The sequence below is a fragment of the Providencia rettgeri genome, assembly GCF_001874625.1.
Classification (GTDB): domain Bacteria; phylum Pseudomonadota; class Gammaproteobacteria; order Enterobacterales; family Enterobacteriaceae; genus Providencia; species Providencia huashanensis.
The window spans coordinates 4,035,624-4,093,294 of record NZ_CP017671.1 but is presented as its reverse complement, the minus strand read 5'-3'; the positions used below and the strand labels follow the sequence as shown (position 1 = coordinate 4,093,294).

Sequence of the window (57,671 nt, the reverse complement as noted above, 5' to 3'; positions counted from 1 at the left end):
GCGATTGCCAGTGAAAAACTATTTCAACGTTTCTGCGAGTGCATGGGGAAAACTGAGCTTTGTCAAGACCCCCGTTATTTTGATGACCCCACTAGAACGCAACACCAAGCGGATTTAAGAAAAGAGATCGAAAGCTGGACTTGCCAAAAAACCGTTGAAGAAGTGTGTGATTTATTGTTAAACGCAGGGGTACCGGCTTCACCAATCCATGATTTACAGCAAGCAACACAGAGCGAGCATGCACAAGTACGTCAAGTACTCACTTATTTAAATGATGGTGGTACCCCGTTGATTTCTCAGCCCGTTTTTTTCAATGGTAATAAGCCACATTCAACATTACGAGCCCCTGTATTAGGTGAGGCAAATGCTATTTATAAGCCAGCGAAAACAACAACTAAAAATGCGGAGACAATGTTATGAGCTTTGAAATTAATGAAACTGAACAGGCAATTGTTGATGCAGTAGAAAAAGTATGTCACGACATTTTGCAACCTAATGCACAACGTTATGATGAAACCGAAACGTTCTGTGCTGAAAGTCTACAAGCGTTGGGAGAAATGGGGTGCTGGGGGATTAATTTACCTGAACAGTATGGTGGTTTTGGTATTGGTAGTATTGCGATGAGTAGGGTTGTTGAGGCTGTGGCGGCAGCTTGTGCATCTACCTCATCTGCATTAACAGCCCATTTCCTAGCAACAGATTCAATTTTAGTGGGGGGAACGGAAGAACAAAAAGCATATTGGCTACCGAAAGCGGCAACAGGTGAAATGTTAGGAGCATTCGGTTTAACAGAACCAGCTGCTGGCTCTAACCCAGCCGATATGCGAACAGTCGCTACACGTGAAAACAGCGGCTGGCGTATCCGAGGTAACAAACACTATATTACCAATGCTAAAGAAGCCGATTTTATCGTGTTGTATGCCAAAACAGATGTTGAGGCAGGAGCCCGCGGGATCAGCGCTTTTATGATCCCAAAAGGCACAGAAGGCGTAGCCTTTTCACAGCCAGAGAAAACCATGGGGCTACGTGGCAGTACGATTTATGAATTAGCTTTAAATTGTTGGCTACCTGAATCTGCCTTATTAGGTGAGGAAAATAAAGGGTTCCATACGGCAATGGAAGTACTAGATAAAGGCCGTGTCGAAGTGGCAGCAACCTCGCTCGGTATTGCTCGGGCAGCGATGGAAAGTGCTTTAGGTTGGGTCAAAGAACGTCAAATTGGTAAAAAACCATTAGCTGCATACCAAGGGACACAATGGCGTATCGCCGATATGCACACGCAACTTGAAGCTGCACGTATGTTGACATGGCGCGCCGCTGAGTTACGTGATTCAGGAGAGCGCTTTAGCTTGCAGTCAGCCACAGCAAAATTATTTGCTGCTGAATGTGCTGGTTTCGTGACTGATGCTGCATTACAGCTTCATGGTGGGTATGGTTATATTCGTGACCTTCCATTAGAACGTTATGTACGTGATGCACGAATTTTACGGATTTTTGAAGGTACTTCGGAGATCCAAAAGATCATTATTTCTCGTGCGGTTTTAGATGCGATTTAATTTATTTTAAAAATAATGAGCGAGTAGGCGGGACAGGCGGCTACTCGTTCATAAGGCAGCATAGGAGCACTACCTGACAACAGGATCATGGAATTAAAACACAACAACAATCAGGTTTAAGAATGTATTTCAATTAGTTACTGTGGGTGAATAATAGATAAAACATCATCCAGCGTAATGGTTAATAACTGTACCTTACGATTGTAGTTATTGCGGGTTCATTACGATTAATTGGTTCATTCTTTAGGCCAGCCTTGCTTAAAGAGGAGTTACCATGACAGTATCAAACGACATCGCGACAGGGCAAAAAAGTCGGCAGGAGAATGTACCACTAATCGAAGCTCGTTCCATCGATTACATTCCTGAGTCTGAACGCCATGGCACCTTATCGAGTCAATTTACACTTTGGTTCGGTTCTAATTTGCAGATAACAGCAATTGTAACCGGTGCATTAGCTGTAGTACTTGGTGGGGACGTGTTCTGGTCATTAATCGGCTTATTTATTGGCCAATTGCTAGGTGGTTCAGTAATGGCTTTACATGCAGTGCAAGGGCCAAAGTTGGGGTTACCACAAATGATTTCTAGCCGTGTGCAGTTTGGGGTATACGGTGCCGTTATCCCTATTTTATTAGTATGCATGATGTATGTTGGGTTCTCTGCCAGTGGCACGGTATTAGCGGGGCAAGCGGTTGGTCAGCTTATGCATGTAAGTGACTGGATGGGGATTTTAATATTTGGTGCCGTGATTATTGGGATCACCATTTGTGGCTACCGAATTATTCATATTCTCGGAAAAGCAGCGAGCGTGATTGGAGTGATTACGTTCTTTTATCTATTTTTCCGTCTGTTTTATATGAATGATGTTTCGGTATTACTGGAAAATCGTCATTTTGATTGGACGCACTTTTTATTAGCCATGTCATTATCAGCATCTTGGCAAATTGCATTTGGCCCTTATGTTGCGGACTACTCGCGTTATTTACCGACAAAAACGCCAACAATTAAAGCATTTATGGCAGTAGGTGCAGGGACTGTTATTGGTACGCAAGCCTCTATGATTTTAGGTGTATTTGCGGCGGCCCTTGCGGGGAATAAATTTGCGGGTAATGAAGTTGCTTATATTGTGGGCTTAGGTAGTACAGGGTTAATTGCGGCGTTGTTATATATCAGTATTTTCTTTGGTAAGGTCACAATAACGGCTCTAAATGCTTACGGTAGTTTTATGTCGATGGCTGCGATTTGGTGTGGCTTCCGTGGTAAAAGCCAAATTTCTCGTGGGCAGCGGTTATTTTTCATTATTCTGATGGTGAGTTTTTCGACAGCTTTAGGGTTGGCAGGGCAACATTCTTTTCTAAAACTGTTCTCTTCTTTCTTATTATTTTTACTGGCATTTTTCACTCCTTGGAGTGCGATAAACCTAGTGGATTATTATTGGGTGACAAAAGGTCGCTACGATGTACCTGAACTTGCAAACCCTGATGGCCGTTATGGTCGCTGGAATAAAGTAGGGATCGTGACCTATGTTGTTGGGGTATTGATCCAATTACCTTTTATTTCAACAGGTTTCTATACCGGTCCTTTAGTTGAAAAACTGGGTGGTGTTGATATTTCATGGATTGTCGGTTTAGTTGCAACCAGTATTATTTATTATATCGCGATAAAAAAATGGCCAATGTCTGTTGCTGATAAATTGATATTACCTACAACAAAATAATGTGAAATACCCCTTATTTAATTATTAACAGATTTATTTAAAAGATAATTGAGCAAGCCAATAGTAGTGAATTTTTCACTGCTAGGGCTTCTCTCAACCTAAAAACGATTTTGAATCCTCTTTATATAAGCCAATCGTTGAAGAATTGGATAGGAGTTACGATGAAAATTTTAGTCGCAGTGAAGCGAGTGATTGACCATAACGTTAAAGTGAGAGTTAAAGCTGATGGCTCTGGGGTGGAATTGGCTAATGTCAAAATGGCAATTAACCCATTTGATGAAATTGCTGTAGAAGAAGCAGTACGTTTAAAAGAATCCGGCAAAGCGACTGAAGTGATCGCTGTTTCTGTGGGGGATATTAGTTACCAAGAAACGCTGCGTAGTGCGATGGCAATTGGTGCCGACCGCGCCATTTTAATTCAGCGACCCGCTGAGTTAGCGTTAGAGCCGTTGGATATTGCTCGCTTACTACAACAAATTGTCGATAAAGAACAAGCTGACCTGATTTTGTTAGGTAAACAGGCAATTGATGATGACTGTAACCAAACAGGTCAAATGTTATCGGCATTATTAGATTACCCACAAGCGACATTTGCTTCACAAATTAAAATCGACGGTGGAACACTGCAAGTGACACGGGAAATTGATGGGGGGTTAGAAACGTTAGAAATGCCATTGCCAGCAGTCGTGACAACAGACTTACGGTTAAATGAACCTCGCTATGCAACTTTACCTAATATTATGAAAGCAAAGAAAAAACCTCTAGATATCATTGATATTGCTGATATGAATTTTTCACCATTGGGGCAAGTTAAAACGCTCAAGGTCAGTGAGCCGAAAAAGCGTGTTGGACAATGTACATTACTAAGTAGTGCAACCGCATTAGTCAGTGAACTGCAAGCGAAAGAAGTGATTTAACAGAGGGAAATGAATATGAGCCAAACATCAGTGTTAGTGATTGTCGAACATGATAATCAAACAATAAAATCATCAACTTATCATAATATTACCGCTGCTCATGAAATTCTTGCTGCTGGTGGTGAACTACACTTATTCGTTGCTGGGAGCCAGACAGCTTCAGTTGCTCAATTAGCTGCGAGCATCAAAGGTGTTAATAAAGTTCTAGAAATTCAATCTGATGAGCTTGAAGGGCAATTAGCTGAGCCAATCACCAGTGCGATTGTTGCGGTTGCTAAAGGCTATACACATTTGTTGTTTCCTGCGACAACATTTGGGAAAAATATTGCTCCGCGTGTCGCCGCAACACTAGGTGTTGCTCAAATTTCAGATATTACTCAAGTCATTGACTCACAAACATTCATTCGTCCTATTTATGCGGGGAATGCATTGGCAACAGTGCAGAATAATGGTCAACAAGTCGTGATCACCGTGCGAAGCTCTGCATTTTCTGGCGCAAAAGAAACGCAAAATAGCGCTCAAATTGAAAATGTTACCCTTGCACAACTCCCCCAGCGAGCACTATTAAAGAGCCAATCGTTAACACAAGTAAGCCGTGCAGAATTGAGTTCCGCTAAAGTCGTGATTTCTGGTGGTCGCGGTTTAAGTTCTGGTGAGAATTTTGCTTTATTAGAAACCATTGCTGACAAACTGGGTGCCGCTGTAGGGGCTTCGCGCGCGGCAGTCGATGCCGGTTATGTTCCTAACGATTATCAGGTTGGGCAAACAGGGAAAATTGTGGCGCCCGATTTGTATATCGCAGTTGGAATTTCTGGCGCAATTCAACATGTTGCAGGTATGAAAGAAAGTAAAGTGATCGTCGCCATTAATAGCGATCCTGACGCGCCTATTTTCCAAGTGGCGGATTATGGCATTGTTGGCGATCTATTTGAGATCTTACCTGAATTTGATAAAGCATTGGCGTAAGAGAGGGCATATGGCTATCGACAACATTGAGAATATAAACGAGGCTCCCGAGCGGGAATCGATGGAGTTCGATGTCCTGATTGTCGGTGGTGGGCCTGCAGGGTTATCGGCAGCAATTCGTTTAAAACAGCTAGCCGCAGAAAAAGGGGCTGAGCTCTCCGTTTGTTTAATTGATAAAGGGGTAGAAATAGGGGCGCATATTTTATCAGGAGCCGTAATTGACCCTCGCGCTTTAGATGAATTACTACCAGATTGGCAGCAAAAGGTAACAGCCCCTTTAACCGCAGTAACCCAAGACCGTTTTTTATGGCTAAAAGAAAATAAATTCAATCAGTTACCGTTATCTTTATTACCAAGTAGTTTAAAAAATAATGGCAATTTAATTGGGAGTCTAGGTCAAATTAGCGCGGCTTTGGCGGTTGAAGCAGAGGCGTTAGGTGTAGATGTTTTCGCTGGGTTTGCGGCTACTGAGGTGCTATTTGATGACGCAGGAAGCGTGATTGGCGTGACGACAGGGGATATGGGATTAGATAAAGCTGGCTCGCCCACCGCGATGTACCAAGCTGGGATGAATTTAGTTGCTAAAATGACCTTTTTTGCCGAAGGGTGTCGGGGGCAACTAGGTAAACAATTAATTGAACGTTTTGATTTAGCTGCAAACAGCGGTAAGCAAACTTATGGGTTAGGGATCAAAGAAATTTGGCAGATCCCAAAAGAACAGCATCAGCCAGGGGTTGTGATCCATTCAGTAGGGTGGCCATTAGATAATCACACTTATGGAGGTGGTTTTGCTTACCATTACGGTGAAGATCTCGTGGCTGTTGGGTTAGTTGTTGGTCTGAATTATGAAAACCCATATTTATCTCCCTTTGAAGAGTTTCAGCGTTTAAAAACGCATCCTGCTTTTAGTGGTTTTTTGTCTGGTGGTAAACGGATTAGCTACGGAGCAAGAAGTATGGTAGCAGGAGGCCTTGCTGCATTACCTGAGCTAAGTTTTCCTGGTGGTGCATTAATTGGTGATGATGCAGGCTTTTTAAATGCTGCACGCATAAAAGGAACTCATTGTGCAGTTAAAAGTGGGTCATTAGCAGCTGAGGCATTGTTTGGTTCTTTACATCATGAAACGGTAGATTATTCGCGATTTAAATCATTATTTCGCCAGCTGTTTGAGGATAGTTGGCTATATCAAGAACTTTATCAAACACGCAATTTTAAGCCATATATGAAAAAAGGGTTAGTTATTGGCTCAATGTTATTTGGGGCTGAACAGCTACTGTTGAAGGGGAAAAGCCCTTGGACACTGAAGCTCAAGCAAGCTGATCATGAAAATATAAAAGAAGCGAGTAAATTTCAACCAATAATATATCCAAAACCGGATGGTGTGCTGACTTTTGATAAGGCTTCATCTGTATTTTTATCAAATACTAACCATGAAGAAGACCAGCCTTGCCATTTAAAATTGGCGGATATCACAGTGCCAATCCAAATTAATTTAGCTAAATATGCGGCTCCAGAAACGCGTTATTGCCCCGCAGGTGTATATGAAGTCTTGGGGGAAATTAACCAAGAAAAACTGCAAATTAATGCGCAAAACTGCCTACATTGTAAGGCTTGCGATATTAAAGACCCATTACAAAATATAACTTGGACTGCACCACAAGGGGGAGAGGGGCCAATTTACCAAGGAATGTAAGGGGGAAATTATTGTTTGTGATGTAGATGTGCTTGATGTTTTTTTATTTTTATCAGTCGTTTTGGGGCATTATTGCCCCATTTTTTTATAGATTATTATCAATACGGGTATGTAATTTTAATTTATAACGAGAGCCTGCAGAGGTCATGTTGACGTAGCTAATTAATGTATTGCCAGTCCAAGTGCGTCGACTGAGCTGTAAACAAGGGGAATTTTCTTTTACTGATAACGATTGTGCAATTGATTTTGTCGCAAGTGCCGCTTCAATGGTATGTTCCATTTCACTGACAGGAAAATGGCGTTGTAAATAGCCGCTTGGTGTTTCCGTATCGCCGTATTTTTGTTTTACAAATTCAGGTGCAATAGCATGGTTCACGTAGCGTTCTTCTAACATTAAAGGGATATCATTTTCAAAGTGGAGCACTTTACAATATCCGACTTCACTTCCTTCTGTAATACCAAGTTGTAATGCAATTTCTGCGGAAGCAAGGATGACTTTCAGTTGCAATTGGTGACCACTATATTTATTACCACTTACAGATATTTCATCAAAAATATCAAACGCCTTGGTAACAGGAAGCTCATGTTTTTGAGTTGCAACAAAAGTGCCCTTTCCTGCAATACGATTTAGGATACCTTTCTGACTTAATTCTGAAATAGCTTTATTTACCGTCATACGGCTTACATTGAACTGTGCACAGAGTTCAAGTTCGGTAGGGATTTGAGTTTCTGGCTTAAAAACCCCTAAATCAATACTGCGTAAAATGTAAGACTGAATTTGCTTGTATGCAGGTTGTGATGTCATCGCTTTTATTCAAAATTATTGTTAGAAGAAGGGAGAAAATGGCGCTCTTGCTACATTTTACCCACCAATTTTGTATTGAATGCAAGTTTATCAGTAATTATTGGCTTTACTAGTAGGAGTCGCCTATTTATAGGGGAAGGCCCCGAGTAATTGTTATTTACAGATGCTCGTCATTGTCTGAATTATTTTATTATAGTGTAAGTTTTTCTAGGGCAATATACCTTTATTTAATATCATAATGTTAAATTTACTATAACAAATAGGCATCATTTATGGGCGTTCAGTATTTTCAAACGACTTTAACACAGTGTGATTATAAAAATGTCACCCCGATAGGTATGGTGAGGTTGTTAGCATCAGATAAAGTGTTTTTTTTCAATCAAGATGACTTTAAAAACAGCCAAATATTTTTGGATAGTTTGAAAAAGGGTGATGTACTGATTATTTGTGCAGAACAGATGAATGATGGCAGTTATTGGGTAAACTGGGTATACCATGAAACCAAAGGACGCTTAGAGCCAGATAGAACGGTCGGTTTTACTCGTAAGCTTGGAATACAATTTTTAATTTCATTGTTTTTAATGGCACTAATACCTGCAGTGTATTACTGTTTTATTGAAGCTGATGATAATTTTTTAATGATAATACTTGTGGCAGTGTTAGGCTGCGCAGCTTTTACTGGTATTGTATTATTTGTGTTAGTGCTTGCAGAAATAAAACATATTTTAAGTTCGAAGCGTAAATTAATTTTGAAGGCACTGGATTTAGTCATTGATGAACAATATAAAACTAATGGCCAAGACCAGCAAATTGATATTTTAGGTATAAAAAAAACGAAAACTAAGCCTGCCAAATTACATAAAGCCACTAATATTGGCATAGAGCAAACCTCTTTATCTTCTACGCGTGGTAAAACCAATATTACTGCTAACCTCAGTGTCACCATTGCAGCAGGAGATACAGAACAAAAGCTTAATCAAATCAGCTTACAAATAAATAAAGAACATCTGGATGTCTTAGTGTCGGCGAATGAGCCACTCTTTAATAACCATAGTTTGTTTATCGCTCAAGGGGATGAGCTTGAGGTTTATCATAAAAATCTCCAAGAGAACTCAAAAGAGCAAGTCGTCTTTGGCATCTACAATCATCAAGATGGTTTAGCATATAGCCTTATTGGTAAAGGTGCGCCCCAAGAACGAGGGTTTTATTACGGCTTATGGGGATTCACTGGTTTGATTCTTATTTTCTTAGTATTAATGGCTCTCGGACTATCTATTGCTGAAACTATGGAAAAAGGAGGGTACTGGGACTACTGGGATTGGATAAATCTTGTTGATACGGGTGGGTTATATATCAGTTTTGCAGTTTCAATTGTGTTGGGAATTAGTTTTCTTATCGGTTTGTGTGTGGCGGTCTATTTTAAAATATCTAAGCGCGGTAATGCGTATTATCAAGCTCAGTATTTATTGAAGCATTTACGTCGACAGCAAGGCAAAACTGATTATGTCACGGAGGTTCGGTCATGAATCCATTTCTCAGTAGGCATTTTATCTTATTAACGTTGGCTTTTGCGCTAAGTTTTATTTTTATTGTATTCGTATTTGTGCGTGATGGTACAGTTGATTGGCAGTGGGAAAAACATAATGAAAATGGGCCTGTTATCGCAAATTATGACTGGGCGACTACTTTTCCTGCTGAGAATGGCATGTTGATTATTGCTCAAAAAAGTAATAACCAAAGTTACTATTATTCGTTGTATAACAACTATACAAATTTTAGTGAGTATAGCTATCAAGTTTTGTTTGCAGATAACCAAGGTGTGCGTTTTATTACTCGTGCTGATGATAGTTTTTACAATGCAGTCTGTGAAAGAAAAGAGTGTTTAATTATTTTAAGAGATGGCTACCGAAAAATTAATTTAATTGATTTCTCAATCAGTGAGTTAATACCTTGGCAAGATAAATCTGGAGAGTTATTCTCTGCGTTGATCACGGGGAAAATCTACCAATCTAAAGGCCTACCTGCATATATTGTTGCGAGTAATGAGAATATCTTTATCAGCCAAGATAAAGGTATAACTTGGGAACACTTTATGAATGTGAGAAATTTAGCCAAGTCGTTATTTCCTGAGGAAATTGAAGGTAATTCAAATTTTTCCTATGCAACGTATCGAGATAAAGTGGTGATGTGGTACAGCTACGGTAATCAGATGGGGTCACTTGAGGTTATTATGGATATACCAACGAAACAGGTGGTTAGTAGTAAATGGTTACCTGTTCGCATCAATGAAGCAGCACAAAACCTTAATGGTGATATTTTTGTTATTGCTCAAGAGCCTTCTCGCCGGTTATTTTCTTTAATGCAATTTCATACCAATGGGACTTTCGAACTGATCGCCGAAAATGGTTATAATAATATGCATGAGCTAAAAGTTGGTCATAAAGGTGTCATTGTTTCAGAGTGGGTTAGGGGTTCTCAGCAATATCTAATGATGGATTTAACGACAAAAACGCTGCGTCATCGTCCGGAATTATCACTGTATAACAAAGTCTATAATGATAGCGACCAGTCTTTTATTGATATAGGCAGTATTTATTCAGATGAAAGCACCATAGAAAAAGGTGCATCTGTTTCTTATCAATCAGTACATTAATGCTATTGTAATATATTATTGATTATTAATAATATAGTTAATAAAAAAGGATAAGATTCCTCTTATCCTTTTTTGGTCATGATCTATTGCAAATTCATACAAAACCTACCAATAAAGTAATATATTGGGTTAAATTAAAAGAGCTATGATGTACGACAAGGAAATAAGCTAACGATATATAGAATGTGATTGTTTTTTATACTTTGGTTAGCTGCATGTTTATAATAATCTACTATTTGAGTGAAAAATAAACAACAGTGATTGGTTATATTATTACCTACCATTTGGCTATATAAATGGTAGATAATTTAGAATAATTCAGTTGGATGTTTTTATTGGGATAGAATAATAGTGATGATATGAAATATTACATCATTAAAGATTACTGATTAAATAATTTATGTTACCTCCATTTTTTAATCAAACAGTTGATTTCATCTAATAAACCTGAGTTACTTTATGAATATTATCAATTGGATGAAATAGAAATAAAGATAAAATCACTGAATAGGTGATATTGACTAGACCCTGTTTTATATTTGATGCAAAATAAAGCTGCAATAATTAATTCTAATTAAATTTTAATTGAGACAGCTAAATGAATATATCTAAAATCAGCATCGCATCTATTTTTATTGCTAGTGCATTATTAAGTGGTTGTGCAAAGGAATCTTCCCGTTCTTTAGCAGTAGAGAAAGTTGCGACTTATAATACTAATTACTCGGGTCCTAAAAGCCCAATATCAATTGGCAAATTTGATAACCGTTCGAGTTATATGAATGGCATTTTTTCAGATGGCGTTGACCGCTTAGGTAATCAGTCAAAAACAATTTTAATGACGCATCTTCAGCAAACTGGGCGCTTTAATGTATTAGACCGGGCTAATATGCAAGAGTTAAAAGAAGAAGCTGGAATTAAAGGCCAGTCCCAGCAATTAAAAGGCGCAACATATGTTATTACCGGTGATGTCACTGAATTTGGTCGAAAAGAAGTCGGTGATAGACAGCTATTTGGTATTTTAGGCCGTGGTAAATCACAAGTCGCATATGCAAAAGTTAATTTAAATGTTGTGAATGTCCAAACTTCCGAGGTGGTATTCTCAGCTCAGGGAGCAGGCGAGTATGAATTATCAAATAGGGAAATTGTCGGTTTTGGTGGAACTGCAAGTTATGACTCTACGCTAAACGGTAAGGTGCTAGATTTAGCAATAAGGGAAGCTGTGAATGATCTCGTAGTTGGTATTGAAAGTGGTGCATGGCAGCCAGCTAAATAAGGGAATATGATGAAATTTAAATTACTTCTTATTTTTGCTGGAGCCATTTTATTAAATGGTTGTGCTAACGAGCCAAAACCATTATATAACTGGGATGGTTATCAAACTACAATTTATCAATATTACCAGCAAACAGATACTGGCCCTCAAGAACAAATTCAAGCATTGAAAAAAAACCTTGAAATGAGTAAGGCAAACGGTCTTGCTACCCCTCCGGGGTTACACGCCCATTTAGGGTTATTGTATTCCACAACCGGAGCCATCGACCTTGCAATGCAAGAGTTCAACGCTGAAAAAGAATTATATCCAGAATCTGCGGCGTATATGGATTTTCTAATGAAAAATAAAGGGAAAGCAAAATGAGGCGTTTATTCATACTCAGCGGGCTGGTGATGGTTTGGTTATTAACTGGTTGTGCACAGCCAACAAAAGTTGATTATACTGCGTTTAATCAAAGTAAGCCAAAAAGCATTTTAGTGTTATTACCTCAGAATAGCTCTCCAGAAGTACAGGCTAGTCATGGTTTATTATCACAAACAGCCCTGCCTTTAGCGGAGGCTGGCTACTATGTTTTTCCTGTAGCGGTAGTGGAAGAAACATTTAAGCAAAATGGTTTAATAAATGCAGGGGATATCCAATCTGTTCCGCCCGCCAAAACCCGAGAAATTTTCGGTAATGATGCTGTGTTATATCTTAATATAACAGAGTACGGTACTAGCTATCAGGTTATTTCCAGTGATACACGTGTCACAGCGGATGCAAAACTTGTTGATGCGAGGACAGGGGCATTATTATGGAGCGGTTCGGCATCTGCATCGAGTGCTGAAAATAACTCTTCTTCCAATGGCATTATTGGTGTTTTAGTTTCGGCGGTTGTTAATCAAATTGTTGATACCATGACAGATAAAAGTTACACAATTGCAGGTATAACAAGTGCAAGGTTATTATCTGCAGGTACGCCTAATGGTATATTATATGGGCCTAGATCTCCTAAATATGGGAAAGATGCTCAGTAATTGTTAATTATTTGAATCATGGGTAAAGTATTCTAATCATACTTTACCCATTTTATTTTTGTTAAGCGTTATTTAAATAAAGCCAAATTACTCTTTATAATTATTAAATTACAGATATGAATAATAATTATTTTTTGTTTTTTTTATGTTTTAATATTTACAATCTTATAAAAAATAACGAATAAAATTAAATGTGTGACTTGAGTCAATTTGTCTTAGTATTATCTAATGATTATGTGATATAGGTATAATTATATGACAATCTCTATTACTTTATATTTTTAACTGTTATATATATGATGCTGTTGGTTGTACTAATTCCTTTTTGATAGGAGTCATAGTATGTTTTCGTTAAGCAAGTCTCTCATATCAAGGCATTTCTTCTATATGAAGAAATGGTTCAATATTGATATTTCTTTAGCCTTCTTTTTCCCAAATAAATAACCTTTTTTGTTTTTCTAAACTAAAAGTTTCGTTATAGCTTATTTTTTATAAGTACGATCCTTTGTATTTATTATTTAATGAAAAATTAAAGGTATTATCATGGCTAAAAGAATTGTAGAACCATTCCGTATTAAAATGGTAGAAAATATCCGTATTCCAAGTAGAGAAGAGCGTGAAGCTGCGTTAAAAGAAGCTGGATACAATCCATTCTTGCTACCAAGCAGTGCTGTGTATATTGATTTATTGACCGACTCAGGTACTAATGCCATGAGTGATCATCAATGGGCAGCAATGATCACTGGTGATGAAGCCTATGCAGGATCTCGTAACTATTATGATTTAAAAGATAAAGTTAAAGAGATGTTCGATTATGACTATGTGATCCCTGCTCACCAAGGTCGTGGTGCTGAAAACATGTTATTTCCTGTATTATTGAAAGTAAAACAGGAACAAGGTGGTGCTAAAAAACCTGTCTTTATTTCTAATTTCCACTTTGATACTACCGCTGCTCATGTTGAATTAAATGGCTGTAAAGCAGTTAATATTGTTACAGAAAAAGCTTATGACTCAGATACCTATGATGACTGGAAAGGTAACTTTGATATTCAAAAATTAAAGGATAACATTGCACAACATGGCGCTGAAAATGTTGTGGCGATTGTATCTACTATTACTTGTAATAGTGCCGGCGGCCAGCCAGTATCAATGGCTAACTTAAAAGAAGTCTATGAAATAGCAAAACAACATAATATCTTTGTTGTTATGGATTCAGCGCGTTTCTGTGAAAATGCGTATTTTATAAAAGAACGTGATCCTAAATATAAAAATTCAACAATTAAAGAAATTATTCTGGATATGTACAAATATGCTGATGCATTAACTATGTCAGCTAAGAAAGACCCATTATTGAATATTGGTGGATTAGTTTGTATTAAGAATGATGAAAAGATATTTACGTTAGCTAGACAGCGCTGTGTACCAATGGAAGGGTTTGTTACTTATGGCGGTCTTGCTGGTCGTGATATGGCTGCCATGGTTCAAGGCCTTGAAGAAGGGGCTGGGGAAGAATATTTACACTATCGTATCGGTCAAGTTAAATATTTAGGAGACCGTTTACGTGAGGGAGGGATTTCAATTCAATACCCTACTGGTGGTCATGCGGTATTTGTGGATTGTAAGAAACTAGTACCGCATATTCCTGGCGACCAGTTCCCAGCACAAGCGGTTATTAATGCATTATATTTAGAATCTGGTGTTCGTGCGGTTGAAATAGGCTCATTCTTATTAGGGCGCGATCCCGAAACAGGCAAACAAAAACATGCAGATATGGAGTTTATGCGGTTAACTATTGCAAGACGCGTTTATACCAACGACCACATGGATTACATTGCAGATGCTCTGATTGGGTTAAAAGACAAATTTGCTACTTTGAAAGGGCTTGATTTTGAATATGAACCTCCAGTATTAAGGCACTTTACTGCAAGATTAAAACCAATCAAATAATAGGTCGCTCTTATGGTTCCCGTGCAATGCGGGAACCTTATCCTTATTCTTAAGGTGAACACCATGAATAATTTGGCAGCCAAAAAAGAACCCTCCATATTGGTAGGGGGTTTTGTGCTAGGCGGTGCAATGATAGGGGCAGGGATGTTTAGCTTGCCAACTATTATGGCAGGAGCTTGGTTTATTAACTCTGTAGTTGTTTTATTAATCGTTTGTTTCTTCATGTTTCATTCAGGAATTTATATTTTAGAATGTATATCTAAGTATGGGGCGGGAACGAATTATTTTTTTATTTCTAAAGAATTATTACCAAAGTGGGCATGCTATATTGCTAATATAGCACTAATATTTGTTCTTTATATATTAATTTACGCCTATATATCAGCAGCAGGGTCAGTCATAAAAGAGGCTGCGGCTATTTATGGCTATAATGTTAATTTAAGATTAATATTTATTGTATTTACATTGATATTAGGAGCAAGTATTTGGTGGAGTGGGGTAGGAGCAAGCCGGTTAACATCTTTATTTTTATTTATTAAAATAGTTTTATTTATTTTGGCTTTCTCAGGGTTATTTTTCATTGTAAAAACAGATTTGTTATTAACATCACCAGTTGAAGGTGGAAACACATCACTATTGCCCTTTATCTTTATTATTATTCCATATGCAATTACTTCTTTTGGTTATCATGGCAATGTATGCAGCTTATATAAATTGTATCATGAAAATGAAAGGAAAGTGGTTAAAAGCTGTGTGATTGGGTGTGTATTAGCCCTTGTTCTTTATTTCTTATGGATATTAGGAACAATGGGGAATTTACCAAGAACAGAATTTTTAACAATTATTAATAAAGGTGGTAATTTAGATGCGTTTATTGAGTCGCTTTATGCGGTCCTCAATAGTAAGAATATTGCGACATTCTTACTATGGTTTTCAATAAGTGCAGTATTTTGTTCATTTTTAGGTGTTGCTATTGGGTTGTTTGATTATATTCTTGCTTCATTAAACTTTAAAGATAACCCATCAGGTAGAATGAAATCCGCCTTATTATGCTTCTTGCCACCACTTGTTCTTTGCATGTTATTCCCAAATGGTTTTCTCATTGCAATTGCATATGCAGGTATGGCCGCATGTATCTGGGCGATTATTTGCCCGGCAGTTATGGCATTAAAAGTAAGAGAGCGTTTCCCTGATTCTAGATTCAAAGTATGGGGCGGAAAAGGGCTAATCTATGCCGTTATCGCCTTTGGAGTCGTTGGCATTATTTGCCAATTGTTAGCGCAGTTTAATTTGTTACCGATATACCGTTAATTTTTCAAAATACAAGTTGTAGAATAACTGCAAAGGTACAGTGAGGGTTTGCTGTGCCTTTTTTATAACTGTATGTAATTTTAATATTATTCACTAACTCTTTTTATGCAAAAATAAATAATTTCTTATATCAGTTTGTTTTTTCAATGATTGTATTATTTTGAGACTTGTATCAAGTTTCTGGAATTAAATTCCAATATCGATATTCGATAATTCTCATAACCAAATAGTAACCCCTTTGAATTATAAGTGTTTTTACTTATTATCAGCCTGATTCTGTGATTATCTACTTCAGTTAACCCTAAAATTATTCTCTTTATCGCCGATAAAGTTAAATATCGTCATTTTATCTCACCGAAAGAGAAATTCCATGCAGAAACTTCGCGATTACTCAATTCGTACTGCGGTCTTCGTATTATTAAGTATTTTATGCCTGATTTTGGGGGGACAAATGTTTACAGTGGTTGGTCACTATCACGTATTGCAGATGGAAATGATATCGATAGACAATTAGTCCAGCAAATGACAGTACTTAGTCAGGGAAACGATCAATATTTTCGATTTGTCACACGACTGACTCGGGTAATGGAAAGTAAAAGTGAAGGAAAAACAGTAGATTATGCCCCTGTAAAAGAGGCTCTGTCGAATATGGAAAAATATTTAGAACAGATGAAGTCTATCTCTCCAGGACCAATGGACCCTGAAATATCAGAGCAGGTAATTTATAGTTGGCAGGCGCTATTCGATGATGGGGTAACACCTCAACTTATGCTAAGCATGGACAATGATCCGAATAAATATTTAGCCCATGCTCACAACATTACTCCTGCTTTGAGCCGCGCTTTTGGTGCTTCAATTCAAAAGTTTAATCAGACGGCTGATGCATTGATTAGTCATACTCGGCAACATGTTGATAATGTGATGGATATTACGCGTATCGTCATGATTATTACGGCAATACTAGGAATATTGATGCTCATTTTTACGGATCGCTATATGGCGACTATGATGCAAAAGCCATTAGGGGTGTTGAGACAGCACTTTATTGAAATTGCAAAAGGGAATTTAAGCCAGCCAGTGCTACCGTTTGGTAACAACTGTGTGGGGAGATTATTTCCGATCCTTGAAGAAATGAGAAAAGATCTGCATGAATCAGTAGGCTCGATCAGGCAAGGAAGTGAGAATATTTATCTGGGGGCGAGTGAGATTTCTAATGGTAATAATGACCTTTCATCGCGTACTGAAGAACAAGCGGCTGCCTTAGAAGAAACCGCTGCGAGTATGGAACAAATCACCGCCGCAGTTCAGTTGAATATGGAAAATACACTTCACGCAAACCATTTAGCTAGCGAAGCTTCTGTGGTTGCGAATAAAGGCAATGAAATTGTTTACTCTGTCGTTACAACGATGAGTGAAATTTCACAAAGTTCACAAAAAATCTCAGATATCATCAGCATGATGAATGACATTAGTTTTCAAACAAATATCTTAGCTTTGAATGCATCTATTGAAGCGGCTCGTGCTGGTGTGCATGGTCGAGGTTTTATGGTGGTTGCGGCTGAAGTTCGTAAATTGGCAAGTCACAGTGCAGATGCCGCTATGGAGATTGAAAAGTTAATTGCTAGTTCAGGTGCTTGTGTGGAAAAAGGAACGGGGCTAGTTAATGAGATGGGAAAAACGATGGAAAGTATCCTGCGAGGTATTAACGAGGTCACTGCTATTATGAAGCAAATTACGGTAGCTTCAGAGGAGCAAAGTAAAGGGATTGCACAAGTCGGTGTCGCTATTACGCAGATGGATAGCGTTACCCAGCAAAATGCGTCTTTAGTTGAACAAGTTGCTACGGCAGCTAATTCATTAAGCCAGCAAACCCGAGAGCTACAGCAGTCTGTGCAACAGTTTAATTTATCCGCATAGTAAGGTGAGATTGCGCCATTTTGTAGAGAATAAAAAGCCCTCACTGTATTACAATGAGGGCTCACAAAAGCACAGTATTTAGGAGCTAAGATTATTATTATAAGTCAGCAGTAGGCCTAATATTATTAGCTTCGTTTAAAATATTGTTTATAAATCGTAGTCGCGTGTTCTTTTAAAATACCTTTAACTACAGTGGGCTTAAATGGGCTTTTTGCGAATATTTCATCACTGCCGAGCATGATATTAAAGCCCGCAATTTCAGCTAATTCATCATGTGAAAGGCTATAAACCATTCGTCCTAATTGGCTCCAAACCATTGCTCCCGAACACATGCAGCAAGGTTCACAGCTAGTATAAAGAGTATACTCTGACAAGTCTGTAATTTTATGCTCTGAACAAAACTTTCGTATAAGACCTATTTCTGCATGATAGGTGGGGTCGCTCTCGGTATGAATATGGTTTTCTCCTATCATCACAATTTGGTTAGCTTTCACTAATATTGCCCCAAAAGGTTCATTGCCTTTTTTAGCAGCATCAGTTGCAACAGCTAAAGTTCTCGTCATAAATTGAATATCCAATTCGTGCTGTTGAACTTCTTTTTTCGAATTAATGACCATATTTATATTCCTTTATCGAGCTAGTTTATTTCATTCTATTTACATATTAACATGTTAATGCTATTTATATTTGTCGTTTCTTGATTTTAAATTATCTTAATGAAATTATAATAATTTAATTGTCCATTTTTGATGGCTCCTTTATAGACAAATACTGATTTAAACGTTTGATATATTAAAAGCCATTGATGAATCAGTAGTTTATGCTAATAAGCTAATCTTATTAGCACAATAGCTCATGAGATTATTAATAAAAATCATTTAGTCTAAGGTGATTGGGGTGTTTACACATTAATTAATATTTTATGCTCACCTATTATTGAAAAAAGATTAAGACTAACTGTTATTTTTTAAAGTTACATGAATTCAAAAACTTTTTATTTATAGAGCCTCCAATATTAAAACCCCCGTTGCATTGCTGACTCCAGCAGACGAAGCAGATCCCATTAGAGTCGCACTTACTGGAATCGATTTACTCGTTAAGTTATCTAATTGGATCCCCATTCCATTAGCTTGAACTTGTGTACCATTAAATGATACTTGGGCAGAAACTCCATTACCAAAATTAAGACGACCGTTTGTTACATTACTTCCCGTCAACTTAAGTTTGTAATTTTTTGCACTACCCGAGGTACACGAAATCATTAAATTTACATTTTGAGTGAGGCCAGTAACATTAAAGTTTGTTGATGAGTAATTTAAATTTAAGTTTTGACTATTTAAGCTACACACTGCAGAATCTTCTAATTCTGGAGGAGTTATATCATTTGGCCCTCCTTTTGTGCATGTTGATTCAAAATCTGTCGAATAAATATCAGAAACACCTGTTGTAGATAACTGGTTTTGAAAGAGAATGCCTCTATTGCATAGCGGATATTTACTTAAATGTTTCCACACAGCTGCACCTTGTGAAGTCATAAAGTTATGTTTCACAGTATACGTATTTCCCAAATATCGACTTAGACATTTTTGATAACTAGCATTATCATTTGGTGTACAGATTAAACCCGGTACTGTTTCAGTCCATTCAATCCTCAGACCATATCCACCTCCTACCCAGTCAAATTTACCTTGACGAGAAATAGTGGTTGAATTATTTGTCGCATTAATTCTATTATTAATCGCTTGGTTTAAAGTACCCTGGGTAAGGCGTATCGTTATTTCAATTTCACCATCTAAAACAATATCATTATTATCTCTACAGTTTGCATGTGGATTGCTTGGGCCAATACAATTTGAAAGTGTGTAATGAAGCCATTTTGTTGATATTTGTTTAGGGTAAATAAATGAACTGCCTGCAGGCAATTCGGTAAGTTCTTCCGATAAGCATTGCCCTGAAAATAAAAAAAACAGAAATAATAGTCTATTCATTATTGCTTTCCATATTTATCTTTATAAAAAAATTTTATTCATATTCTAGTGTAAAAGTAGTTGTAGCTACGAAATCACCCAGAATAATATTTTTTTCTTGTAGTGCTTTAGGCTCACCTTGAATATATGCTTTAAAATTCAAATTATTACCATTACCAGAATGCAATCCTTGAATGTGACCTTTCATTTTGTTCAGTTTTATTGGCGTACCATTAGCTGATTCTAATCCCACAGCAATACCTTTTGCGTGACTTACATTATTTAAAGCTAATAATCCAGGTAAAGTTGTGCTTTCATTACCTGTAAAGGTAACTTGAACTTCTTTTCCTAATACCAAATCACAATTAATTAAGCGAATAGTAAAAGGCTGACTATTCGTACGTGTATTGAGATATAGATATTCATCAATTACAGTCCCAAAATCGAGTTCAATATTTTCATCCCCTGGGTATACTTCGCAGGCATCCTCTACCAGCGTGCCATCAAAAAGTACGTCATCTGCAAATATTGGGAATGATATACTTAATATTACCCAAGGAAGCCAGCGGCCTAGTTGTATTTTCATCTCTTAGTCCATGGTGTATTTATTGAAATGCAATCGCTAATGTACCTTGTGCTGTAAAATCATCTCCCACTAAATCAACGCCAGTTCGCTTAATCGGAACTGCAGATAGTACTGGTAAATGCCCTGTATCAATAGCAAATGCCTTATTTAACTCCAGCGGTACACCATCTTTTTGTATTTGGATGCCTAGCTTGTTTACATTCAGTAAGCTAGAAGTACGCAATGTTGCATTATCAAATCCTGAACCTGCTAAAGTTGCATTAAAAGATAAAGTGATATCCCAAGGTTGATTTAAATCTCCTTGGCAATTAAGTTGATAAGGAATATTTTGCTTAAATAAATGCCCATCAACTTTTCGCACTCCCACCTTCCCAAAAGAAACTCTGATCGGGTCTTCATGTCCTAGCTGACAGACTGGCGGAATAATCAATGTCCCATCAAATAGCCAATTAGCTTGTGAGTTCCATGAGACAATAGTGAGGAGTATTACTCCTAGCCCGTTACGTAAGAAGCAAATTTTTTGTAATAATGTTCCCATTATGTCCCTCATTGATAATCTACTTTCAGGGTTGCTAACGCAGTAAATGCACCTCCATCCGTATTACTGTAGCTCGCAGTTAGATTTTTTATGGGGGCCACTTTAATTGTAGGTAATGCAGTATAATTCACGTTTATAGTCTCATTAATTGCTTGGCGTACATCATTTAGATAAAATGCTATACCCAGTTTAGAGTGACTAGTTTTGAGCGCTCCATTGCTATTAAAACTAGTTACATCACCTTGAATCGTAAGTTTAATTGCATTCTTCGCCAGCTGTGTGCATGTCAATTTAAATACCAATGTCTGCTGGTAGTTAATTCCATCGATACGCGTTAATAAAATATCGTTAAAATGCACAGCCTGCTGTTGTCCATTATTTAAAATACATTCTGGAGGTGTTACTATTAGGTTTCCGGATAAATTAGCTCCGATACCGAATGCCATACCAGAATTAATCAGAATAACGAAAGTTAAAATTGACTTTAAGCACCGATTTAATTTCATAAAGATTTCCTCAGCGGTAATCAACAACCATCGTTAATACACCATTAAATTCACCACCGTCAGTGAGTACTGTTCCTGTTGGTTTTACTGGGACGGCATACAATGCGGGCATGCTCCCACCATAGGTGAAGTTCAATGATGTTCCATTATTCAAGCGAGTATTATCTTGATAAATAGCTATTCCTAAATTACTTCGATTAGTGCGCACTACATTTTGGCCATTTAACGTGATGGCATTCCACGTTAAGGTCATTTTTAGCGCGTTGTTGTATACCTGTGTGCAATTTAATGCATACATAATTGGCGTGCGTTTATAACTGCTATTATTAATCAATGTTTCATGTACATCGCCAAATTGTACATCGGTTGTTGAGCCTCCATTAACTGTACATTCTGGCGGTGTGACAACTAACGTACCATTAAAATTCACCGTAAACGCGGCTGATGCTGGAAATGACACTATATTGAATGTGATAAACATGTAGAACCAGCTGTGGATTTTTGCCCTCATTTTTTCATCCTATTGATAATTTAAGGTCATGGTCATGGCACCAGAAAATGCCCCCGCGTCTGATAACATAGTGCCTGTCGGTTTGACTGGTACGGCATACAATGCGGGATGAGCGCCAAGTAGGTTGAAATTTAGGCTGTCTCCATTACTTAATCGAGTTGCATCTTGGTATATTGCTATTCCTAAATTAGTGCGATTGGTTTGAATAGCTGATAACCCATTGAAAGTCACCGCACTCCAAGAAAGTGACATTTTCAAAGCATTTGTTGCAACACTAGTACACGCTAACCTATAGTCAATTGGAGTACGTTTATAGCTGACGCCATCTATTAACCCCTGTTGAACTTGCCCAAATGAAACCGTTATTTCATCACCATTACTGATGGTGCACTGGGGTGGCGTAATAATTGTTAGTTTTAAATTTAAATTTGCAGTATCTGCCTGTGTTTGATTAAGTACTCCTGACAATATTCCAATTACCATCATCCCTTTGAATATGGCAAGGCGGAATTCTTGTTTGTTTTTTAATGACATGTGCATTGCCTTTCTGTTAATCATAATTCAATTGAAATCGAATTAAGGCGGAGTAGGCGCCTGCATTTAACCCCATGGTTGTTCTCACTGGAGTCACGTAATACGTCAACTGATTTTGCCCAGGTGATACTAAATGAGGCGAGCTATACTGCCCTAATGCAATGGGAGAGTGAGTTGCATCACTGAATTCTAATGCTATTCCTTTTGCTCCAATAACTGCCGCTAAAGATGGATTTTGTTTATCAGCTGGTGCTAAAAAACGGATTTTCATTGCAGGCATATCGGGGCTCCAAAGTAAGTCACCCAATTGGTTTCGATTACGGCTTTCCCCACTTAAACAATCTTCTAAACGTAACACGACAGCTATGGGGGGGCCTGATTGCCCGACTTGCTGAAGTTGACCCGTCCCGATTGTACCTAGGTCGATTGTTTGATTTGCAGAAGTCATCGCTAATCGGCAAGCACTTTCAGTTAAAGCTCCGTGAACATATAGAGTGCCATTTGCCCCATCTACATCCCAATTATCCACTTTGTCCAATTCCGTGGCGTTAACAGTAGTGGCTAGTAACACTAGCAGCATCCCTCCTAACGCATGACGATATCGTTCTAATTCCAGTACTATATTCATGGTGATTTCTCCTACTCAAACACAGTAATTGTGATTGATATCGTCTTGTTTTAAGGTTTTTGTGAAGGGACGACATAACAACTCTGAGATTGACACTGGAAAGATAGTACCGGGCGCCCGCCGTAATCATTGATATAAGTTAAAACTGGCTTGTTACCCAATGCATCAGCTGCTCCACTTATCGTTTGACTACTTTTGGGGGCAATCATAATAGGTTCAAAGCCATCAACGGTTTTACCTTCTGTGCTCGGTGCTGCATCTACTATAGTGACGTAGTAAGGCGTTGGGTTGGTCACTGTATATTGGTTATCTTTGCGCGTTAATGTCAGCTTTTCTTGCCACGGGGTGTTCATTTGTTCACGTGTCGGAATAATCGTTTTCGGGCGATAGAACAATTTAATTCGTGTTTGTAATGCGAGTTGTAACGTGTTTGGCTTATCACTTTTAGGTGGGATCTCACGCAAGTTAAAGTAAAACACCGACTCTCTGTCTTGTGGTAACACAGCTGTACCAGGAAGTGATTGTATTTTCACCTGACTCTTAGCGCTAGGCTCTAGTCGCTGAACTGGGGGAAGAACTGTAAATGGTTCGCTGATCTTTTCCCCTTTTTCATTTTCAATCCACCCTTGCGCTAAATAAGGCAGTTGTTTATTTTCGTTACTGATGTTTAGGCTAATTGATTTATCATTTTCTGTAATAATAGCCCGTGTTCTATCTAGTGCTATTGCAGCTTGAACTGGAGATACTCCAATTATGCTGAGTATGCTTCCTAATAACCAAATAGAAGAATAGGGTAATACCGAGCCAAATAATTTATGGCATAATTTATTTGTCATTAATAATTTCATTATTTATTTTCTCATTCTGTAAAAGCAGTGTCTTTTATTTACGCTGCATTCATAAATATCGAACGAATAAAATTATTCATTCGCATTGATTTACTAGAAAAGTAGGCTGTCTTGAATTGACAATTTCATATTTGATGAAAAAAGTGCCTGTAATTGTATTGATATTTACTCAATTCATTTCCTCGAAGGTTGTGTTGATTGAGTTTTTATTACCAGCAGAGAGACACGGTAACAACCAGCTAGAAAACAATGCTTCTCCTGTTGGTAAAGTTTCCGGTAATGTCACTTCACATTGAGTTCTCTCATCCCAACGTATCTGCAAAATATCATTTGGGTTTAATCCAGTTAAATAGGCGCTTCCTTCATCACCAATCATTCCTACCTGTTGGCCTCGTCGATTAAATACCAAAGCACCAAACGGTGGGTAACTGTTATCAGCGAGCCGTAATATGGCCATGGCACTTGCACCAGCAACGACTTCAAATTGACGATAACCTATAGCACCTTCCGTTAATGTTCCTTGTTTAACCGATTGTGTTACTTGTGCATCATTGGGTAGGGCATTTAAGTCTACGCTCACTTGATTACGGTAATAGCTATTCACATCAGTTAAGATTGCTTGCCCAAAACGATTAGAGTCAACTGTTGCGCCGTACCCTCGTAAGGGAATGCCAGCTATGCCATCAGTATCGACAAAAATACGTGTTCCTCCCATTTGGTTATTTCTGTGGAATACAACACCGTCTCGTATTGCGGTGACCCCACCTTGTAAAGACAATCCAGCAGAGCGGTAGCGGTTTTGTTGATAAGTAGCATTTGCATTTAATGATGCAATATCACCTTGATGAGAATAAAAACCACTGACTAAAGCACCAGTACGAGAAATCCCTGTGCTTAGTTGGTAATTACTGCGCTCATCCAAACGGTCGTAATACCCGATCCTTTGAGTGTTATCATTTTTATTCCAACTACTATTCATATTGAGAGAACCAGAATTTCCCCATGGCACTGATAAAGAGACATATACCCCATCATCATTCGTATTTTGATAACTATTACGATACGCCGTCAGGTTAATGCTTAAATTTTTTAGCTTATCCATGTCAAAATACTTGGCTATAGATAGGCTATAGCGGTCATTATCTGGCTGATCCCAATAGGTTTGGTGATAATAATTAAGATATGCACTTAATCCGACACTCGGAAATTGTTGGTTATATGAAACGGTATACATTTCTTTGCTGCTATATTGCTGAACCCCACTCATTTGCGCATTTAAGTACTCTGACATACTCATAAAACCTTTTTCCGCGAAACGATAACCTGCAAAGGTTACTTGGCTGTTATAAGCATCAAAGTGTTTTGAATAACTTAGGCGGTATGAGTTGCCTTTATAGGTTTTATTTCCAACATCAGTCATTCCTTTTAAATTAGAGCGTGCATGTGTAATATCGAACGATAATGCTCCAAACATCATTAAATCACGTCCGATACCGAGTGCTGCAGAAGCATAATTTTCAGCGCCAATTGCGCCACCAAATAATGACCAACCGTTGTTGACTCCCCAAGAAAACTCACCGCTCGCAAAAGTTTCACCATTTACATGGTGTTGCCAATCAGTAGGACGTCCTACTGCTAACTTGTAACGTAATTGCCCCGGACGAGTTAGGTAAGGGACCGTAGCTGTATTTATTGTGAAAGTTTGGATTGAGCCATCTTGTTCTTTAACTTCAACATTTAATTCACCTGACATGGCATCATTTAAGTCCTGAATACGAAAGGGACCAGCCGCAACTTGTGTTTGATAAATAATACGGCCTTGCTGGCTCACTATTACTGTCGCGTTACTAGTGGCAACCCCAGTAATTTCAGGAGCATACCCTCTTAAATTAGGAGGGAGCATATTAATATCGGTAATTAAACTCATTCCCGTAAATCGGAAGCTATCGAAAATATCTGACACCAGATAATCTTCACCTAAGGTTAATTTTGCACCCAAAGATTTAATGGCTCGGTAAATATAATAACGAGACCAATCTAACGAATGTGTTACGCTTTGGCTTTGTTGTTTATCTAATCGCATTTGCCAATCAGCACGAGCACGCCATGCGCCTAGGTTTACTCCAACTACGCCATTTCCACTGGTGTTGTAATTAGTTTGCTCGCCACCGCGTGTTTGCTGTGATACTTGTGTATTGACGTTATAATCAAAGACCATCCCTGATACGCCATCTTCCCAACGTGCAGGAGGGTCCCAATTTTCAGCGGTATATTCCAAATATGCTTGCGGCATATTGATATATAATGTTGAACTAGCTAAATCAGCTTTAACATCGGTTCCCTTTAAGCTATCAAGTGACAAACATTCTCCTTCATGCCACCATGACAGTTTGTTCATCACCTCGGGTTTCAGACCAAATTGTTCGACAATACTTGGCGTTAAGCACACTAAACTATCACCTTCATCTATAGGCGAGGTGTAGTAATAAATAGGTTGTTCTGGTAACGTCTGCTTATTCACATAAATAGCAAAACTATATTCACCTGGCATTAAATAACCGGATTTTGAAAACTGGCTCAAGTCAATGTTAGCTCGGTCGTTTACATCCAAAATATCGGTATTAAACTCAATCTCTTTCGCCTGCCCAGCAAAGCTTACTACCAGTGTAATACATAGCCCCACTACACTTGGATGAAACCACCCAAGTAACGGGGTGCGAATGAAATCCGAGGTCATTGCCCCACCTTCTCTTATTTTTATCTATGATGTTTATTTAATAACCGAAATGAACAACGACTTATGCGGTCTATTCGTAATCTAATTTAAAACGTATGTGGCTAGAGTATTGTCCTGCTATCAACGCATTTTTATTTGCTACTAACCGTAAATTGTATGACAGGTCGCGTTCACCAATTGAAAGTGTTTGGTGCGATAAACTTTTTCCTGGGATGGCAATTTCACCGTCTTCGCGTTGAATCTGTAGTCCAACACCGCTCGCCTGGCCATCTACTTGAAATAACCCTTGCGATTGTGAGCCGTCAAAGGTGACTTGAAAGTATTGCCAATTTGGCTTAGCGGGGTTTTGCCTAGCTAAAACACAATTAACTAAACGAATATGAAAAGTACGAGCAGGTCCTTGGCCATCTCTATGAATGGCGGCTAAAGGTAAACTTCCCATATCAATAGTTTGATTTCGGCTTCCAACATCAATAGAACAAGCTGTTTCAATAATAGAGCCTTGCATTTTGATGCTCGCTCCAGCATTCGCTGAAAAGGCCAAGACGATACAATGCAATCCAAATGTACCTTTGATAATTCTCATTTTATTTATCATGCGTACCTCTCACCGAATTTTAAAAGCCTGAGCGATATCCTTATCTCATCAGGCCATTTATTCGTTTACTCGTAGTTCAGTGTAAAGTCAGCTATAGAGCTAAATTCACCTGTTTTTGCTTTATCACCATCACCAATCAAATATGCGGCAAAACGTAGAGTGTTGCTGCCATTTTGGATTATTTGGAATGGAGAGGGTTTGCCCAGTGTGATTACTTGGCCAGCTGGGTTAGTAATTTGAACACCTGCTCCGGAAGCTGTACCGACAAGTCCTAATGTCTTATTTGTTGTATCAAATGCTGCAGCTGCACCACTGAAAGTCAATTGGACTCCACTTTTTAAGTTTTCGGATTTGCAGTTTTCTAATGAAACATCAAATGTACGTGGGGTTGATCTACCTCCGCCCATTAATGTTGAATCTGCAATTTGTCCTAACTCAATAGTTTGATCGATAGAATTAGGCGATATTGAACAAGGTGCTGTAATAATAGCTCCTTTAAATGTAACTTTACCGTGCCCCATATCAGCGGCTAATACAGAAGCGCTCATTGCACTCGATACTAAAACTGCAAAAATAACTTTATTCATATATTCCTCAGAGAATCATAATAAATATTTGATGTGTTTTTGTTTGAAAATGTTTAAAGCCACTTTAATTATTAAACTTAATAAAGTTACTTAATAAAAGTAGATGGTATCAGATGCCGTGATGCTTTTTCTTAAAGTTACCACGTCATCATAATTTGATTTGTTTATTTCAATAATAATGTTCTTGATTAAACTTTCAAATGAGATGTTTAAAGCTACTGAAATATTAAATAACATATCGACTGTTAGCTTATTGACACCTCTTTCATAGCGAGACATTTGCTGTTGTGAAATATTTAATTTTGTTGCTAATTGAGCTCCAGTAATACCAGTTTCTTTTCTTATTCTTTTTATTACAACTCCACAATAAGAAGAAAAACAATTGGCAGAATTCTCACTTGGAGCATCTTTATGTTCTTGTAAGTTCATACAACTATTTTCCAAAAGAAAACTACTAATTTAAATTAATAAATTAGTAACTTATTATTAATATTAGTTCTTTAATTAAAGAGAAAGCTAATAATATTCATCGTTGCCTTGATTTCCTACAATTATAAAGAGTGAGAAATTTAAAAGCAAACTCACTAATTTGAAGTTTTTAATGAATAACCATAAATTTACACTTTTTACAGTTTTTATAATTATATATAAATCAATGTGTTGTGATTTTCTGCGAGATGTGTGTTTTTTAATTTATCAAAAACTGATAAATCAATGACAATACAAAAAAGCAATTCTAAAGATAAAAACAGAATATTAACTCGATATTAACATTTTTTCATACTTTATCTTTATTTGTAACGTTTAAGTGTGTAAAAAGCAAAGAAAACACATAATGTGAGTAATCAAAACGTGGTATATATAGTGAAAAATACTTAAATATCATGGGGTTTAGTTTAAGTAAAGAAAACTCTCATCGTGAGTGAAAAATAAATATTAACTAACATAATTATCAGATAATAATAAACGCATAGGTACTTAACATCACCAAATATCCTATGAGTAAACCGCTATGGTAATAATTTTCATTCAGTTTTTCCTCAATAAGTTGTTCATTGTTTTTTCTTGTTCAACTAATTCTTTTTAAGGTATATAAATCTGTATATACATCAGGAAATGACATTGACCTATTATGAAAAGTAGGTACTGTAATAAATGCTATCTTTACTAATAAAATAATTTAAATTCTTGTATAACAATGAGTTCAGAATTTATTATATAAAGTCAAATGGAAGGGTGTTAGTCAGTTATGTGATTTTTAATCAGCGTAGACTTATGTAAGTTGAACAAGGGTTATTAGGTTGGGCTATAGTTTTATTTACTATTTTGAGAATGGTGAAATAATAATATTTTAAACTCAGTGAGTGATTAATATTTTTTGTGTTTTAGCGAACTATTAATAATGACTGAGTACTTTAAATATTAAATTTCCTTCTGTTTTAATAGCTTATTATTAATAATTAAATTTTTTGATGTGTTTGCTGTGATGGTAAGCGCACTGTGAATTTTATTTACTGAATATAGTATTTATTATTATATTTTAGATGATGTGATTTATTGAGGCTATTTAAATTTATTATATTTAAGTTAAATCAACCTAGGGTTAACAGGGAATAAAATAGGTTATCTAATAAAATAGGTGAGTGAAGTATAAGTTTATAGGGGCTTTTAGGGATTGAAAGGGCATTGGGGGGAATGGTAATTTAACTGGTAGGGAGTAAAGCTAGGTTAGTCTAGAGCAGTACATTTTGTGTATTTAATGAGAAATACTAAATACCTGCAATAGAAGAGTAAAATATACTAGCCGCATGCGTCGCAGTACTGTGGCGTTTCTGGTGCCCAGTCATTTAAACAAAAAGGCACCTTCTAAAATATAGAAGGTGCCTGTAAAAACACTGCATTAACCGACTAGGATTAGTTCATGCCGTATTTTTTCAGTTTCTTACGCAGAGTACCGCGGTTGATACCCATCATCAGGGCTGCACGGGTCTGGTTTCCACGGGTATATTGCATAACCATGTCCAACAAAGGCTGTTCTACCTCAGCCAATACCAGCTCATATAAATCGTTAACATCTTGATTATTTAATTGAGCAAAATAGTTCTTCAGTGCTTGCTTGACTGAATCACGTAACGGTTTTTGAGTTACTTGATCTTGTGAATTTACAGTAGCAACGGTTAGTACGTCAGAATTTACGCGTTGTTCGAACATAGTTCTGTCAGCTCTTATCTTTATTTACGCAAAAATTTTCAAAAAATGCTTCCAACACCTCCAGCTGTTCGCTGGCATCCTCAATGGTGTTGAATGAGCGCCGAAACTGGTCATCAGGTGCATGTTCCTTTAAGTACCAAGAAACATGTTTGCGCGCTATACGGGCTCCTTTGCCTTGACCATAAAAGTCGTGCAATTCCTGTACATGCGCTAGCATAATGCGTTGTACCTCTGCCATTGGCATCGGTGGCAATATTTCACCTGTGTCCAGATAATGCTGGATTTCCCGGAAGATCCATGGTCTTCCCTGAGCCGCTCGTCCTACCATCAAGGCATCAGCCCCTGTGTAGTCCAAAACAGCCCTGGCTTTTAGCGGGTCAGTAATGTCGCCATTGGCAATAACCGGAATGGTAACAGTCTGCTTAACTGCCCGAATATTGTCATATTCAGCTTCCCCATTAAACAGACAGGCTCTAGTTCTGCCGTGAATGGTGAGTGCTTGAATGCCGCAATCTTCGGCCAATTTGGCAATTTCTATGCAGTTTCGCTCTTCAGGTGACCAACCTGTGCGGATCTTAAGAGTAACAGGTACATCCACTGCTTTTACGACACCTTCTAGAATCGACTTAACGATTTCTGGATAACGTAGCAGTGCAGAACCTGCAAGCTTACGATTCACTTTTTTAGCTGGACAGCCCATATTGATATCGATAATTTGAGCGCCACTCTCAACATTAATTTGAGCAGCAGCAGCCATCTCATCGGGATCATTGCCAGCTATTTGAACGGAACGTACCCCAAGTTCATCACGATGAACCATTCTGAGCCTAGATTTGTCTGTCTTCCAAACCTGAGGGTTAGAAGAAAGCATTTCTGATACCGTCATACCTGCGCCCATGTCATAACAGAGTGACCTAAAAGGTTTATCTGTAATGCCAGCCATTGGGGCAGCAATAAGACAGTTTCTCAACTGATATTGTCCGATTCGCATAACTAAATGGGGGCCATACTGTGACTGCAAGGGCGCGTATATTACGCATTTTTTACGAGATATGAAAGGACAAACTTTGAGCAAACGGTTATTTATCACTAATTTTTTTATCTTGCATTCTAGCAACTAAAAAATTAGTTATATTTAACAAATAGTTAAGCGTACTCGATAACGATTTATTAAAATAACTGTTGCGTTGTTCAAATCTCGTGCAGAACAGATTATCACCAGCTATTGAGCAATATTTGAGCTATAAGATAATCTATTCTGGCGTTATTTTCAAAGGAATTATTCCCTAATTTTGATAAAAAAAGCCATCAAAAGTGCTTGACACCGGTAATACGGCACCACTCATCTTTTTCAGCCACAGGGTCAATTTCAAACATGGGTCGATAAGCATCAGCAACCCCTTCTGCTTGAGTGGCTAATACCCCAGAAAGACCCAGTAAACCACCTGCACGAGGCAATACGCTTATCATTGGGGCTAATTCACGTAGAGGGCCAGCAAGGATGTTAGCAACTACGACATCAGCTTGTAGCGCTTCCGGTTGGTCTTTCGATAAGTAGAGAGATAAACGCTCGGAGACGCCGTTACGTTGCGCATTATCGCGACTTGCAGTAATAGCTTGAGGGTCGATATCGATACCAATGGCATGAGCGGCACCTAGTTTCAATGCTGCGATCGCCAAAATGCCCGAACCGCATCCGAAGTCGATTACCGTTTTCCCTTCGAGATCAAGGCTATCTAACCATTGAAGACACAGTGATGTTGTTGGGTGGGTCCCTGTTCCGAAGGCTAAGCCTGGGTCTAACATGACATTAACGGCAGTTGGGTCCGGAACATCGCGCCAACTTGGGCAGATCCATAAACGCTCACCAAAGCGCATTGGGTGGAAGTTATCCATCCATTCTCTTTCCCAGTCTTTATCTTCTAATTGTTCGATTTTATGAATGAACCCAGTTCCAAGAAGAGGGCTATTTTCCAATTGAGAAACCACCCATTTCATGTCGGTTTCTGCATCATATAAACCAATGACGTCAGTATCACCCCAAAGACGAGTTTCTCCAGGTAGGGGCTCAAAAACAGGGGTATCATGGCTATCTTGAAAAGTGACGGATACCGCCCCAGTTTCGATGAGTTCATCGCCAAGAGCTTCTGCTTGTGGACCTGTTGAGTTGATGCGGATCTGTATCCAAGGCATATTTATCTCTTATGTTAAAATCTAATTTGTTGATGTCTTAATTGTGGGCAATTGTACTGGATTTTTGCCAAAAAAGTTACCTATCAAGAAGGCTATGAGGCTGAAAATTAGCGATGGAACGATAGCGTGAAAGCCCATAAGTTCTATCTTAAAGGAAGCAAAAATGGCATAACATACGCCACCGACAACCATACCGCAAATTGCCCCTGTACCATTGGCTTTTTCCCAATATAGCCCAAGAACTAATGGCCACAAGAAAACCGCTTCAAGACCACCAAACGCTAATAAATTCAGCCAAATAATCATTTGAGGTGGGTTCCACGCAGCGATCAAAAGCAAAGCCCCTAAGATCAAACTAGAACAGCTAGAGATCCGAGCCAGTTTTTTCTCATTTTTAATTTGCGTGGGCACTGCATTGAGGTAAATATCTTTTACGATAGTGGCTGAGGACTGCAAGAGCTGAGCATTAATAGTCGACATAATTGCCGCCATCGGTGCTGCTAAGAAAATCCCAGCGGCAAATGGAGGAAGGACTTGTACCATCAATGTTGGTATCACTTGGTCAGGGATGGTCAGATCAGGCAAAATTGCGCGCCCTAATGCACCCGCAAAGTGCATACCAAACATCAATATTGCCATCACGATAGTGCCTAAAATAATTCCTCGGTGAACAGCTTTGCTGTCCTTGTATGAAATACAACGCACCGCGGTGTGGGGTAAACCAATCACGCCAAAACAGACTAGAACCCAAAAAGAAGCTAAGAAAGGCCCACTCAGAATATCGTCAGCCCCTTCGGGCGACACTAATTTAGGGTCAATGGCATGCATTTTTTCGATGGCTGTAGGGAGCCCACCAGCATGGTAAATGATGGCAACAAGTAGGATCACTGTCCCGATAAGCATGACTAGCCCTTGCAATGCATCATTCAATACGCTGGCTCTGAAGCCACCAATAGCTGTATAGAGGGCGATAGATACCCCAAAAATTATCAAACCATAGGTATATGGGATACCAGCTGCTGTTTCTAATAGCCTTGCGCCGCCAATAAATTGCACTGTCATGGCGCCAAAAAAAGCAATGAGTAGGCTAACACTTGCAAACCAAACTAAGAAGCGGCTTTGATAGCGAGCGTAGAGCATATCGTTAAGGGTCACTGCATTATAGCGGCGCGCTAAAATAGCAAATTTCTTACCCAGTACGCCAAGGGAAAGCCAGATTGCCGGTAGCTGGATCATCGCTAAAAGTACCCAACCTAGACCATATTTATAGGCGGCTCCAGGGCCTCCAATAAATGAACTCGCACTGATATAGGTTGCGGTAATTGTCATTGCAAGGACGAAACCGCCCATGGAACGATTACCTAAGAAATACTCATTCAGAAATTCGCCTGTTTTCCGCTTTTTATAGGCATAAATTGATAACAGAAAGACGAGGGCAAGGTAACCGATTAATGGTAGGAGAACTTCAATCTGCATCATTCTCCTCCAGAGAGATATCTTTGAATATGAGCTTAACCATCATAATACACAGTAGAATAAAGATGACGGGCAAAATTAGGCATGACCATTCAAACCATAATGGTAACCCAGTAACTCCCATCGTATTGCTAGGAAGGTATGCACAAATAACCCAGCCTATCATATAGGCTATCGTTAAATAGAGTGACCAACGGGCCTCTTTATTTGATTGAAGAAAACGTTTGTCCATCCGTTATTCCTCCTCATTCTCACAAAAATAATCGGGGATTGTACGATAATCTGGGAGTGGAGTGTGAAAAATTCAGAGAAAAGCGATTAAAGGCAGTGATTTATTTAAGATGAACTTAGTTAAATATTGAGAGATAAAGTCAAATTAAGTAGATAAAATCTTAATAACCAGCATAAAAGACATAAAAATAAGGGTGTATGACGCAAAAAATAAGAATATAGAATTGTTTATTTTTAATCCTATTTTAGGGGAGGTAGATGCATTATGTCTTTTGAATGTAATGATCAAAAATAATAATGCGCCAGCCGCAGCTGCGGTTAGCATTAGGTATGAATGATTGAGTAACCCAGAACGCAGAAATAGCAATATATTTAGTGCTAAAACGAGTAGCGTTCGGCTCCAAGCTTGCTGTGTTCTTTCTGGTTGTAGTCCGGGGTCTCGCATTGCACTGCCTATAGTAAAATATATAAGAGTGCGAAAGAGGCTGCGGTCATGATAAACAATGTAATTAACAATAAAAAAGAAGTGTATTGAAGGGGTTTATCTTGCCGCATTGCTAATTCGTTTTGTTTCCAGCGATACAATGCCATCGCCGCAGTCAGCCCACCCGCCACAGCGAGCACTAATGCCAGTGCCATTTTTATCCATGGAAATTCGATAGATTGAAATAGTTGTTCGATGGCAATTGCACCAGCTAAAAAAGCCAACGCTGTTCTAATCCAGGCTAAAAATGTTCTTTCGTTAGCTAATGTGAATCGGTAATCCGGCGCTTTCCCAAGTATTTTCCAGTTTTCTTTTTTTATCGTCATTGGAATTCCTATCTTTTTTAGAAAAAGTGAGAAGAAAATCACAAAACATTAATGTAAGTGTGGGCTTTCTTTTTCTGATGATATATTAATCTAAATGTTATAACAATATAACAAAGCATTTTGCCTTACTATACCGTAAGAGAGGATCTATGGATCTCGATAAAATATCAAAAAAAATTATAGAATTATCAGGCGGTTCTGAAAATTTCATTCACGTCACAAATTGTATGACTCGAGTGAGAATGACATTAAAAAATGAAGAAAAGGCGGATATTGCAGGTTTGAAAGCACTACCTGGCGTGCTAGGAGTGGTGAGTGATGAAACATTGCAAGTGATTGTCGGACCGGGAAAATGTAACAATATTGCTGACGCAATTAATCAACTACTATCTAACGGGGACTCAGAAAGCACTGTATTGCAGGATGATAAACCTGAAAGCGATGTATTAGCTAAAGCTGAAATCGCTAGAAATAAAGCAAAGAAAAAAACGCCAGTTAAAGCCGTGCTAAGAAGTATAGCGAATATTTTTGTTCCATTATTACCCGGCTTAATTGCTGCTGGTACTTTAATGGGGATCAATAACATTATTGTTAACTCGGCACATGCCGAGGCGCTAGCTCAGGGAATTCAAGCAACCGCTAATATGTCAGCAGCCCAAGTGGTTTTGCAACAACAAGGGTTGTTAGAAATAAGTACTATTATGGGGATTATTGCGAGTGGCTTGTTTAGCTTACTAGCTGTATTCACCGGTATTTTTGCTGCTAAAGAGTTTAAGGGAACTGAAATCTTAGGGGGGATTTTAGGGGCAATTACGATTGCGCCTCAAGTTGCTATTTTGGGACTAACTCCGGGACAAGGTGGGTTAATTGGGGTTATTTTTGCGGTTTGGATTAGCTGTTGGTTAGAAAAGCGATTACGCCGCTATATCCCGAGTATGATAGATGTTATTGCAACCCCAACGTTGACAATCATCATTATGACTGCGCTTTTGCTATTTGGTATTATGCCAGTAGCTGGCGTTGTATCTAATGGTATTTTAGGCTCATTGTCCGGAATTTTACAGCATGGTGGCTTAGCGGCTGGTTTTATCTTATCTTCTTTATTCCCATTTTTAATTTCTCTTGGTTTACACCAAGGGTTAATTCCTATCCATTTAGAATTAATTCAAGCAACAGGAAGTTCGCAGTTATTTGCGATTCAAATCATGAGTAATTCCGGTATGGTCGGCGCTGCAATTGCCGTCTTGATAATGACAAAAGATCCGGTAATGAAACGTGTCGCTAAAGGGGCTATCCCGACCAGTATTTTAGCCGTAGGTGAACCGACTATCTTTGGGGTAAACATCCCAGCAGGCTTTGCATTTATCACAGGATCGATAGGTGCTGGTTTTGGGGGAATGATGATCGTCTTATTGGATGTAACAGCCAATGGGGTCGGAGCCGCAGGGCTATCCGCACTACCACTGATAGCGGATGGTAAATATCTCCAATACATTTTTAGTTGGTTAGTCGGTGCGAGTATTGCTTTCGTATTGACTTATGTTGTTGGACGTATCAGAAAGTACCAGTAAAAAGGAAATAACAATGAAAGCTGTAATGTTAATGTTTGATTCATTGAATAAACATATGTTGTCGGCTTATGGCTGCCAAACAACCATTACTCCTAATTTTGAGCGATTACGTAAACGCGCACTGAAGTTTGATAATTTTTATGTTGGCAGTATGCCTTGTATGCCTGCAAGGAGAGAATTGCATACCGGGAGATATAATTTCCTTCATCGTAGCTGGGGCCCGATTGAGCCATTTGATGAGTCGATGCCTGAAATACTGAAAAAACAAGGTATTCATACTCATTTAGTTACGGATCACAAACATTACTGGCGAGATGGCGGTGCAACCTACCATTCGCGTTTCTCAACATATGAATTTATTCGGGGGCAAGAGGGGGATAACTGGAAAGGTGTTGTGAATAAGCCAGTTGTTCATTATGAATCAGGTGAACCTGATGAAAATAAACAGCGTAAAATAGCCAGTCGTACCCAGCACCTGATTAATCAGCAATATATGCAGGATGAAAAAGATCATCCACTGGTACAAACAATTAGTCACGGTATTGAATTTATTGAAACTAATCACTCGGATGATAATTGGTTTTTACAGCTCGAGTGTTTTGATCCTCATGAACCGTTTTATGTACCTGAAAAATACCTACAACTTTATGGTTTATCCAATGCTCATTTTGATGGCTGGCCGCCGTATTATTTTGTCACTGAGGATGAGTCTAGGCAAAAAGTGATCCGTGGTTTTTATCAAGCACTAGTAACGATGGTCGATGCATATGTTGGTCAGGTTCTTGATATATTTGATAAATACAATTTATGGGAAGATACGCTATTAATTGTAAATACGGATCACGGTTTCTTATTAGGTGAACATGATTGGTGGGGGAAAAATATCATGCCACTTTATAACGAAATCGCGAATACACCATTTTTTATTTGCCACCCTGATTTGGATACCAATGGGGTATCAAGGCAGATGTTGGCTCAAACTATTGATATACCGGCTACGTTACTTGATTATTTTAATGCACCAATCCCTAAAAATATGCAAGGAAAAAGCATATTAGCTGGGCTTGCTAAAGATGAACCTATTCGCGAATATGCGCTGTTTGGCTACCATGGCTGTCAGATTAATATCACAGATGGTGAGTATGTTTATATGCGCTCTCCTGTTGTTCAAGGAACCGAGGGGCTTCATGATTATACTTTGATGCCAACACGTATAAACCGGCGGTTTACGCCTAAAGAGTTACAAGGAACAGAGTTATATGAGGGGTTTGATTTCACACAAGGTTGCTCAGTATTAAAAATCCCTGCAACGAGTGTGATGACAACAGACTCAGACCGTTTTGGACATCGCTTATACCATGTTAAGCAAGACCCGGCACAAACGTCACCAATCCTCAATGTGGCAATAGAACAGCGTTTACTCGAAAATATTCGTTTAATGATGTTACAAAATGATGCTCCTGAAGAGTTGTATGCTCGTTATGGTTTATCGAAAGAGCAACCAGTTTCCCTTGAGCAAATTGAACAAGAGCATAAGCAGGCTGGAGCAGCGAAAACTGCATTTGACCAATATCCGCTCACGCAGGAAGTTAAATATGGTGCGATGTCATTATTACAATATATCGAAACCCGTCATTTAAAGACGATAAAGGACAGGTTTATCAAACAATTAGAAGGTGGGTTAACACAAAAACAGCTAGTTGATTTCATTATTGATAATTTTCCAGTAGAAAACCATAATGAGCTTTTATACCGGGTAGCTCTGGAAATGCGATTAAAATAAATAAGAGCATTACCCGGTGGGCTAACATCGGGTAATTGTGATTAATATATGAAAAAACAACTAGATTATAGTACGCATTCAAAACCGTTATACGCGCAAGTGTATGATATTTTAGTAGATAAGCTAAATAAAGGTGAATATAGGAAAAACGATACTTTTCCGACAGAAGCTGAATTTCAAGAAATGTTTGGGATCAGCAGGATCACGGCAAGAAGGGCACTTTCGGAATTAGAAAAAGAAGGGTATGTAAAGCGATCTCGAGGGGTTGGCACTCTCGTTATTCGAAATTCTAAAAAAGCCTATGCAACAATCCATACCCAAGTATTGGGAGCTGCAACACAAAGAGTAAAACGTAATATTATTTCGATAAACAAAGTTGCGGCAAATAAAGATATCAGTGAAATTATGAAATTGCCGGAAGGCTCAGTTCTGACCAAAGTGGAAAGGGTTATTACAAAAGGAAATAAACCGATTCAATACAATTGTTTTTATTTTCCACCTTGTATTGAAAGCATTACAGCAGAGGATTTAGAAGAGTCTATTTATCTTTTTTTAGAATCCAAAGGGCTAAATTCAAACCATTATACTGAAAAATTATCAGCACTTGTTCCAACAAAACAAGAAATGGAATTATTAGATATCGATGAGAAAACCCCCATATTTTCTCGTTGCCGTATTGACTACAACAAAGATAATGAAGCCATTTTATATATGGAAGGTAGTTATTTAAGCAACTATTACGAGTATAAAGTGAATGGCAGCTAAGATGTCCGTTGCCAAAACTTAAGAGGTTACTATGAAAAAAGCGTTTCACATAATGGCTAAGCCAACAAGTTATCAGTGCAATTTAAAGTGTGATTACTGCTTTTATCTAGAAAAAGAACACCAAACTGATTTTAATAGTAAAAAATTAAAATGTATGGACGACAATACATTACGTGAATATATTCGTCAGTACATTGAATTATCACCAAGCCATGAAATTGATTTTACTTGGCAAGGGGGTGAACCGTTAATGGCGGGGATGGATTTTTTCCAACGAGTGATCCAATACCAAAAGCGGTATGGAAAAGGAAAGCAAATCTACAATAGCATACAAACAAATGGGGTATTGTTAACCGCTGAGTGGGCTAAGTTTTTAAAAGAACATCATTTCTTAGTCGGAATTTCCCTTGATGGCCCACAATGGCTACATGATATTTATCGAAAATCCAATTCAGGTAATTCGGTTTTTGATAAAGTTATCAATGCAATTCGCCTACTCAAAGAGTATCAAATTGATTTTAATATTTTGACGGTGATTAATAATGAGACGGCAAAATATCCAGAAGAAATCTACCGTTTTATTACCGAAGAACTTCAAGCTAATTACTTGCAGTTTATTCCTGTTGTCGAATATGAAATGAACAATAGTAAATTTCAACATTTGAGCTACCCACAAGAAGCGGGAGAGAAAACGCTAACCTCATGGTCAATAACAGGGAAGCAATACGGCAATTTTATTAATAAAGTCTTTGATATTTGGGTAAGAAAAGATGTTGGGAAGGTCTTTGTCCAGTTGTTTGATAACTCTCTTGCGGCTTGGTCTGGTGATATGCCTAGTTTTTGTGTTATGCAGCCGGCGTGTGGATACGGTTTAGTGGCTGAGCAAAATGGGGATATTTATAGTTGCGACCATTTTGTCTATCCCGAATTTAAACTGGGTAATTTATTAAGTAAGCCTCTCAATAAGCTAGTTTATAGTAAGCAGCAGCAACGTTTTGGCCAACAAAAACTCAACCTTTCTTCATTGTGCCAAAAATGTGAATTTAAGTTTGCTTGTCATGGGGGATGCCCAAAGCATAGGACAGAAAAAGTTGAGAATAAATGGCATAATCATTTATGTGAGGGTTATAAGGCAATTTTTAGCCACATTGACCCCTATATGCAATATATGGCGAATGAGCTACGTTTTCGTCGCCCCCCAGCCTCGGTGATGGATAATTTACACTTATTCCAGCGTGCTGCACCTATCGAAAATACAATCCCAATTCGCCATATTAATTAAATTCAATAAAAAATACCGCGCAGCTCAGCTTCGCGGTATTTTTTGACGATAAATAAAACGGGCTATTTCAAAAAATTATTCAGAAATACCCAGTTTTTTCTCCAGATAGTGGATATTAGTCCCACCTTTTTGGAAGTTTTCATCATTCATAATCATCTGGTGCAATTCAATATTGGTTTTAATACCATCGACGATCAGCTCGTTTAATGCATTTTTCATACGAGAAATGGCAATTTCACGAGTTTCACCGTAAGTAATTAATTTACCAATCATTGAGTCGTAATAAGGAGGTACAGTATAACCTGCGTAAATATGCGACTCCCAACGCACACCAAAACCACCAGGAGAGTGGAAACGGGTGATTTTACCTGGACTTGGAATGAATGTATTCGGGTCTTCAGCGTTAATACGGCACTCAACAGCATGACCGTGAACAATAATGTCTTCTTGTTTTACAGATAGCGGTAAACCAGATGCGACACGTAACTGTTCTTTAATTAAGTCGACACCAGTAATCATTTCAGTAACTGGATGTTCAACTTGAATACGGGTATTCATCTCGATGAAATAGAATTCACCGTTTTCGAATAAGAATTCGAAGGTACCCGCACCGCGATAACCAATTTCAATACATGCATTTGCACAGCGCTCACCGATATTACGGCGAATTTCAGGCGTGATACCTGGTGCTGGAGCTTCTTCTACCACTTTTTGGTGACGGCGTTGCATTGAACAATCACGCTCTGCTAAGTAAACAGCGTGACCCTGACCATCCGCCATCACTTGAATTTCAATATGACGTGGGTTTTCAAGGAATTTTTCCATGTAAACCATGTCATTATTGAATGCAGATTTGGCTTCTGCGCGTGTGAGGTTAATCGATGATTCTAAATCTTTTTCGTTACGAACCACACGCATACCACGACCACCACCACCACCTGATGCTTTGATGATTACAGGGTAGCCAATACGTTTTGCGATGGATTTATTCTTTTCTGCATCATTGCCTAGCGGGCCATCTGAACCCGGAACGCAAGGAACACCTGCTTTTTTCATCGCGTTAATAGCAGAAACTTTGTCGCCCATTAGGCGGATGGTTTCAGCTTTTGGACCGATAAAAATAAAGCCTGAGTTTTCAACTTGTTCTGCGAAATCAGCGTTTTCAGCCAAGAAACCATATCCCGGATGGATCGCTTGCGCGCCTGAAATTTCCGCTGCTGAAATAATCGCAGGGATATTTAAGTAACTTTTCGCGGATGCTGCAGGACCGATACAAATGGTTTCATCAGCCAGCAACACGTGTTTTAGATCGCTATCAGCCGTTGAGTGAACCGCTACAGTTTTGATGCCAAGTTCTTTACAGGCACGCAAAATACGTAGTGCGATTTCCCCACGGTTAGCGATAACAATTTTTTCCAGCATGGAGACGCCTCGTTATTCGATAACAACTAGTGGCTCGTCAAATTCTACTGCATCACCGTTTTGCAGCAGAATAGCTTTAACTACGCCTGCTTTATCTGCTTCTATTTGGTTCATCATTTTCATCGCTTCAACGATGCAAAGAGGATCACCAACGCTGACAGTTTGGCCAACTTCAACAAACGGTTGTGCTTCTGGGCTTGGTGCACGGTAGAAAGTCCCTACCATTGGTGAACGGACTTGGTGACCTGCAACTGCAGCTGGAGCCGCTGGTGCAGCCATTGCTTCTGATGGAGCAACAGCATTTGCTAATGCAGGCTGTTGTGCGACAGGTGCTGAGTAATATTGTTGCGGTGCTGCCATAGCCTGAGAAGCGGCAGAAATGCGGCTGATACGTACTGACTCTTCACCTTCAGAAATTTCCAGTTCAGAAATGCCAGACTCTTCGACCAGCTCGATCAGCTTTTTAATTTTACGAATATCCATGGATATGATTCCGTACTCTTATATTTGGATTGAATTAATTAGACGCACACGGTTAACTGCAGCCTGCAAAGCAAAACTGTAGCCATCCGCGCCTAGACCACAAATTACACCGACAGCTTGGTCGGATAAATAAGAATGTTGGCGAAATGGTTCTCTGGCATGCACATTCGAGATATGGATCTCGATAAATGGAAGACAAACTGCCAGTAACGCATCACGCAGAGCTACACTGGTATGTGTGAATGCAGCCGGGTTGATTAGAATAAAATCAACATCATTGCGGGAAGCATGAATTTTATCGATTAACTCATGTTCTGCATTTGACTGAAAATGGCTCAATTTTACCCCTAACTCATTGGCTTCCTGCGTCAGTTTGGAAACAATGTCTGATAGGGTTTTGCTGCCATAGGTACCTGGCTCACGCGTTCCTAGCAGGTTCAGGTTTGGCCCATTCAGGAGCAAAATGTGAATATCTTCTGTCATTATGCTGCTAACTCCGACGATATATCAATAGCCCGACAACATAACCCGATGTTGAGGGTTTGTCATCATTTATCATAAAAATAAATGTTTTTTTGGCTGACAAGGGGAGCCATTATAATTATTTCGTGGCATTTAGCAGCAAAATACTGGTCTTATCAGAGAAATTACCCGAATTTATTTTGTGAATTGTGCGGTAATCCTTATTTTTGGAGAATACCGCAGCAAATTTGTGATTAGGTGCGTAGATTGACAAGGGTACGCCCTGTTACTTCATTTTTTAAGAGTTTTTGTGCAAATTCAGCAGAATCTTCCAGTTTAATCTCTGAACTGACGTGTTCATAGAATGAGGCTGGTAGTATTTGAGAAAGCCGTTCCCACACTTTAGGGCGGTTTGCCGCTGGGTAGTAAACAGAATCAACGCCTTGTAAACGCACATTACGTAAGATAAAAGGCATCACACTGGTTGGTAAGTTAAACCCACCGGCTAAACCACAAGCTGCTACTGCCCCGTTGTAATTGGTTTGAGCAAGAAGATTGGCTAGCAATTCCCCGCCTACAGTATCAATGGCGCCAGCCCACAGTTGTTTATCTAATGGTTTGGCCGCGTGGGTGAAATCGCTGCGAGGTAATACCCTTTTAGCCCCTAAGCTTTGCAAGTAAGCGTTATTCTCTTCGCGCCCTGAAATTGCGACAACGTCATAGCCTAAAAGGGAGAGTAATTGCACGGCAGTGCTCCCTACGCCACCACTTGCCCCACTAACAATCACTTCGCCTTTATCTGGAGTGATGCCTGCTTCTTCTAACGCATTAACACATAGCATGGCAGTGAAGCCTGCCGTACCAATGACCATGGCTTGCTTCAAGGATAAATTTTCAGGTAATGGGGTTAAATACTTCGCAGGAACTCTCGCTTGGGAGGCTAACCCGCCCCAATGAGTTTCACCGACTCCCCACCCTGTTAATAACACATGCTGACCAACTTGAAACCTTGGGTCTTCACTGTGGTGGACTACCCCTGAAAAATCAATACCAGGGACCATCGGATACTGGCGCACTACGCCTGCTTTCCCACAAATGGCCAAAGCATCTTTATAATTTAACGTTGACCAGTGAATATCGACTATAATGTCTCCGGCTGGCAGCATTTCTGTTGTCAGAGATTGAATATTTGCGACAATTTTTTCATCTGCTTGATTTAGGACGAGAGCTTTCATCGTTCACTCCTAGTAAAATGATTAAATATGTCATGTAAAAATGCCGAAAATTTAACGGTATTTCATTGACGTAATAACGGTTCTTAAGCTATTAATAATGTAATTATTTTGTAAAAATTTATTTTTTTCTGGCATACATAGGCTTTTATCATGCAAAATAACGCATCGCGACTAATTCATTTTGCGTACTGATACAAATTTGCCTTATTTTTGGTAGATAATAGAGCTAACACTCGTGAAATTCATCTAATTTGTAGTGAAAATAACCAGTGAGTAGCAATAATAAAAAGATATCAATATTATTTGAACTTGTAGTTATAATTACTTGTCACACTGGGAATACAAACAATGGAGTATATAACAGCCAAAGAATAGGTTTTTTTACGTAATTTCATCTAATGATGGAAAAAGTAAAATAAATATCTATTTTTGGGGCTTTTATCTGCTTCGTTTTGATGAGAAGCATGTACAGTACAGTACGTGATAATAGATGAATTAACCATATTTTTAGAAGTCGCCCATTAACGCCTTGAGGCAGCTTCAAGTGGTTGGTAGAGTAGACGGGTTTATATTCGTCCCCAGCTTGCAGGATAACTCTTTCATTATGTTTAAAAAATTTCGTGGCATGTTTTCTAATGACTTGTCTATTGACTTGGGTACGGCCAATACCCTTATTTATGTTAAAGGACAAGGCGTCAAATTAAATGAACCCTCTGTAGTTGCTATTCGTCAAGACCGCTCCGGTTCGCCAAAAAGTGTTGCGGCGGTCGGTGGTGAAGCCAAGCAGATGCTGGGACGTACACCTGGTAATATTTCTGCAATCAGACCAATGAAAGATGGCGTAATCGCCGACTTCTTCCTGACAGAAAAAATGTTACAACACTTCATCAAACAAGTTCATAGCAACAGTTTTTTACGTCCAAGTCCACGAGTATTAGTTTGTGTACCAGTTGGGGCAACGCAAGTTGAACGTAAAGCTATCCGTGAATCCGCACTGAGTGCAGGGGCACGTGAAGTATTCTTAATTGAAGAACCAATGGCAGCAGCAATTGGCGCAGGTTTACCTGTATCTGAAGCAACGGGTTCTATGGTTGTTGATATCGGTGGTGGTACCACTGAAGTGGCGGTTATTTCTTTAAATGGTGTTGTTTATTCATCTTCAGTACGTATTGGTGGTGACCGTTTTGATGAGTCCATCATTAACTATGTGCGCCGTAATTACGGTTCACTGATTGGTGAGGCAACCGCAGAACGTATTAAACACGGGATTGGCTCTGCATTCCCAACGGATGAAGTTTATGAAATTGAAGTCCGTGGTCGTAACCTTGCAGAGGGCGTACCTCGTGGTTTCAAAATGAATTCAAATGAAATTTTAGAAGCATTACAAGAGCCACTGACTGGGATTGTCAGCGCGGTAATGCTAGCGCTTGAACAGTGCCCACCTGAACTAGCATCTGATATCTCAGAGCGCGGTATGGTATTAACTGGTGGTGGCGCGCTGCTTCGTAATTTAGATCGCTTATTGATGGAAGAGACTGGTATCCCAGTTATTGTTGCAGAAGATCCGCTAACTTGCGTCGCTCGTGGTGGCGGGAAAGCATTAGAAATGATCGATATGCACGGTGGTGACCTGTTTAGCGAAGACTAAATGGCCAGCTATAAGCAGCTAGTAAACCCTAGCTGCTTTGACTATTTTTGATCCTCTGACATTAGCGAAACTTAGCCACACATGAAGCCAATTTTTAGGCGAGGTCCATCCCTACAGTTACGCATTATTTTTGCGGTAATCATTGCACTTGTGCTGGTGGTGATTGACCATCGATTTGAGCCTTTCAATAAAATCCGTACCTACTTAGACACGGCGGTTAGCCCATTCTATTTTTTAGCAAATGGGCCACGTCAATTTTTGGATAACATCTCTGAAAGTTTCACCTCTCGCGAACAATTACAGTTTGAAAACAGGGCATTACGTCAAGAATTGTTGCTGAAAAAAGCGGATAATCTTTTACTAGAGCAACTTAAACAAGAAAATGCACGTTTAAGAGAGTTGCTAGGTTCGCCACTTCGTCAAGATGAACACATGATGGTAACGCAAGTTATCTCAGGGGCGAATACACCATATCGCGACCAAGTTGTGATAGATAAAGGCAGTAACGAAGGGGTTTACGAAGGGCAGCCTGTTATTAGTGATAAAGGTGTTGTAGGCCAAGTTGTCGGCGTCAGTAACTTCAATAGTCGTGTTTTACTCATTTGTGATACAACTCATGCATTGCCCGTACAAGTACTACGAAATGATGTGCGTGTTATTGCTGCTGGGTCTGGTTGTACGGATGACATACAATTAGAGCCATTACCTGAAAATACCGATATTCGCATAGGGGATGTATTAGTGACTTCTGGGTTAGGGGGGCGTTTCCCTGAAGGTTACCCAGTTGCCGTTGTTTCTGCGGTTAAACACGATACACAACGCGCTTATACGATTATTAGTGCCAAGCCGAGTGCAGAACTACAACGTTTACGTTATCTGCTCCTTTTATGGGGAAATGATAACGACCCTAAAACTCCGTTAAAGCCGTCAGAGGTATATCGTGCGGCTAATGAACGCTTAATGAAAGTACTGCCTCAAGTATTACCTAATCCAAGTGAAATTCAGGGGCCTCCACTGCCGCCGTCAATGTCTCCAGTATCAGAACCATAGAGAGGGGAATTGAGTATGGTGAGGAGGGGAAAATAGAATGGATGAGTATCGTGGTAACGGGCGAGCCATCATTTGGTTATCTTTTTTTATTGCCTTAATTTTGCAAGTCATGCCTTGGCCTGAACAACTAAGTTTTTACCGCCCTACATGGTTATTATTGATCCTCACTTATTGGGTCATGGCATTGCCGCATCGTGTTAGCGTAGGCACAAGTTTTATTTTGGGAATTATCGTTGATTCCATTCAAGGTTCTGCTCTGGGGGTTCATGCCCTTTCTTTTAGTATAATTTGCTATCTTGTTGCTTATAAGCACCAGTTATTGCGTAATATGGCTCTGTGGCAGCAAGCTTTAGTGATTATGTTACTGACAGTCATTCAGGATTTAGCTGTTTTTTGGGCTGAGTTTCTGTCTTCACAAGTATTATTTCACCCACAAGTATTCTGGAATAGCCTAGTGAATGGTATTCTGTGGCCATGGCTATTTTTGCTTCTACGAAAAATTCGCCGACAATTTTCAGTGTGTTAAGGCTTTAGGTATCCGTTCTGACAGGGAATACAGTTTATGAATTTAATTTATCTTGCATCTGGCTCACCCCGTAGGCGTGAACTAGTTCAGCAACTTAACTATACCTTTGAGATTTTACGCCCAGAGGTAGAAGAACAGTGGCAGCAGGGTGAGTCCCCTCAAGATTATGTCCAACGCCTTGCGCGCGATAAATCATTGGCTGGTGTTGCAATTGCCCCTGAAGATTGTCCGGTATTAGGTGCAGATACGATTGTGGTGCTTGATGGGGAAATATTGGAAAAACCTCAAGATAACAAACATGCGGAAGCCATGCTAAGCGCGCTATCGGGGAAAACACACCAAGTAATGACGGGTATCGCATTATCTAACCGCCAACAGACTATACAGTCACTGATTGTGACAGATGTGACCTTTCGCGAGTTATCTTTACTTGAAATACGGGATTATATACAGTCAGGCGAGCCTATGGATAAGGCGGGAGCATATGCAATACAAGGAATTGGTGGGCGTTTTATACGGAAAATTAACGGTAGTTACCATGGAGTTGTTGGTTTACCACTGGTTGAAACAGATGAACTCATTCAGCGATTTTTAGCGTTAGGTGATGGTAAGGGGAAGTCATGACTGCGGAACTATTAGTAAATATTACACCATCTGAAACGCGTGTTGCTTATATTGATGGTGGGATCTTACAAGAAATACATGTTGAACGGGAAGCCAAAAGAGGGCTAGTAGGGAATATTTACAAAGGCCGTGTGAGCCGCGTGTTACCCGGTATGCAGGCGGCCTTTGTTGATATTGGTCTAGATAAAGCTGCCTTTTTGCATGCCTCTGATATTATGCCGCACACTGAATGTATTGCTGGCGATGAGCAAAAAAACTTTCATGTCAGAGACATTGCTGAATTAGTAAAACAAGGGCAGGACTTGATTGTCCAAGTTGTTAAGGACCCTCTAGGAACCAAGGGGGCTCGTTTGACGACAGATATTACATTGCCATCGCGCTATTTGGTTTTTATGCCTGGGGCATCCCATGTTGGTGTTTCACAACGCATTGAAAGTGAAGAAGAAAGAGAACGGCTAAAACAGTGCGTTTCTCAATATTGTGATGAAAATGGCGGTTTTATTATCCGTACCGCAGCGGAAGGGGTGGGCGAGGAAGAAGTTAAACAAGATGCCGCCTTCCTAAAACGGCTTTGGGCTAAAGTGATTGAGCGTAAAAAACGTAATGTTACTCGGACTAAAATCTACGGTGAACTGGCTCTCGCTTTTCGTATTATTCGTGATTTTGCAGGTGCTCATCTTGATCGTATTCGCGTTGATTCCCGTTTGACTTATACTCAATTACAAGAGTTTATTGCAGAATACGTACCTGAAATGACGGCAAAATTGGAACTCTATCAGGGAAATCAACCCATTTTTGATTTGTTTGATGTCGAAAATGAAATCCAACGCGCGATGGATAGAAAGGTCGAGTTAAAATCAGGTGGTTATTTAATTATCGATCAAACTGAAGCGATGACGACCATTGATATTAATACTGGGGCGTTTGTTGGGCATCGTAACCTAGAAGAAACCATTTTCAATACTAATATTGAAGCTACTCAAGCAATAGCAAGGCAACTTCGTTTACGAAACCTTGGTGGTATAATTATTATCGATTTTATCGATATGGTTGATCCAGAACATCGCCGCCGTGTGTTAGCATCATTAGAACAAGCACTGGTTAAAGATAAAGTTAAAACGACCATTAATGGCTTTTCTCAGCTTGGTTTAGTCGAAATGACGCGTAAACGGACAAGAGAGAGCCTTGAACATGTTTTGTGTGATGATTGCCCAACTTGCCAAGGTCGAGGTACAGTTAAGTCAGTAGAAACTGTGTGCTATGAAATTTTACGGGAAATAGTCCGAGTTCATCGCACTATTGATGCAGATAGGTTCCTTGTTTATGCATCTCAAGCGGTTGTGGATGTACTTAAAGGGGACGAATCTCACGCACTTGCCGAAGTTGAAATTTTTGTTGGTAAGCAGGTTAAAGTCCAGATTGAACCACTATACAGTCAGGAACGTTTTGATGTTGTCATGATGTAGCATTATTGTTTGAAGGAGAAATGAGTGAAACGACTACCACGTGTAGTACTAGTAACCACTGCGGTTATCTTATTGCTGTGCGCACTAGTGCTGACAGGCTTGCGTTTCCTCTTGCCGAATATTGATAGCTACCGCCAAGATATCATTGCTTACATTGAAAAAAATAATGATGTCACAGTGCAAATTGGCAAAATTGAAGGGGCTTGGCAGTATTTTGGCCCAACCTTCATGTTATCTAATGTGGAATTACAAAATGAAACCACAGATATAACCGCGAGCGTGATTGACGTCGAATTAGATATTTGGAGTTCAATATTATCGTTGCGTTGGCGCTTTCGTGATTTAACCTTCTATCAGCTCAATGTCGATTATAAAGTCCCTTTTAATTTCGAAGGTTCCTCTGAGGGGGAATCATTAGACAGCATTGAAGAATTGTTTTTACGTCAATTCGACCACTTTATCTTAAAAGAAAGTCAGTTAACTTTTCTCACGCCCTCAGGGCAAAAAACCACCCTAATTTTACCTGAACTCTCTTGGCTAAATGAAAATGAACGTCATAGGGCTCAAGGTTTTGTCAGCCTCGAAACAATCAATAAACAACATGGTTATTTGCAAGTTAAATTAGACGTATCGGATAAAAACGGTGTCTTAAGTGACGGTATTTTTTACCTGCAAGCCGATAATATTGATATGCAACCTTGGCTTAGTCGCTGGCTACGAGAAAACACGTCATTACGAGATGCTAACTTTAGCCTCTCTTCATGGATTAGCTTGAAAAACCAGCAAATTGAAAGTGGGCTAGTTCAATTGCGTCAAGGGGAAGCTAACTGGGGAACCGGCAGTTTATCGCAAAACCTGCAAGTGAATGATTTATTGCTACGCATGAAAAGGCAGGGGAATGGCTGGCTATTTAATATCCCTGAACTTGATACGTTGAAAACCAATGAATATATTTGGCCGAAAGGTAATGTTTCTGTTTTGTATTTACCCGCTTCAAAAAAATATCAGGATAACGACCACTGGCGTATACGAGCAAAAAATATTGAATTAGAACGCTTAAGTGAAATATTACCCACTTTTTCATTTCTAACGCCCGAGATGGTACAGGATTGGCAGCATCGCCAACCAACGGGTGTCGTCAGTGAGTTTGCCCTTGATCTCACACAGAATATGCCAGAACACATGCAAATTAGTATGGATTGGCAGGATGTTAGCTGGAAAAAATGGAAAGCGCTTCCTTCGATTAATCATTTTTCGGGTGTCTTAGCGGGTAGCATGCAAAGTGGGGGAGCCTCAGTTAGCTTACAAGATAGTCAGGTGGATTATCGTGACGAATTTAAAGCTCCTTTTGAGATAAAAACGGCTAATGGGCAGCTTTATTGGTTGGATAATGACAGTGAGTTTAAGCTCTGGAGCCCATCTTTAGATGTACAAGCCAAATCACTTTGGGCAAACGGGGAGTTTCGTTATGCCAAAGCGAAGAAAGGGAATTATGCAGATTTAGCTATTTTAGCTGGCTTACGTTTGGATGATGCGGGAGACGCATGGCGTTATTTTCCACAAAAACTGATGGGGCAAGATGTTGCTGATTACCTAACAAAGGCGGTTATTGCAGGAAAGGTGGATAATGCAACCTTAGTGTATAAAGGTGACCCAGCAAATTTCCCTTATGATAATAATGATGGTCAATTCCAAGTTTATGTCCCGTTACGTGATGCAACGTTTGAGTACGATCATGAATGGCCAGCCTTATTGGATTTAGATATCGACTTGGACTTTAGGCGTGCTGGGTTATTCATGCATGTGCCAAGCGTCAAACTCGCCGATGCGACTGCAACTAACCTTGATGCCAATATCCCTGATTACACGAAAGAAATGCTGTATATCAATGCTGATATCAGTGGAACTGGAAAACAAATCCAACAATATTTTACCCATACGCCGATGAAGCACTCAATTGGTGACACTCTAGAAGAGTTACAAATAGGTGGTACGGTGAATGGCCAGTTGGGGCTATCTATCCCACTGGTGGCCGGGAAAGATGTCGTAGCAACAGGAAGCGTTAACCTTAATAAAAATGATTTATTCATTCAGCCGATTGATAGCACAATTTCTTCTCTCACAGGAAGTTTCGTCTTTAATAATGGTGACTTACGAGGTGAGAAACTCCAGGGGCAGTGGTTTGGTCAACCTATTTCCGTAGATTTTAACACATCAGACGGGGCTAAAGATTATCAGGTAAACGTTGATATTGCGGGGAATTGGGCACTGAATAAGTTATCAATGCTACCTGAGGAAATAAAACAACGGGTTTCTGGTAATAGTGATTGGAAAAGCCATGTTGCTATCACAATACCCGAGTCGGCGAAACAACAGGTCGGTTTACAAATTGATGTCACCGCGGGCTTAAAACAACTCAAAAGCCAGTTACCTGCATTGAATAACCAATTACTGGCTGAGCTTGGGGAAATAAATGTACAAGCTAAAGGAACAACAGAGCAATTGACGGTAGGTGGTGATATTGGCAAGCGTCTTGGTTTTAACACGCTGTGGAGTTTGGGTGATGAGCCATTAAAGTTATTAAAAGCGCATGTTGCACCATGGCAAAATAAGCTCCCAGAGCTACCAAAACAGTCAGTTTTTGCGGTGGATTTACCGCCTATGACCGATGAGAATTGGCAGAGCCTTGCAGGGCTATTAATGTCATCTAATCGCGGCCAAGGGGATATGAGTATCCGTTTACCTGAATCACTTGATATCCATATTCCAACAATTAACCTTGGCGGGCAAGATTGGAAAAATGTCAATTTTACCTATGATTTGCAGCGTGCAGAGCAGCAAGTCAACATTGATAGCGAAAATTTAAAAGGGTCACTACAAATTTTTGCTAATCAACCATGGCAGGTCGCTATTGATTATTTGTATTACAACCCAAGTTCACTTGCAGGTAATCAAGATAGCTTAGCGGGGCCTGCTCAGTTTGATTTTAGCCAATGGCCACAATTGCACTTTAATTGTAAAGAGTGCTGGGTTGCAGGGCAGAAATTGGGGGAAATCAGCGCCAATATTCAGCCTATGGGGCACTCACTACGCTTAACGGGTGGTACATTAAATAATAGTGCGACACAGTTAAAATTAGATGCAATTTGGCACAGTCAGAACGGTAATAAAACAGAAATCGCGGGTTCTCTGACGGGGGCCGCATTTGATGAAACAGCAGCCTATTTCGGGATATTAGTGCCTATTATTGAATCACCTTATACCATACAATTCGATTTAGACTGGGCGAACCTTCCATGGTCACCGGATATTGCTACCTTAAATGGTAAGTTGTCAGCGAAATTAGGTAAAGGTGCAATAGCACAAATGGGTGGAGGTCGAGCTGGGCAAATTCTACGTCTAGTGAGTTTTGATGCGTTATTGCGTAAGTTACAACTCGATTTTCGCGATACGTTCAGTGATGACTTTAATTTTGACTCTATTAAAGGTGATGCCACTATTCATAATGGTGTGATGGCATCCAAAAATACTTATGTTGATGGGTTGGTCGCAGATATTGCGCTGAGTGGGGAAATCAACCTCGTTAAACGGCAAATTAACTTAGAAGCGGTCATCACTCCTGAAATTTCTGCTACAGTAGGTGTAGCAACCGCATTTGTGTTAAACCCTTTTGCAGGCGCTGCTGTTTTCGCAGCGACAAAAGTGCTCGGTCCATTATGGAGTAAAGTTTCTGTTATTCGTTATCGCGTGACAGGTAGCTTGGACGAGCCAAAAATTGATGAAGTATTACGCCAACTGAAGGAGACTCAAGAGTAATGAAAAATGGTAATGTTGCACTTTTGCAGTTATGTAGCGGAAATAATACTAAACACAATTTGGCACAAATAGAGCAACAAATCAAACAGTTACCTGACACTGTTAAGTTAATACTGACACCTGAGAATGCATTATTATTTGCAGATGCCGCGGCTTACCGTAAACAAGCTGAAGTTCAGGGGAAAGGCCCGCTTCAAGATGCCGTCATTGCAATGGCTAAGCGTTATAATGTTTGGATTTTAGTTGGGTCTATGCCATTGATTAGCCGTGAAGACCCTGAGCGTATTACCAGCAGCAGTTTATTATTTGATTCCGAAGGAAATATTAAAGCACGCTACGATAAAATTCATATGTTTGACGTGAACATTGAAGATGAGCAAGGTAATTATAACGAATCCGTAATTTATCAACGTGGCGAACATATTACGGTTGTTGATACCCCGGTGGGTCGCCTTGGCATGACGATTTGTTATGATTTGCGTTTCCCTGGTTTGTTCCAAGCGTTACGTGAGCAAGGCGCTGAAATTATTTCAGTTCCAGCGGCATTTACTCGTTATACCGGTCAGGCACATTGGGAACCTCTGTTACGTGCTCGTGCGATTGAAAACCAGTGCTACATTCTAGCGCCAGCCCAAGTTGGGGTTCATGGTACACGTCGCACATGGGGGCATAGCCTCGCAGTCGATGGTTGGGGTAAAGTTATCAAAAAGAATGTGGATGCGGTCGCATCTACCGTCTTGAATATAAAAACGGACAGCTTAGGTGTCATGCGTGAGCAAATCAGAGTGGTAAAACATAACCGCTTTAGGCCGCAACTGACATCATTAATTAAAAAAGAAACCAAAGAGTAACGAATATGAGTTTAGTTTCTGTCAGCGAACATTTGCTGGCCGCCAATCGCCTTGAACAAGAAAATCTGTATGACATCTTAGGGATGTTATCTGAACGCCATCTGGATTACGCAGATCTCTTCTTCCAGTCAAGTTTCCATGAGTCGTGGGTTCTTGAAGATAGGATCATTAAAGATGGCTCTTACAATATTGACCAAGGTGTTGGAGTCAGAGCAGTGAGTGGTGAAAAAACAGGTTTTGCTTACGCTGACCAAATTTCACTGCAAGCGCTGGCACAAAGTGCGAAAGCGGCACGCAGCATTGTCAATGAACAGGGCTCTGGCAAATCACAAATTTTAACGGGTGTTGAGTATAAAAAACTGTATTCAGTGACCGACCCGCTACAGAGCCTATCTCGAGAGCAAAAAATTGATTTGTTGCACCGTGTAGATCAGGTCGCTCGTGCAGAAGATCCTCGTGTAATTGAAGTCAATGCAAGTTTAACGGGGGTTTATGAGCAAGTGCTGGTGGCTGCAACAGACGGTACACTGGCAGCAGATATTCGCCCGCTAGTTCGTTTATCGGTCAGTGTACTTGTTGAGCATGATGGTAAACGTGAGCGTGGCGCAAGTGGTGGTGGTGGCCGTTATGGCTATGAGTACTTCTTGGAGATCCATCAAGGGCAAGTTGTTGCTGAGCAATATGCACGTGAAGCTGTGCGTATGGCCTTGGTGAATTTATCTGCGGTTGCCGCACCAGCGGGTATGATGCCTGTTGTTCTTGGCGCTGGCTGGCCGGGTGTCTTACTGCACGAAGCGGTAGGGCATGGCTTAGAAGGTGACTTTAATCGCCGTGGTACCTCTGTTTTTTCTGGCCAAATTGGTGAGCAGGTGGCGTCGTCACTGTGTACTGTTGTAGATGATGGCACTCTTGTTGGTCGTCGTGGCTCTCTTGCAATCGATGACGAAGGTGTACCGGGTCAGTATAACGTTCTAATAGAAAATGGTATTTTGCGTAATTATATTCAAGATAAACTGAATGCACGCCTGATGGGAGTCTCTCCAACGGGCAATGCACGTCGTGAGTCTTATGCGCACTTACCAATGCCTCGAATGACTAACACCTATATGTTAGCGGGGTCTTCAACACCTGAAGAAATTATTGCGAGTGTTGACAAAGGTATCTATGCACCGAACTTTGGTGGTGGTCAGGTGGATATTACCTCGGGTAAATTTGTATTTTCTACATCAGAAGCTTATCTGATTGAAAATGGGAAAATTACTTCTCCAGTGAAAGGGGCGACATTAATTGGCTCTGGTGTTGAGGCTATGCAACAAATCTCAATGGTCGGTAATGACTTAGCCCTTGATAAAGGTGTCGGGGTTTGCGGTAAAGAAGGGCAAAGTGTCCCTGTTGGTGTCGGTCAACCCACATTAAAACTGGATAAACTTACCGTTGGTGGTACCGCGTAATTTTTCAGGACTATAATATAAAATAGGCTTTGTTCGCCCTAGTGACGCTATTGTGACTGGGGCGATTGTGTCTTTGCAAAGCACAAAATAACAGAGGTGTTATGAATAAACGTCTTTTATCCGTAGTGTTAATGGCTATTTTGATTGTGATTAGCCTCTATTTTAATGGCGGGGACAAAACGGCACCGGAACCACCGGCGACTCAAAATAACCCGCCTTCTCGTGAAGCGATAACGCCAAAGGAAGCTCCGCAAACCATCGATAAACTCACTGCGCAAGATAATGTAGTCAGTTTTATGGAAAAATACCAAAAGCTTCCAGCCTTTTATATGACGAAGAAACAGGCACGTGAAGCAGGGTGGAATGCGAAAAAAGGTAATCTCTGCGAGGTTCTACCCGGCAGGGCAATCGGGGGAGATCGTTTTTCTAATCGTGAGAAAAGGTTACCTATTGCACAAGAACGTCAGTGGTTTGAAGCCGATATTAATTACCGTTGTGGGCATCGAGGGGCTGACCGTTTGTTATACTCGTCAGATGGGATGATTTTTATCACCCAAGATCATTATAAAAGCTTTAAACAAGTAAAATAAGACAAGGGGCGAATGATGAGTAAAAATGTCAGTTTTGACTTTAGGCACATTAATACATTTGACGATTTTTATCATCAGTTTGCCCAGCAATTTTCGTTACCAGATTGGTTTGGATATAACCTTGATGCCTTATGGGACATGGTTTCCGCAGGTATTGAATTACCTGTAACGATTACATTTTCACATATGACATCTGAACAGCGTATTCAATTTTCAGACATTATTGACGTTATGAATGATGCGCAAGATATGTGGGAAGAAGAGTTTATTTTTGCTTTAGATATAACAAAAAGCTCTAACTGATCTACCCATTACTCATGGTAAAGTTTAAGTAAGATAACTGAGTTGATAGGGATTTTAGAATGAGTGATTTCACATCAACACCATTACCACTGCAAAACAAAAAATTTGTTATTGTGCATGGTTATACTGCTTCACCTAAAAAGAATTGGTTTCCGTGGCTAAAATCTGAACTTGAAAATTTGGGCGCTTTTGTTCATGTTCCTGCTATGCCTGAGCCATTATCACCTGATCCGCTAAAATGGCAGCAAAAATTGCAAAGCTTACCTTTTGATATTGATGAGAATACTATCTTTATTGGTCATAGCCTTGGTTGTGTGACGGCATTACAATTTATTGATGGCCAAAACCAAGCTGTTGCCGGCTATATTTTAGTGTCGGGTTTTGATGAAGAGCAGCAGACGCTTCCTGAACTGCGCAGTCATACTACCAGCCCGCTCAATTACGCTTCATTGATTGGTGTGGCTGATAAACGTGTTTCAATCATATCAACCAATGATGAAATAGTGTCACCTCAGTCATCAAAAGCGCTGGCGGAACTGTTAAAAACGCAGGTGATTTTTGAGCAAAATGCAGGCCATTTCCTTGATAGGGAAGGTTATACAAAGTTTCCAACGCTATTAGAGACAATCAAACGCCATTTCAGCTAAAGGGAAAGCAAAGCAGACGGTGTTGTGCTTGCTTTGCAAACCTAATTAGGTGTCATCAAATGGCAAGCCTTTTAGCAATGAATCAAATCGTTGTTTAGTTTCCTGATTTGGTTCAACCTCGTAGCAATTAGCTAAAAATGCCTCTAAACCTTCCGGCCATGTTTCTCTTTTCCAACTGAATAAAGCCTTTAACGCCATATTACGGTTACGTACAACGGGGCTTTGCAAAGCGCACTGAATGAGTGGGAAGCCAATACCTGGAAAGCGATGCAGTTCTTGTAGAATAAAATCCAGTTGACCGTGTGGCAGGTAGTTGGACCCAATTCCTAAGTCATCACGAGGGCCTGTAGCAATTTCATCTAAAGCAAACTGCTCTTCAGCGAGTGCAGCTACTTGCTTAACTTTTTCAATATCATCAGTTTGCATTAACTCATACCATAGATTGTTTTCTGGTTGAGTATATTGTTTTTCATAGAGGTATGGAAAAACGTCTTGTTTGCGTGACTTTGCAACATAAGTGGCTTGGCGAAATAGTGAACTGTCATGACTGTTTAGACCATGATTGATTAAGGTATCCCAATATGGATTATCTAAAATTAATTGTGCTAATGAAATAATGTCAGAACTGTTGTCATATTGGTTATTATGTTTTTGGAAGAACTCAAGAATTCCTTGAACAGTAAAATAGTATTCTAATGAATAATCATGCTTTTTGACTTGCTGTAAATAATTTAAGCAGCAGCGTGGTGCATCTTCATAATCATGGATATCACGGGCTGGACCACCATCGAGTAGAGCTTGGATGATATGAGTCGCCGCGGTTAGCAATGTTATATTGCTCAATGTCTCAAGTTCATCTGCAAGGTGACAGTAAGTCGCACATTGCCAAGCTGTGTATTCAATCATTACCTGATTCATATAACCGTCAGTGAGTATCCACTGCCGCGTTTCTTCACTTAACTGTTCG

General features: G+C 39.5%; 54 protein-coding genes and 1 pseudogene (2 of these 55 cut by a window edge). 29 read left to right on the top strand and 26 right to left on the bottom strand.

What is annotated here, in order from left to right; translation table 11 throughout:
* The 6 genes from RB151_RS18965 to RB151_RS18940 form a co-directional block, all read left to right on the top strand.
* Positions 1-420, top strand: partial view of a CaiB/BaiF CoA transferase family protein gene (locus tag RB151_RS18965; protein WP_071548623.1) — the 3' end only. It extends 765 nt beyond the left edge of the window; only the last 420 of its 1,185 coding nucleotides appear in the window; the start codon falls outside the window, past its left edge; the stop codon is at positions 418-420.
* Positions 417-1,556, top strand: coding sequence for an acyl-CoA dehydrogenase family protein (locus RB151_RS18960; RefSeq protein WP_042846305.1), 1,140 nt, complete (start codon positions 417-419; stop codon positions 1,554-1,556). The genes RB151_RS18965 and RB151_RS18960 overlap by 4 nt, the downstream gene beginning before the upstream one ends.
* A 274-nt stretch (positions 1,557-1,830) precedes the next feature.
* Positions 1,831-3,270 carry a purine-cytosine permease family protein gene (locus RB151_RS18955; protein WP_042846304.1) on the top strand — a complete coding sequence of 480 codons (1,440 nt, stop codon included), beginning with the start codon at positions 1,831-1,833 and terminating at the stop codon, positions 3,268-3,270.
* A gap of 161 nt (positions 3,271-3,431) precedes the next feature.
* Positions 3,432-4,187: an electron transfer flavoprotein subunit beta/FixA family protein gene (locus RB151_RS18950; RefSeq protein ID WP_042846303.1), complete on the top strand. Its 756-nt coding sequence runs from the start codon at positions 3,432-3,434 to the stop codon at positions 4,185-4,187.
* A 15-nt stretch (positions 4,188-4,202) separates the two neighbouring features.
* Positions 4,203-5,153 carry an electron transfer flavoprotein subunit alpha/FixB family protein gene (locus RB151_RS18945; protein ID WP_048606123.1) on the top strand — a complete coding sequence of 317 codons (951 nt, stop codon included), beginning with the start codon at positions 4,203-4,205 and terminating at the stop codon, positions 5,151-5,153.
* Positions 5,154-5,163: 10 nt separating this feature from the next.
* The gene (locus tag RB151_RS18940) at positions 5,164-6,846 is read left to right on the top strand and encodes an electron transfer flavoprotein-ubiquinone oxidoreductase (RefSeq protein ID WP_042846300.1); all 1,683 of its coding nucleotides are present in this window, start codon (positions 5,164-5,166) and stop codon (positions 6,844-6,846) included.
* A gap of 85 nt (positions 6,847-6,931) precedes the next feature.
* Here RB151_RS18940 and RB151_RS18935 read toward each other — a convergent pair whose 3' ends face one another.
* Positions 6,932-7,651, bottom strand: a complete 720-nt coding sequence (locus RB151_RS18935; protein ID WP_042846298.1) for a UTRA domain-containing protein — start codon at positions 7,649-7,651, stop codon at positions 6,932-6,934.
* Between the two features lie 272 nt (positions 7,652-7,923).
* Here RB151_RS18935 and RB151_RS18930 point away from each other — a divergent pair, with 272 nt between their 5' ends.
* The 8 genes and pseudogenes from RB151_RS18930 (at position 7,924) to RB151_RS18895 (ending at position 17,768) form a co-directional block, all read left to right on the top strand.
* Positions 7,924-9,177 (top strand): hypothetical protein, encoded by a 1,254-nt coding sequence (locus tag RB151_RS18930; RefSeq protein WP_071548622.1) that lies wholly within the window; start codon positions 7,924-7,926, stop codon positions 9,175-9,177.
* The gene (locus RB151_RS18925) at positions 9,174-10,304 is read left to right on the top strand and encodes a hypothetical protein (RefSeq protein ID WP_048606129.1); all 1,131 of its coding nucleotides are present in this window, start codon (positions 9,174-9,176) and stop codon (positions 10,302-10,304) included. Before RB151_RS18930 ends, RB151_RS18925 begins: the two co-directional genes overlap by 4 nt.
* A 598-nt stretch (positions 10,305-10,902) precedes the next feature.
* Positions 10,903-11,577 (top strand): CsgG/HfaB family protein, encoded by a 675-nt coding sequence (locus RB151_RS18920; RefSeq protein ID WP_042846294.1) that lies wholly within the window; start codon positions 10,903-10,905, stop codon positions 11,575-11,577.
* A gap of 9 nt (positions 11,578-11,586) precedes the next feature.
* Positions 11,587-11,940, top strand: coding sequence for a DUF4810 domain-containing protein (locus RB151_RS18915; protein WP_173424815.1), 354 nt, complete (start codon positions 11,587-11,589; stop codon positions 11,938-11,940).
* Complete coding sequence (locus RB151_RS18910; protein WP_071548621.1) at positions 11,937-12,593, top strand: DUF799 domain-containing protein; 657 nt, start codon at positions 11,937-11,939, stop codon at positions 12,591-12,593. The genes RB151_RS18915 and RB151_RS18910 overlap by 4 nt, the downstream gene beginning before the upstream one ends.
* Before the next feature lie 543 nt (positions 12,594-13,136).
* Entirely contained in the window at positions 13,137-14,540 is a 1,404-nt protein-coding gene (locus tag RB151_RS18905) for a tryptophanase (RefSeq protein ID WP_042846291.1), read from the top strand.
* 63 nt (positions 14,541-14,603) lie between these two features.
* Positions 14,604-15,851 carry an aromatic amino acid transporter gene (locus RB151_RS18900; protein WP_042846290.1) on the top strand — a complete coding sequence of 416 codons (1,248 nt, stop codon included), beginning with the start codon at positions 14,604-14,606 and terminating at the stop codon, positions 15,849-15,851.
* A 370-nt stretch (positions 15,852-16,221) separates the two neighbouring features.
* Positions 16,222-17,768, top strand: a pseudogene (locus RB151_RS18895) (methyl-accepting chemotaxis protein).
* A 125-nt stretch (positions 17,769-17,893) separates the two neighbouring features.
* Here RB151_RS18895 and RB151_RS18890 read toward each other — a convergent pair.
* The 20 genes from RB151_RS18890 to RB151_RS18795 all read right to left on the bottom strand — a co-directional run bounded on the left by RB151_RS18890 (position 17,894) and on the right by RB151_RS18795 (position 34,729).
* Positions 17,894-18,385, bottom strand: a complete 492-nt coding sequence (locus RB151_RS18890) for a nucleoside deaminase (RefSeq protein ID WP_048606135.1) — start codon at positions 18,383-18,385, stop codon at positions 17,894-17,896.
* 381 nt (positions 18,386-18,766) lie between these two features.
* Positions 18,767-19,756: a hypothetical protein gene (locus RB151_RS18885; RefSeq protein ID WP_071548620.1), complete on the bottom strand. Its 990-nt coding sequence runs from the start codon at positions 19,754-19,756 to the stop codon at positions 18,767-18,769.
* A gap of 34 nt (positions 19,757-19,790) precedes the next feature.
* The gene (locus RB151_RS18880) at positions 19,791-20,321 is read right to left on the bottom strand and encodes a fimbrial protein (RefSeq protein ID WP_048606137.1); all 531 of its coding nucleotides are present in this window, start codon (positions 20,319-20,321) and stop codon (positions 19,791-19,793) included.
* Positions 20,322-20,340: 19 nt separating this feature from the next.
* Positions 20,341-20,859 carry a fimbrial protein gene (locus tag RB151_RS18875; RefSeq protein WP_042846284.1) on the bottom strand — a complete coding sequence of 173 codons (519 nt, stop codon included), beginning with the start codon at positions 20,857-20,859 and terminating at the stop codon, positions 20,341-20,343.
* 8 nt (positions 20,860-20,867) lie between these two features.
* Positions 20,868-21,365 carry a fimbrial protein gene (locus RB151_RS18870; protein ID WP_042846282.1) on the bottom strand — a complete coding sequence of 166 codons (498 nt, stop codon included), beginning with the start codon at positions 21,363-21,365 and terminating at the stop codon, positions 20,868-20,870.
* 10 nt (positions 21,366-21,375) lie between these two features.
* A complete protein-coding gene (locus RB151_RS18865; RefSeq protein ID WP_048606141.1) occupies positions 21,376-21,876 on the bottom strand; it encodes a fimbrial protein in 501 nt (166 codons plus the stop codon).
* Between the two features lie 9 nt (positions 21,877-21,885).
* On the bottom strand, positions 21,886-22,410 hold the full coding sequence (locus RB151_RS18860; RefSeq protein WP_225833058.1) for a fimbrial protein: 525 nt from the start codon (positions 22,408-22,410) through the stop codon (positions 21,886-21,888).
* Between the two features lie 16 nt (positions 22,411-22,426).
* Positions 22,427-23,038, bottom strand: a complete 612-nt coding sequence (locus RB151_RS18855) for a fimbrial protein (RefSeq protein WP_042846278.1) — start codon at positions 23,036-23,038, stop codon at positions 22,427-22,429.
* Between the two features lie 50 nt (positions 23,039-23,088).
* Entirely contained in the window at positions 23,089-23,874 is a 786-nt protein-coding gene (locus RB151_RS18850) for a fimbria/pilus periplasmic chaperone (protein ID WP_042846414.1), read from the bottom strand.
* Between the two features lie 181 nt (positions 23,875-24,055).
* Positions 24,056-26,623: an outer membrane usher protein gene (locus RB151_RS18845; RefSeq protein ID WP_052219339.1), complete on the bottom strand. Its 2,568-nt coding sequence runs from the start codon at positions 26,621-26,623 to the stop codon at positions 24,056-24,058.
* A 70-nt stretch (positions 26,624-26,693) separates the two neighbouring features.
* The gene (locus RB151_RS18840) at positions 26,694-27,209 is read right to left on the bottom strand and encodes a fimbrial protein (RefSeq protein WP_048606262.1); all 516 of its coding nucleotides are present in this window, start codon (positions 27,207-27,209) and stop codon (positions 26,694-26,696) included.
* Between the two features lie 77 nt (positions 27,210-27,286).
* Entirely contained in the window at positions 27,287-27,808 is a 522-nt protein-coding gene (locus RB151_RS18835; RefSeq protein ID WP_042846276.1) for a fimbrial protein, read from the bottom strand.
* A 90-nt stretch (positions 27,809-27,898) separates the two neighbouring features.
* Positions 27,899-28,237, bottom strand: a complete 339-nt coding sequence (locus tag RB151_RS18830) for a helix-turn-helix domain-containing protein (protein WP_042846274.1) — start codon at positions 28,235-28,237, stop codon at positions 27,899-27,901.
* Between the two features lie 1,485 nt (positions 28,238-29,722).
* Entirely contained in the window at positions 29,723-30,019 is a 297-nt protein-coding gene (fis, locus tag RB151_RS18825) for a DNA-binding transcriptional regulator Fis (RefSeq protein WP_004258438.1), read from the bottom strand.
* A gap of 7 nt (positions 30,020-30,026) precedes the next feature.
* The gene (dusB, locus tag RB151_RS18820) at positions 30,027-31,010 is read right to left on the bottom strand and encodes a tRNA dihydrouridine synthase DusB (protein ID WP_004908195.1); all 984 of its coding nucleotides are present in this window, start codon (positions 31,008-31,010) and stop codon (positions 30,027-30,029) included.
* Positions 31,011-31,327: 317 nt separating this feature from the next.
* Positions 31,328-32,212 carry a 50S ribosomal protein L11 methyltransferase gene (prmA, locus tag RB151_RS18815; protein ID WP_042846272.1) on the bottom strand — a complete coding sequence of 295 codons (885 nt, stop codon included), beginning with the start codon at positions 32,210-32,212 and terminating at the stop codon, positions 31,328-31,330.
* Positions 32,213-32,233: 21 nt separating this feature from the next.
* Complete coding sequence (gene panF / locus RB151_RS18810; protein WP_042846270.1) at positions 32,234-33,688, bottom strand: sodium/pantothenate symporter; 1,455 nt, start codon at positions 33,686-33,688, stop codon at positions 32,234-32,236.
* The gene (locus tag RB151_RS18805; RefSeq protein ID WP_042846269.1) at positions 33,678-33,920 is read right to left on the bottom strand and encodes a YhdT family protein; all 243 of its coding nucleotides are present in this window, start codon (positions 33,918-33,920) and stop codon (positions 33,678-33,680) included. Before RB151_RS18805 ends, panF begins: the two co-directional genes overlap by 11 nt.
* 144 nt (positions 33,921-34,064) lie before the next feature.
* On the bottom strand, positions 34,065-34,364 hold the full coding sequence (locus tag RB151_RS18800; RefSeq protein WP_042846268.1) for a DUF202 domain-containing protein: 300 nt from the start codon (positions 34,362-34,364) through the stop codon (positions 34,065-34,067).
* A gap of 8 nt (positions 34,365-34,372) precedes the next feature.
* On the bottom strand, positions 34,373-34,729 hold the full coding sequence (locus tag RB151_RS18795) for a YidH family protein (protein ID WP_042846266.1): 357 nt from the start codon (positions 34,727-34,729) through the stop codon (positions 34,373-34,375).
* A 149-nt stretch (positions 34,730-34,878) separates the two neighbouring features.
* On the opposite strand from RB151_RS18795, the gene RB151_RS18790 reads away from it, so the two are divergent.
* Genes RB151_RS18790 through RB151_RS18775 form a run of 4 tightly spaced genes read left to right on the top strand, consistent with a single transcriptional unit; the run spans position 34,879 to position 40,130 of the window.
* A complete protein-coding gene (locus tag RB151_RS18790; protein ID WP_042846264.1) occupies positions 34,879-36,300 on the top strand; it encodes a PTS transporter subunit EIIC in 1,422 nt (473 codons plus the stop codon).
* Between the two features lie 13 nt (positions 36,301-36,313).
* On the top strand, positions 36,314-38,083 hold the full coding sequence (locus RB151_RS18785) for a sulfatase (RefSeq protein WP_042846263.1): 1,770 nt from the start codon (positions 36,314-36,316) through the stop codon (positions 38,081-38,083).
* 48 nt (positions 38,084-38,131) lie between these two features.
* On the top strand, positions 38,132-38,848 hold the full coding sequence (locus tag RB151_RS18780) for a GntR family transcriptional regulator (protein WP_048606178.1): 717 nt from the start codon (positions 38,132-38,134) through the stop codon (positions 38,846-38,848).
* Between the two features lie 31 nt (positions 38,849-38,879).
* Entirely contained in the window at positions 38,880-40,130 is a 1,251-nt protein-coding gene (locus RB151_RS18775) for an anaerobic sulfatase maturase (protein WP_048606179.1), read from the top strand.
* A gap of 75 nt (positions 40,131-40,205) precedes the next feature.
* Here RB151_RS18775 and accC read toward each other — a convergent pair whose 3' ends face one another.
* From accC to RB151_RS18755, 4 genes are all read right to left on the bottom strand, one after another.
* A complete protein-coding gene (gene accC / locus RB151_RS18770; RefSeq protein ID WP_042846261.1) occupies positions 40,206-41,552 on the bottom strand; it encodes an acetyl-CoA carboxylase biotin carboxylase subunit in 1,347 nt (448 codons plus the stop codon).
* A 12-nt stretch (positions 41,553-41,564) separates the two neighbouring features.
* Positions 41,565-42,035: an acetyl-CoA carboxylase biotin carboxyl carrier protein gene (accB, locus tag RB151_RS18765; RefSeq protein ID WP_042846260.1), complete on the bottom strand. Its 471-nt coding sequence runs from the start codon at positions 42,033-42,035 to the stop codon at positions 41,565-41,567.
* Between the two features lie 18 nt (positions 42,036-42,053).
* Complete coding sequence (gene aroQ / locus RB151_RS18760) at positions 42,054-42,518, bottom strand: type II 3-dehydroquinate dehydratase (protein WP_042846258.1); 465 nt, start codon at positions 42,516-42,518, stop codon at positions 42,054-42,056.
* 233 nt (positions 42,519-42,751) lie between these two features.
* Positions 42,752-43,732: an oxidoreductase gene (locus RB151_RS18755; RefSeq protein ID WP_042846256.1), complete on the bottom strand. Its 981-nt coding sequence runs from the start codon at positions 43,730-43,732 to the stop codon at positions 42,752-42,754.
* A 604-nt stretch (positions 43,733-44,336) separates the two neighbouring features.
* On the opposite strand from RB151_RS18755, the gene RB151_RS18750 reads away from it, so the two are divergent.
* From RB151_RS18750 to RB151_RS18700, 11 genes are all read left to right on the top strand, one after another.
* Complete coding sequence (locus RB151_RS18750; RefSeq protein ID WP_004908213.1) at positions 44,337-45,380, top strand: rod shape-determining protein; 1,044 nt, start codon at positions 44,337-44,339, stop codon at positions 45,378-45,380.
* Positions 45,381-45,461: 81 nt separating this feature from the next.
* Complete coding sequence (mreC, locus tag RB151_RS18745) at positions 45,462-46,430, top strand: rod shape-determining protein MreC (RefSeq protein ID WP_042846254.1); 969 nt, start codon at positions 45,462-45,464, stop codon at positions 46,428-46,430.
* Between the two features lie 37 nt (positions 46,431-46,467).
* Positions 46,468-46,956 (top strand): rod shape-determining protein MreD, encoded by a 489-nt coding sequence (mreD, locus tag RB151_RS18740; protein ID WP_042846252.1) that lies wholly within the window; start codon positions 46,468-46,470, stop codon positions 46,954-46,956.
* 36 nt (positions 46,957-46,992) lie between these two features.
* The gene (locus tag RB151_RS18735) at positions 46,993-47,580 is read left to right on the top strand and encodes a Maf family protein (RefSeq protein WP_042846249.1); all 588 of its coding nucleotides are present in this window, start codon (positions 46,993-46,995) and stop codon (positions 47,578-47,580) included.
* Entirely contained in the window at positions 47,577-49,046 is a 1,470-nt protein-coding gene (gene rng, locus RB151_RS18730; protein WP_042846247.1) for a ribonuclease G, read from the top strand. The genes RB151_RS18735 and rng overlap by 4 nt, the downstream gene beginning before the upstream one ends.
* Before the next feature lie 24 nt (positions 49,047-49,070).
* Positions 49,071-52,862, top strand: coding sequence for an AsmA2 domain-containing protein YhdP (yhdP, locus tag RB151_RS18725; RefSeq protein WP_071548619.1), 3,792 nt, complete (start codon positions 49,071-49,073; stop codon positions 52,860-52,862).
* Positions 52,862-53,713, top strand: coding sequence for a deaminated glutathione amidase (gene nit1, locus RB151_RS18720; RefSeq protein WP_071548618.1), 852 nt, complete (start codon positions 52,862-52,864; stop codon positions 53,711-53,713). Before yhdP ends, nit1 begins: the two co-directional genes overlap by 1 nt.
* A 5-nt stretch (positions 53,714-53,718) precedes the next feature.
* Positions 53,719-55,164: a metalloprotease TldD gene (gene tldD / locus RB151_RS18715; RefSeq protein ID WP_071548617.1), complete on the top strand. Its 1,446-nt coding sequence runs from the start codon at positions 53,719-53,721 to the stop codon at positions 55,162-55,164.
* A gap of 101 nt (positions 55,165-55,265) precedes the next feature.
* Positions 55,266-55,754 (top strand): ribonuclease domain-containing protein, encoded by a 489-nt coding sequence (locus tag RB151_RS18710; RefSeq protein ID WP_042846243.1) that lies wholly within the window; start codon positions 55,266-55,268, stop codon positions 55,752-55,754.
* A gap of 12 nt (positions 55,755-55,766) precedes the next feature.
* Positions 55,767-56,057, top strand: a complete 291-nt coding sequence (locus tag RB151_RS18705) for a barstar family protein (RefSeq protein WP_370661198.1) — start codon at positions 55,767-55,769, stop codon at positions 56,055-56,057.
* A gap of 59 nt (positions 56,058-56,116) precedes the next feature.
* Positions 56,117-56,704: an RBBP9/YdeN family alpha/beta hydrolase gene (locus tag RB151_RS18700; RefSeq protein WP_187265067.1), complete on the top strand. Its 588-nt coding sequence runs from the start codon at positions 56,117-56,119 to the stop codon at positions 56,702-56,704.
* Positions 56,705-56,749: 45 nt separating this feature from the next.
* Here the strand turns inward: RB151_RS18700 and RB151_RS18695 are convergent, their stop codons facing one another.
* Positions 56,750-57,671, bottom strand: the 3' portion of a protein-coding gene (locus tag RB151_RS18695) for a hypothetical protein (RefSeq protein WP_225833055.1). 698 nt of this gene lie beyond the right edge of the window; only the last 922 of its 1,620 coding nucleotides appear in the window; its start codon lies off the right edge, out of view; it ends in the stop codon at positions 56,750-56,752.

Coding starts and splice junctions, on each gene's coding strand:
- RB151_RS18960 (WP_042846305.1), top strand. CDS start 417: ATGAGCTTTGAAATTAATGAAACTGAACAGGCAATTGTTGATGCAGTA.
- RB151_RS18955 (WP_042846304.1), top strand. CDS start 1,831: ATGACAGTATCAAACGACATCGCGACAGGGCAAAAAAGTCGGCAGGAG.
- RB151_RS18950 (WP_042846303.1), top strand. CDS start 3,432: ATGAAAATTTTAGTCGCAGTGAAGCGAGTGATTGACCATAACGTTAAA.
- RB151_RS18945 (WP_048606123.1), top strand. CDS start 4,203: ATGAGCCAAACATCAGTGTTAGTGATTGTCGAACATGATAATCAAACA.
- RB151_RS18940 (WP_042846300.1), top strand. CDS start 5,164: ATGGCTATCGACAACATTGAGAATATAAACGAGGCTCCCGAGCGGGAA.
- RB151_RS18935 (WP_042846298.1), bottom strand. CDS start 7,651: ATGACATCACAACCTGCATACAAGCAAATTCAGTCTTACATTTTACGC.
- RB151_RS18930 (WP_071548622.1), top strand. CDS start 7,924: ATGGGCGTTCAGTATTTTCAAACGACTTTAACACAGTGTGATTATAAA.
- RB151_RS18925 (WP_048606129.1), top strand. CDS start 9,174: ATGAATCCATTTCTCAGTAGGCATTTTATCTTATTAACGTTGGCTTTT.
- RB151_RS18920 (WP_042846294.1), top strand. CDS start 10,903: ATGAATATATCTAAAATCAGCATCGCATCTATTTTTATTGCTAGTGCA.
- RB151_RS18915 (WP_173424815.1), top strand. CDS start 11,587: ATGAAATTTAAATTACTTCTTATTTTTGCTGGAGCCATTTTATTAAAT.
- RB151_RS18910 (WP_071548621.1), top strand. CDS start 11,937: ATGAGGCGTTTATTCATACTCAGCGGGCTGGTGATGGTTTGGTTATTA.
- RB151_RS18905 (WP_042846291.1), top strand. CDS start 13,137: ATGGCTAAAAGAATTGTAGAACCATTCCGTATTAAAATGGTAGAAAAT.
- RB151_RS18900 (WP_042846290.1), top strand. CDS start 14,604: ATGAATAATTTGGCAGCCAAAAAAGAACCCTCCATATTGGTAGGGGGT.
- RB151_RS18890 (WP_048606135.1), bottom strand. CDS start 18,385: ATGGTCATTAATTCGAAAAAAGAAGTTCAACAGCACGAATTGGATATT.
- RB151_RS18885 (WP_071548620.1), bottom strand. CDS start 19,756: ATGAATAGACTATTATTTCTGTTTTTTTTATTTTCAGGGCAATGCTTA.
- RB151_RS18880 (WP_048606137.1), bottom strand. CDS start 20,321: ATGAAAATACAACTAGGCCGCTGGCTTCCTTGGGTAATATTAAGTATA.
- RB151_RS18875 (WP_042846284.1), bottom strand. CDS start 20,859: ATGGGAACATTATTACAAAAAATTTGCTTCTTACGTAACGGGCTAGGA.
- RB151_RS18870 (WP_042846282.1), bottom strand. CDS start 21,365: ATGAAATTAAATCGGTGCTTAAAGTCAATTTTAACTTTCGTTATTCTG.
- RB151_RS18865 (WP_048606141.1), bottom strand. CDS start 21,876: ATGAGGGCAAAAATCCACAGCTGGTTCTACATGTTTATCACATTCAAT.
- RB151_RS18860 (WP_225833058.1), bottom strand. CDS start 22,410: ATGTCATTAAAAAACAAACAAGAATTCCGCCTTGCCATATTCAAAGGG.
- RB151_RS18855 (WP_042846278.1), bottom strand. CDS start 23,038: ATGAATATAGTACTGGAATTAGAACGATATCGTCATGCGTTAGGAGGG.
- RB151_RS18850 (WP_042846414.1), bottom strand. CDS start 23,874: ATGACAAATAAATTATGCCATAAATTATTTGGCTCGGTATTACCCTAT.
- RB151_RS18845 (WP_052219339.1), bottom strand. CDS start 26,623: ATGACCTCGGATTTCATTCGCACCCCGTTACTTGGGTGGTTTCATCCA.
- RB151_RS18840 (WP_048606262.1), bottom strand. CDS start 27,209: ATGAGAATTATCAAAGGTACATTTGGATTGCATTGTATCGTCTTGGCC.
- RB151_RS18835 (WP_042846276.1), bottom strand. CDS start 27,808: ATGAATAAAGTTATTTTTGCAGTTTTAGTATCGAGTGCAATGAGCGCT.
- RB151_RS18830 (WP_042846274.1), bottom strand. CDS start 28,237: ATGAACTTACAAGAACATAAAGATGCTCCAAGTGAGAATTCTGCCAAT.
- fis (WP_004258438.1), bottom strand. CDS start 30,019: ATGTTCGAACAACGCGTAAATTCTGACGTACTAACCGTTGCTACTGTA.
- dusB (WP_004908195.1), bottom strand. CDS start 31,010: ATGCGAATCGGACAATATCAGTTGAGAAACTGTCTTATTGCTGCCCCA.
- prmA (WP_042846272.1), bottom strand. CDS start 32,212: ATGCCTTGGATACAGATCCGCATCAACTCAACAGGTCCACAAGCAGAA.
- panF (WP_042846270.1), bottom strand. CDS start 33,688: ATGCAGATTGAAGTTCTCCTACCATTAATCGGTTACCTTGCCCTCGTC.
- RB151_RS18805 (WP_042846269.1), bottom strand. CDS start 33,920: ATGGACAAACGTTTTCTTCAATCAAATAAAGAGGCCCGTTGGTCACTC.
- RB151_RS18800 (WP_042846268.1), bottom strand. CDS start 34,364: ATGCGAGACCCCGGACTACAACCAGAAAGAACACAGCAAGCTTGGAGC.
- RB151_RS18795 (WP_042846266.1), bottom strand. CDS start 34,729: ATGACGATAAAAAAAGAAAACTGGAAAATACTTGGGAAAGCGCCGGAT.
- RB151_RS18790 (WP_042846264.1), top strand. CDS start 34,879: ATGGATCTCGATAAAATATCAAAAAAAATTATAGAATTATCAGGCGGT.
- RB151_RS18785 (WP_042846263.1), top strand. CDS start 36,314: ATGAAAGCTGTAATGTTAATGTTTGATTCATTGAATAAACATATGTTG.
- RB151_RS18780 (WP_048606178.1), top strand. CDS start 38,132: ATGAAAAAACAACTAGATTATAGTACGCATTCAAAACCGTTATACGCG.
- RB151_RS18775 (WP_048606179.1), top strand. CDS start 38,880: ATGAAAAAAGCGTTTCACATAATGGCTAAGCCAACAAGTTATCAGTGC.
- accC (WP_042846261.1), bottom strand. CDS start 41,552: ATGCTGGAAAAAATTGTTATCGCTAACCGTGGGGAAATCGCACTACGT.
- accB (WP_042846260.1), bottom strand. CDS start 42,035: ATGGATATTCGTAAAATTAAAAAGCTGATCGAGCTGGTCGAAGAGTCT.
- aroQ (WP_042846258.1), bottom strand. CDS start 42,518: ATGACAGAAGATATTCACATTTTGCTCCTGAATGGGCCAAACCTGAAC.
- RB151_RS18755 (WP_042846256.1), bottom strand. CDS start 43,732: ATGAAAGCTCTCGTCCTAAATCAAGCAGATGAAAAAATTGTCGCAAAT.
- RB151_RS18750 (WP_004908213.1), top strand. CDS start 44,337: ATGTTTAAAAAATTTCGTGGCATGTTTTCTAATGACTTGTCTATTGAC.
- mreC (WP_042846254.1), top strand. CDS start 45,462: ATGAAGCCAATTTTTAGGCGAGGTCCATCCCTACAGTTACGCATTATT.
- mreD (WP_042846252.1), top strand. CDS start 46,468: ATGGATGAGTATCGTGGTAACGGGCGAGCCATCATTTGGTTATCTTTT.
- RB151_RS18735 (WP_042846249.1), top strand. CDS start 46,993: ATGAATTTAATTTATCTTGCATCTGGCTCACCCCGTAGGCGTGAACTA.
- rng (WP_042846247.1), top strand. CDS start 47,577: ATGACTGCGGAACTATTAGTAAATATTACACCATCTGAAACGCGTGTT.
- nit1 (WP_071548618.1), top strand. CDS start 52,862: ATGAAAAATGGTAATGTTGCACTTTTGCAGTTATGTAGCGGAAATAAT.
- tldD (WP_071548617.1), top strand. CDS start 53,719: ATGAGTTTAGTTTCTGTCAGCGAACATTTGCTGGCCGCCAATCGCCTT.
- RB151_RS18710 (WP_042846243.1), top strand. CDS start 55,266: ATGAATAAACGTCTTTTATCCGTAGTGTTAATGGCTATTTTGATTGTG.
- RB151_RS18705 (WP_370661198.1), top strand. CDS start 55,767: ATGATGAGTAAAAATGTCAGTTTTGACTTTAGGCACATTAATACATTT.
- RB151_RS18700 (WP_187265067.1), top strand. CDS start 56,117: ATGAGTGATTTCACATCAACACCATTACCACTGCAAAACAAAAAATTT.